Origin of the sequence: Streptomyces sp. NPDC051636 (genome assembly GCF_044453765.1) — a bacterium.
Classification (GTDB): domain Bacteria; phylum Actinomycetota; class Actinomycetes; order Streptomycetales; family Streptomycetaceae; genus Streptomyces.
This window is the reverse complement of the sequence record NZ_JBITDA010000015.1, coordinates 110,941-167,354: the sequence shown is the minus strand read 5'-3', so window position 1 is coordinate 167,354 and position 56,414 is coordinate 110,941. Positions and strand designations below refer to the sequence as shown.

Here is a 56,414-nt window from a genome sequence, read left to right as displayed (position 1 = left end):
CCGTGTCGATCTGGGCGGGATCGCTGACCGCCTGGCCGGTGCCGCCGGTGGGCTCGGCCATCTCCCGGGCCTCTTCCTCGGAGGCCTGCGGCCCCACCGCGATGACGATCAGCGGCACCGGATGCTCGGGGTCGCTGAGCTTCGCCAGCTCGGAGACGAGGGTGGAGCGCGAGATGCTGCCAGGGTCCTCGTTCACCCCGTCGGTGAGCACGACCAGCGCGTTGAACCTGCCCTTCGCGTACGCCGAGGTCGCCGCCTTGTACGCGGCGAGCGTGGTGTCGTACAGCCCGGTCGCACCGCCGGGCACGGGCTCCAGGCCGTCGAAGGCCGCCGACAGCCGGTCCCGCTACGTGCCGGAGCCCTCGCGGTCGCCGAGCCGCTCGGCCGGCACCAGGACGCGGTAGTCCTTGGCGCCGTCGAGCCGGGTGGAGAACTCCCACAGGCCGATCTCGTCCTCCTGCGTGAAGGTGGCGAGGGCCCGGAGCAGCGAGGCCCGGGTGACGTCCATGCGGGACCGGCCGGTCCCCGGCACCGGCTCCGCCATGGAGGCCGAAGCGTCGACGACCGTGGTGATCCGGGCGTTCTGCACCGTGACCGTCCACGTGCCCAGCGCGTCCTCCAGGGCGGCCCGGGAGGCCGGCTCGGCGGACGGTGACGCGTAGGGCTGGGGGCTGCTGCCGCCGGCCTGGGCGACGACGGCTCGCGGGGCGGTCTCGTCGTCCGTGCGGAATCCGTGCTTCTCCAGCAGGGTGCGCTGCGCCGGCCGCCGCAGATAGCTCATGAAGCGGATCGCGGCCCGGCTCTCGTCGGTGGTCAGCTCGGGCTCGTCGACGAGGGCGTAGGGGTGGTCGAGACTCGGTGACCCGTCCGTGGGATAGAACAGGTCCAGGTCGCGGCCGGCGTCCGCCGTCGCGTTGTACGCGAACGCCGCCTGTTCGCTGAGGATCACCGCGTCGTTGCGGCCGGGCAGGGTGGCGAGGACCTGCCCGTCGGTGCCGGAGACCCGCTGGGACAGCGTCTTCATCAGGGCGGCGGCCCGGGTGTCCCCGTCCTTCGTCCTGCCGGCGGCCGTCGTGAGCCGGGTGAGCGCGAGCAGCCCGGTCGCGCTGCGCGCAGGGTCGGCCGCGCCCAGCCCGACGGAGCCGTCCCCCAGGGCGGCACCGGCCAGTTCGGTCCAGCTGTACGTCTTCTTCGGCCACCCCAGCGCCTTCGCGGCGGCGGGCTCCATCGCCACCCCGACCGGTGTGGCGGCGACGTTCCCCACCGGGGTCAGCTGCGTCGCCGCACGGTCCGTCCTCACCCGCTCCACCCAGGCCTCCGAGTCCGGCACCCACACCTGGGCGTCCGGCTTCCTGTCCTTCCGCAGCGCGTCCGCGACCTCGTACGCGTCCCGCGCGGTCACGGTGACGGCCACACAGCGCCCGTCGGACGTCACGTTCTGCGTGCGCGCCCGCCCGGCCGCCGCCTTCAGCGCGGGGACGATGTCCGGTGAGGCGGCCACCGTCAGCCGTACCGCGTCGTCCTGGCAGGAGGATCCGAACGACAGCAGCCCGCTCTTGACCGCGGCGGCCGTGCCGGCGGCGACGGTGAGGACGAGGGCAGTGGCGATGGCCACCGTGCGGCGGCGGACGCGCGAGCGGGGGTCGGCCGCGCCCGCGCCGTACGGATCGGGCAAGCTGTGACGTCCCATGACGGTGGTGCCCCTTCCCGTCCCCCGACAGCCTGTGGCGCACGATCTTCGTAACTCGTCACGATATTCGTAAGTTCTTTCGAGACCATAGCCCGGGCGAAGACGGGCATGGGGCGGGATTACCCAACTGAAGGCAGGTGTGCAGGTGGAGGCGGGCTCGGTGGCCGATTCCTATCCGGGGGAGTGGCCCTCCCGACGGATCTTCCGGGACGAGACGCTGCTCGTTCTGGGTCTTTCGCTCGGTGCGAGCGGAGTGTCCGCTCTGATCAGCTTCGTCGGATCGGTCACCAAACCCGGCGGTCTCAAGGACCAGGCGGCCACCCTCAACGCCTCGGCCGCGCCGGGCCGTCCCTGGCTGGATCTGGCCTGGCAGCTGTTCGGCATCGCCACCGCGCTGGTCCCCGTCGCCCTGGTCGCGCACCTCCTGCTGCGCGAGGGCGGGAGCCTGCGCACCCTGGGCTTCGACCGGACCCGGCCCTGGCCCGACCTCGGCCGCGGGGCCGGGGTCGCGGCGGTCATCGGCAGCACCGGCATCGCCTTCTACCTGGCCGCCCGCGGCCTCGGCTTCAACCTCACGGTGGTGCCGGAGGCGCTGCCCGACGTGTGGTGGAAGTATCCCGTGCTGATCCTCTCGGCGATGCAGAACGCCATCCTCGAAGAGGTGATCGTCGTGGGCTATCTGCTGCGCCGGCTGGGCCAGTTGGGCTGGACCCCGGGGACCGCACTGGTGGCCAGTTCCGTACTGCGCGGCTCCTACCACCTGTACCAGGGCATCGGCGGCTTCGTCGGCAACATGGTCATGGGCGTGGTGTTCGTGTACCTGTACCGGCGCTGGGGGCGGGTCGGTCCCCTGGTGGTCGCGCATTCCCTGCTCGACATCGGGGCGTTCGTGGGTTACGCGCTGCTGGCGGGCAAGGTGGGGTGGCTGCCGACGGCGTGAGCGGCTGGGAAGGGGGCGTACGAGGCTGTCGTACGCCCCCTTTCGCTTTGCTCGGGGCTCAGGGGGCGGGGCGCAGGGCTCAGGCGAGCAGCTCGCCCTCGATGACGGTCACCGCGCGGCCGGTCAGCAGGGTGCGGTCGCCGCGCAGGCCCGTGCGGACGAGTCCGGTGCGGCGGGAGGCCTGCAGGCCGGTGAGGTCGGGGCGGCCGAGGCGCTCGGACCAGTAGGGGGCCAGGGCGGTGTGGGCGCTGCCGGTGACCGGGTCCTCGTCGATGCCGACGTTGGGGAAGAAGCAGCGGGAGACGAAGTCGTGGCCGCGGGCTGGGTCCTCGGCCCGGGCGGTGGCGATGATCCCGCGTGTGGAGTAGGCGGCGAGGGCCTTGTGATCGGGGGAGAGGCCGAGGACGGTCTTCTCGTCGGCGAGCTCCAGCAGCAGGTCGCCGATGTCCGGACCGGTGTCGAAGGCGGCGACCGGCTCCGCGCCGAGCGCCTCCGTCACGCCGGCCGGGAGGCCGACCGGGGTGAGGGGGGCGGTCGGGAAGTCCAGGGTGATCGAGCCGTCCTCGCCGGGTGTCGCGATGAGCACCCCGCTGCGGCCGGCGAACCGCACCGGGCCCTCGTGGGCGCCGGTGGTGTGCAGGACATGGGCCGTGGCGAGTGTCGCGTGGCCGCACATCGCCACCTCGGTGACGGGCGTGAACCACCGCAGCGCCCAGTCCGCGTCCCCGCCCTCGGGCAGGCGGTGGGCGAACGCCGTCTCGGCGTGGTTGACCTCGGTGGCGACCTTCTGCAGCCAGTCGTCGTCAGGGAAGGCGTCGAGCAGCAGGACCCCGGCGGGGTTGCCTGCGAAGGGCCGGTCGGTGAAGGCGTCGACGATTCGGATGCGCATGCGCTGACGGTAGGGGGTGCGGTTCCTGCGGGGCCAAGGCCAATCGGGGGGTGCTGGACCGATTCCACTGTCCCGTCCCAAACGGTGCCGTCGGCCAGCCGCGCGAAACAGTCGGGCGTGTGCTGACGATCCCGGCCGCCGTCCCCTCACGACAGGCAGAAGGGGTGAGAGGCCAAGGCGGCCACGGCGGGGTCGAAATCCAGGGCCATCGCGGCGTCCCGCTCCACCCATGACTCGTACCCCACCAGGTCACGCGAGGTCGCCCCCAGTGGTCACCCGTGAAGTTCTTCTGCCCCTTGAACGAGATGAACTTCCGGACCGGGGCGGCACGTTCGAACGGCCCGTCCCAGTGGCGGACCAGCGACCCAAACTGCCCCATCCCGTCGACACCGACGAACCCCACCTGTACGTCCGACGCGTACGCCCAGCCGGATCCCGCCTCCGCAGGCTCGCCCACGCCTACCTCCCCGACGCCCTCGCCCCTCACCGCGAGCGTCGGACACAGCGTCGCCGGTGGGCTGCGGTGCGCCAGAGCCAATTCGCATGGGACGGGACACCGCGTCTCGCTGCGCGGGCTTGCCGGGCGCGGGACACCGCGTCTCGCTGCGGGGGCTTGCCGGGCGATCGGTTCCGATATATCGTTGAAGCATCGCGACTGATCGACGATCAATGGAGTGATGGCGATGCGCACCCACGGATTCGAGCGTGGACATCGACAGGACGGCCCCCACCGGCGCGGCCGGGGCGAGCGCCGCGCGGCCTTCGGTCCCTTCGGGCCTGGTGGCCCGGGATTCGGGCCCGGCGGCCCCGGATTCGGACCGGGACCCTGGGGGCCGCGAGGGCGCGGTGGCCCCAGGGGGCGGGCGCGGCGCGGTGACGTGCGGGCCTCGATCCTGGCCCTGCTCAAGGACCGGCCGATGCACGGCTACGAGATGATCCAGGAGATCGCCGAGCGCAGCGGCGGCGCCTGGAAGCCCAGCCCCGGCTCGGTCTACCCGACCCTCCAACTGCTGGAGGACGAGGGCCTGATCGCCAGCGAGAGCGAGGGCGGCAAGAAGCTGTTCGCGCTCACCGACGAAGGCCGGGCCGCGGCCGAGGAGGGCCCCGAGGCCCCCTGGGAGGAGGCCTCCCGCGGGGTCGACTGGGAGGCGCTCAGTGAGATCCGCCAGGCCGGGATGGGTCTGATGGAGGCCTTCAGTCAGGTCTGGAAGACCGGCAGCAAGGAGCAGCGCGAGAAGGCGCTGGGCGTGATCAACGACGCCCGCAAGAAGCTGTACCTGATCCTCGCCGACGAGGCCTGACGGCCGTACGGCGATCGAGGCGCCCCGTGGAGTGATCCACGGGGCCCTTCCTGTACGGGGTGAGCGCGGGCGGTGTCAGGCCACCAGTCCGCCCAGCTTGCGCAGCGACTCGTTCAGGGCCGCCGTCGCCGAGTCCTTGAGCTTGCCCGCCATGAGCGAGACGGCCGCGCCCGTGAACTCGCCGTGGATGCGCACGGTCGTACCGTCGCCGTCGGGGGTGAGTGTGTAGCGTGTGGCGACGTTCACCGCCATGGGACCCTTGCCGCGAATGGCGAACACCCGGACCGGCTCCAGCTCCTCGATGGTCCACTCGACCTCCGCCGGGAAGCCCATCAGCTTCATGTTCTCCTGGAAGGTCCCGCCCGCCTCCAGGGTCTCGGGGCCGCCCTTGGGGAAGCTGGTGTGGGTCGCGTTCCACTCCCCGTACGCCGACCAGTCCGTGAGCTTCGCCCACACCTTCTCGGCCGGTGCCTGGATGTGTGCCTCCGCGCTGACTTCGGCCATGCGACCACCCCTTCGTGTCGGGCTACGGTGTCGCGGAACGTAGCCGCAGGGCCTGGAACATTCAATACTGATGAACTGTCAGAACCTGTGGGACCCGGCTTCTCCGCCTGATCTCCTCCGTAAGGAGGAGACACCGGCCCTCGGCGTCCACTCTGTGCGGGACGCGGAAATGCTTCCCCCCGCCGATGACGCGCGCCCGGGAGGCTGATGGGGTAGGGAATGTGCACCCCCGTACTTCCCGCCGGTCCGCCCGCGACCAGGGCGTCCTTCATGCGGACGACGACGCCGGGCTCAGCGCGGAGCTGGCGGCGGTGGTCGCCGGTGCGCGCCGCAGGGCCCTTCGGGACGGGGACCGGCACATCGACACCGCCCATCTGCTGCACTCGCTCCTGGAGACCGACGCCGACGTGCGTGCCGTCATCGGCGATGCCCGGAAGGTCGTCCGTCTGCTCGGCTACCTCGTGCAGCGCAGCATCGGCTACGGCCTGCGCTGGCAGAGCTCCGTGGAGGAATCCGGCGCGCTGTCCTTCCTGAAGGGCGCCCAGGGCTGGTCGCCGGTCGCCGCCGCCGCCATGCGCCATGCCCGCGAGCGCGCCGGGCGGCGCGGCGAGGACCGGGCCCGCGGCACCGACCTCCTCGCCGCCCTCGTCGCCGAACCCCAGGCACGGGCCGTGGAGGTGCTCCGGCGCGCCGGGGTGGAGGTGACCGGTCTGCTCGCGCGGATCGAGAGCGGTACGGCGGAGCACGTGGGGGAGTGCGGTCCGGTCCGCTGAGCGGAGGGGGCAGCTCCGTTTCCGGGCGCGATGCGCTGAGGCCTTCCGGTCTCGTACTCCCGCGCGCGCCAGACCGCTGAGCGGCGTGCGGCCCCGATCCCCACCACCCGCCAGAACGCCGGGCGGCGCAACGCTCCGATTCCGTCCAGCCGGTGAGACAGGTGTCAACGGGGGTGACGCTCCTGTCATCGCCTGTCATCATGTGCCGGTGCGTACGTCTGAGAGCAGTCACGGCGGTGGCGGGAAGGGCGTCGGGCTCGGCCTGGCGCTCGGGTCCGCGCTCGCCTTCGGGGGATCCGGTGTCGCGGCCAAGCCGCTGATCGAGGCGGGACTCGGCCCGCTGCACGTGGTGTGGCTGCGGGTGGCGGGCGCCGCGCTCGTGATGCTGCCGCTCGCGGTGCGCCACCGCGGCCTGCCGCGCCGCCGACCCGCGCTGCTCGCCGGGTTCGGGCTGCTCGCCGTCGCCGGTGTCCAGGCCTGCTACTTCGCCGCGCTCTCCCGCATCCCGGTGGGGGTCGCGCTGCTCGTGGAGTACCTCGCGCCCGCGCTCGTGCTCGGCTGGGTGCGGTTCGTGCAGCGGCGGCCGGTGACGCGGGCGGCCGCGCTCGGGGTCGTCCTCGCGGTCGGCGGCCTCGCGTGCGTCGTGGAGGTCTGGTCGGGCCTGGGCTTCGACGCGCTGGGGCTGCTGCTCGCACTCGGCGCGGCCGGCTGCCAGGTCGGCTACTTCGTGCTGTCCGACCAGGGCGCCGGGGCGGGCGAGGAGGCGCCGGACCCGCTCGGGGTCATCGCCTACGGCCTGCTCGTCGGTGCCGTCGTACTGACCTTCGTCACCCGTCCCTGGACCATGGACTGGTCCGTGCTGTCCGGCACCGCCCGCATGAACGGCACCGAGGTCCCGGCCGCCGCCCTGCTGGCCTGGGCCGTGCTGGTCGCGACGGTGATCGCCTACGTCACCGGCGTGCTGTCCGTGCGCCGTCTGTCTCCGCAGGTCGCGGGTGCCGTGGCCTGCCTGGAAGCGGTGATCGCGACCGTGCTGGCCTGGGTGCTGCTCGGCGAACACCTCTCGGCGCCGCAGGTCGTCGGCGGCGCGGTCGTCCTGCTCGGCGCGTTCATCGCCCAGTCCTCGGCACCGGCCACGGGCGCCGCCGAGCCGGTGGCGGGCAGCGGCGCCGAAAGGGAGTTGTCCGCGCGGGGAACGGCCGCCCAGTAGTGCGGTGACCGGAAAGGTTTGCCGGAAAGCTCGCGGCGTCCGGTGCGGTGCATCGCAAGGCGGAGCATCGCCCGCGTACTGGATGTACTCGGGTGATGCGACAACACGGCGAGGCGTCGTGCCGGGCGTCGCGCTGAACCGTTCCGGTCACAGCACCAGAGTGTCGATCATGCCGTCGAACGCGCTCGTCCTTCCGCCCCCGGCCGCCTGAGGCGGGCCTCGGCTCCGTCACGGGGCTCGCCGTGGCGGAGACACGCGGGGCGCGGCACACTCCGTGACCGGCTGGCCGCTCACGCCCCTCGCCGGCGCACCAGATGCTCCCGAGCGGCCGCGTCGCGCGGGCCGTTCCGGCCGGCCAGGGCGGTCGCGATGCGCTGCTGGACCTCGTCCGGTCGCTTGCCCGCGTACTTGAACTTCGCCCGGACGCCGGTCACTTCCAGCCGCAGGACGCGGATGCCGGACAGCAGGCGGCCGTACGGCGCCTCGTCCGGTGTCGCGCGGGCCGAGCCGCCCTCCGGCTGGAAGTGGCCGACCTGGCGGTTGAGGAGGGCGGCCTTCTGAGCCGGGTCGTCGACGATGTGCGCGGTGCAGCGGAGTTGGACGGCCGCGTAGAAGCTGGTGGGGACGCCGTGCTCGGGCTGGGTGTCCGGTGCGGCCTGCCAGGGGCCGGGGACGTAGACGTAGTCGTCGACCACGCTCAGCAGCACCTGCGGGTTCGCCTCCAGCGCCGGCCACAGCGGGTTGGGGCGGGCGAGGTGGGTGACGGCCTCGCCGCGGTCGGGGTCGTAGGCGAAGTGCAGCGGCTGGACGAACGGCGGCTCACCGGCCGGGCCGTTGACCGCGAGCTGGCCGAAGTCGTGGGCGGCCAGCCAGGTCTGCCACTCGGTGTCGTCGTGGGGCGCGTCCCAGGGACGGATCAGCATCACAGGGCCGTGAGGTAGTCGGGGAGCCCGGTGCCGGGGGCCAGGCCGGCCTCGGCGAGCGGGGTGTCGTACCCCTTGCGCAGCGGGACCACGCCGGCCCAGTGGGGGAGGGCGAGGTCCTCGGGCTCGTCGTTCACGCCGCCGGTGCGGAGCTTGGCGGAGACCTCGTTCAGGTCGAGGCGGATGACGGCGGTCGCGGCCAGTTCCTTCTTGTTCGCGGGCCGGGAGTCGGCGGAGCGGCCCGGTACGACGTGGTCGACCAGCGCGTCCAGGGCGAGCCGCTTCTCCTTGGGGTCGGTGACCTGGTGCGCGGTGCCGTGCACCACCACGGAGCGGTAGTTGATCGAGTGGTGGAAGGCGGAGCGGGCCAGCACCAGGCCGTCGACATGGGTGACCGTCAGGCACACCGGCAGGCCGGGGCCGGCCTCGCCGGTCATGTGCAGCGGGCGCGAGCCCGTGGAGCCGTGCACGTACAGGCGCTCGCCGACCCGGCCGTACAGCGTGGGCAGTACCACCGGGGCGCCGTCGCGGACGAACCCGAGGTGGCAGACGTAGCCCTCGTCAAGTATCGCGTGCACCAGGTCGCGGTCGTACGACGCCTTGTGCGCGGCGCGCGTGGGGACGGTGCGGTCGGTCGGGGTGTAGGGGGCGGACTCGGCCGGCGTCTGCTGGGTCCCCTGCATGGCGGTCTCCTTGCGTTTCTATTGCACTAGTGCATAATTGGCTTTGTGCTAGGAGAGTATCCGGTCAAAGGCCGTGGTGCAGCGGAGATTGCCGCGAGCGTCGAACGCGCGGTGGGCGCCGGTGCACTGGAACCGGGGCAACTGCTGCCGCCGATGCGGGAGTTGGCAACCCGACTGGGCGTGAACCCGAACACCGTCGCGGCCGCCTACCGCACCCTGCGCGAGCGCGGGGTCATCGAGACCGCCGGGCGCCGGGGCAGCCGGATCCGGCCCAAGCCGGCCACCACCGGGCGGGAAAAGATACGCGTGGACGTGCCGGCCGGGGTACGCGACCTGTCCGGCGGCAACCCCGACCCCGCGCTGCTGCCGTCGCTCGCCCCGGCGCTGGCGGCGGTCGCGACGGAGGCGGACCGGAAGCCGGTCCTGTACGGCGACGACCCCGTAGAGCCGGAGCTGGCACGCATCACCCGGGCCGAACTCGACGCCGCCGGCGTGCCCGAGGGCCCCCTCGCCGTGCTCTCCGGGGCCCTGGACGCCGTGGAACGCGTCCTCGCCGCGCACCTCAAGCCGGGGGACGCCGTCGCCGTCGAGGACCCCGGCTGGGGCCGCACCCTCGACCTCGTCTCCGCGCTCGGACTGCGTACGGCCGCCGTCGGCGTCGACGACGAGGGCCCGCGCCCCGAGGACCTGCGCGCTGCCCTGGGCTCCGGCGCGCGCGCCCTGATCGTCACCGACCGCGCCCAGAACCCCACCGGCGCCTCGGTGAGCGCCGCACGCGCGCATGCCCTGCGTGCCGTCCTCCGCGAGCACCCGCAGACCCTCCTCATCGAGGACGACCACGGCCACGGCATCGTCGACCTGCCGCTGCACCCCCTCGCGGGCGTCACCCACCACTGGGCGTTCGTCCGCTCCGCCGCCAAGGCCTACGGCCCCGACCTCAGACTCGCGGTGCTCACCGGCGACACGGTCACCGTCGACCGGGTCCGTGGCCGGCAGCGGCTTGGGCCGGGCTGGGTGAGCCTGCTGCTGCAACGGGCGGTGGTCCGGCTGCGGGCGGACGGCGCGGTGGACGGACCGGCGGTGGCGGCGGCGTACCGCGCCCGGCGGGAACTGCTCATCGACGCGCTGGCCGAGCGCGGGGTCCGCGCGCACGGCCGCAGCGGCATGAACGTCTGGGTCCCCGTCCCCGACGAGACCGGCGCGGTCGCCCGCCTCCTGCACGCCGGCTGGGCCGTCTCGCCCGGCGCCCGCTTCCGCCTGGGCTCCCCGCCCGGCATCCGGATCACCGTCTCGACCCTCGAGGCGACCGAGGCCGGCCCCCTGGCGGACGCGATCGCCGCCGCGGTCGGGCCGGCGCCGATGCGGAGCTATGTCTAGTGCCCCAACCGGCAACGTTCGCCCCGTCGCGACGCCCGGCACGCTCCCCCGGTGCCTCAAGGGCGTGGGAGGTGCCCCCGCTCGTCGCACCGGCCGAAAGCCCGAGTGCGTCCAGTACGAGGACTTCCGGCCGGCACGCCGAGAGCACGCTCCCCCCACGCTCGGCTGCGCTCGCGCGGGGGACCGACGCCGCTCGTTGAGGGGCAAACGCTGCCTGCCGGGGAACCAGCGCTGTGACCCGAAAGGCTCACCGGCCAGTGCCCACGGGTGGTCCGGCACCGGACGCCAGGGCCGCTGCCATGGGCCCGACGCGCCGCTGCGCCTAGGATCGCCCGGCCCGCGCCTGCGTGAGCGCCGCCCCCGCCAGCACGATCACCGCCCCCACCGGGGTCGTCCAGCGCAGCGACTCGCCCAGGATGGCGACGCCGGCAGCCGTGGCGATGACCGGGATGAAGTAGGTGACCATCTGGGCCGTCGTCGGGCCGACCTCGGCGACGAGGCCGTACTGGATGAGGACGGCGAGGCCGGTGCCCAGAGCGCCGAGGGCGGCGACGGCGAGCAGCGGGAGCAAGGAGAAGTGGGCGGGGAGGTCGGTGAACAGGGGGGTGACCAGGGCTAGTTGGAGCGTCGCCAGCAGCAGCTGGGCGCCCGTCATCGACAGGTGGGAGTGGCCGGAACCGGCGAGTGTGCGGCGGACGTAGATCCAGCCGACCGGGTAGCTGAGCGAGGCCAGCAGGGCCAGCGCGGTGCCGGTGGCGTCCAGGCCGTGGAAGCCCTGCCAGGCGCCGAGGACGGTCAGGACGCCGAGGAAGCCCAGGCCGAGCCCCGCGACCCGCAGCCGGGTCGGCCGGTCCTCGGAGAGGGCGACCAGGGACAGGGCCATGCCCCACAGCGGGGAGGTGGCGTTGCAGATGCCCGCCAGTGTGGACGGGATCGTCAGCTCCGAGTACGCGAAGAGGGAGAAGGGCAGGGCGTTGAGGAGGAACGCGGCCACGGCCAGATGCCCCCAGGTACGGGCCCCGCGCGGCAGCCGCTCCCGCTTCACCGCCATCGCGACCGCGAGCACCGCCGTGCCGAAGACCAGCCGTCCGAGGGTGACCTGGAAGGGCGCGTAGCCCTCCGTGCCCGCCTTGATGAGCAGGAAGCTGAACCCCCAGATCAAGGACAGCGCGGCGAAGCGCAGGCGCCAGTCGAGGCGGGTGCGGGGAAGTGAAGGGGGACGGGCCTCGGTGCCCGTGGCGGCGGCGACGGTGGTCATGGACTCAACGATGCTGGACGGCAACCTCGTAGCACAATCGAGATTTCTCAAGCGGTATCTCTTAGTATCGCTTATATGTTGAACCTGGAGCGCCTGCGCACCCTCGACGCCCTCGCCCGGCACGGCTCGGTCAGCGGTGCGGCCGAGGCGCTGCACGTCACGACGTCCGCCGTCTCACAGCAGCTGGGCAAGCTCGAGCGCGAGGTCGGCCAGCAGCTCCTCGCCAAGAACGGGCGCGGCGTCCGGCTCACCGACGGGGGCCGGCTGCTCGCCGAGCACGCGGCGCGCATCCTGTCCCAGGTCGAGCTCGCCCAGTCCGACCTGGAGGCGCACCGGGGCCAGGTGGCCGGAGAGCTGCGGCTGTCGGCGTTCCCGACCGCCGCGCGCGGCCTGTTCCCCACCGCTCTCGCCGACCTGCGCGCCCGGCACCCCGCGCTGCGGGTGCGCTCCTGTGAGCTGGAGCCGGAGAACGGCGTCGCCGGGGTGGTGCGCGGCGACCTCGACCTCGCGGTCGTCCTCGACTGGTACAACAAGCCGATGCCGGTGCCCGACGGCCTGGTCAAGGCGCCCCTGCTCGACGATCCCGCCGACGTGGCCCTGCCGGTCGGACACCCGCTCGCGGACCGGGACGAGGTGGACCTCGGGGAGTTCGCCGAGGACGAGTGGATCACCTGGGGCGAGGGCGAGTTCTGCCACGAGTGGCTGATGTTCACGCTGCGCTCGCGCGGCGTCGAGCCGATCGTCGGCCACCGCGCCGCCGAGACGCACACCCAACTCGGCCTGGTCGCCGCCGGGTTGGGCGTGTGCGTCGCGCCGTTGCTGGGTCGGCACCCGATGCCCCCGGGCGTCGTCACGGTCCCGCTCAGGCAGCGCGTCCGCCGCCATGTGTACGTCGTCTGGCGCGCGGACGCCGACCGCCGCCCGTCGATCCGCGCGGCGGTCGAGGCGCTGCGGACGGCGGCCGAGAAGGTCGGCTGACCCGGGTCACACCCGCGCAACCGGCTTACGCGGAGCCCAGCTTGCGGAAGTCCCAGGAGACGATCTTCTCCGGCGTCAGCCGCGCCCACGCGTGCCGCCCGTCGTGGGGCATCTCGTCCAGACCGAAGTTCTTGCGCGTGAACAGGGTCTCCGCGGTGTCCAGTTCGGCGCACAGCTCCCCGGTGCGCGGCACCTCGCCCACGAACTCCACGGTGCCGGTCAGCTCGACGCCGCGCAGCTGGTCGTACTCCTCGCCCGAGTCGACGACTATCGCCACCCGCGGATCGCGGGTGAGGTCCGCCCAGCGCTTGCTGCGCACCACCGAGTACAGCCACAGCGAGACGCCGTCCCAGGCGTACCACAGGGCACTCACGTGCGGGGCGCCGTTCGCCGACACGGTGGCGACCCGGCAGGTGCGCTGGGTGGTGAGGAACTCGTCCACCTCACCCGGTGTCATCATGATCTTCCGGCCCCGGCGCTGAGTGACGGTCATGCGGCCCCCTCTTCTCCCACGTCGTGCCAGAGGAGACGGTCCGGGTCCTGTCCGGTGCCTAGATCCTCTGACATCACGTCAGAAAAGAATGGGTCGTCTTCCCCTCGTACGCAATGCCGGTTAGTCTCGCCCGCCCCGCACCCCGGCGAAAGGGCGCGTCATGGCCTCGTACGAGCAGCTCGGTGAACTCCTCGAACCCACGAGCACCGTCCTGCTCACCGTGGAGTGCCAGCAGGGGGTGGTCGGCCCGGACAGCGCGCTGCCCGACCTCGCGGGGGAGGCCCGCTCCTCCGGTGCCCTCGGGAACATCGCCCGCCTGGTCTCCGCCGCGCACGACAGCGGCGTCCAGGTGATCCACGCCGTCGCCGAACGCCGCCCGGACGGCCGGGGCGCCGGCCGCAACGCCCGGCTGTTCCGCGCTGCCGAACGACTCCCCGTCCAGCAGCTGCCCGGCACCACGGCGGTGCGCGTCGCCGCGCCGATCGAGGTCACCGAGGAGGACATCGTCGTACGACGGCTGCACGGCCTGTCGCCGGTCCACGGCACCGAGGTCGACGCGCTGCTGCGCAACCTGGGCTGCCGCACGCTGATCATCACCGGCGTCTCCGTCAACGTCGCCATTCCCAACGCCGTGTTCGACGCCGTGAACCTCGGCTACACCGCCCTGGTGCCCCGCGACGCCATCGCGGGGGTGCCCTCCGACTACACCCCCGCGATGATCCGCAACACCCTCGCGTTGGTCGCCACGGTGGCGACCACGGACGAGGTGCTCGGCTGCCTCAAGCGGCCGCACCGCCGGGTCTGACGCTCAGGCCAGCTTGATCTCGTCCCCGGACACGGTGATGTTCTCGGCGGCCAGCGGCTGGGTCGCGGGACCCTGCTTCACGCTGCCGTCGGTGACGGAGAAGTGGCTGTTGTGGCACGGACACACGATCACGCCGTCGGCGATGCTGCCCACCGCGCAGCCCGCGTGGGGGCACTTGGTCGAGAACGCCTTGTACGTGCCCGCGGCCGGCTGGGTGACCACCACGCCCTGGTCCTTGAAGATCTTGCCGCCGCCCTCCGGGATGTCCGAGGTCCTGGCGAGCGCGGTGCCACCGCCGGAACCGGTGCTTTCCCGCGCGCTGGGGGAGTCGGCCGCGCCGACACCGGCCGCGCCGGTGGACCCGGAGGATCCGGACACGCTGGAGGAGTCGGACGACTTGTCGTCCGACCCACAGGCGGTCAGCGCGGCGGCGAGGCCCGCCGCTCCGGCCGCCGCCACGACGGTACGGCGGGCCGGTCCCGCTGCGGGAGTGGGCGATGCGCTGGTCATGTGGAATTCCTTCCGCGGAGCTTTTCGTGATCCGTCCAGGGGTACGGTCTTCGGGCACCACCTGTTCAGACGGTGTCGGGATCTTGTCCTCCCGGGGATGAGGCGGACGTAAACCACGGCTGTGGTTCCGCTGTCAGCCGGGCCGTCACCGCAGGCCCAGTAGCCTGGGGCGATGCTCAAGGAAGTCATCGCGACCCGCTACATCACGCCCCTGCGTGAGGGCGGCTCGCTGCCGGGGCTCGTCGAGGCCGACGACTTCGGGACGTACGTCATGAAGTTCACCGGCGCCGGGCAGGGCCGCAAGACGCTGGTGGCCGAGGTCGTCTGCGGCGAACTGGCCCGTCGCCTCGGTCTGAGGATCCCCCGGCTGGTGACGATTCAGCTCGACCCGGTCCTCGGGCTCGGCGAGCCCGACCAGCAGGTGCAGGAACTGCTGAGGTCCAGCGGCGGCACCAACCTCGGCATGGACTTCCTCTCCGGCGCCCTCGGCTTCGACCCGCTCGCCTTCGCGGTGAGCCGCGGGGAGGCCGGCCGGATCGTCTGGTTCGACGCGCTGGTGAACAACGTCGACCGCTCCTGGCGCAACCCCAACCTGCTGACGCACCGGGGCGAGCTGTGGCTCATCGACCACGGCGCCACCATGATCTGGCACCACAACTGGCCCTCCGCCGAGACCTCCGCGGCCCGCCCGTACGACGCCTCGGACCATGCCCTCGCCCGCTTCGCGCCGGATGTCGCGCGCGCCGCCGCCGAGTTGGCGCCCCTGGTCACCGAGGAACTCCTCGCCGAGGTAACCGCCGAGATCCCCGACGCCTGGCTGGCCGGCGAGCCCGGCTTCGACACCCCAGACGACCTTCGGCGGGCCTACGCACGGCCGCTGCTCGCGCGGGCCGCCGACATCCACGAGCGCGTCCACGGCATCAAGGGCATCGAGGGGGACAAGTGAACAAGCGGCACATCACCAGGGCGGGCCAGGGCGGCGACCGCGACGTCTTCGAGTACGCGCTGCTCAGGGTCGTGCCCCGCGTCGAACGCGGCGAGTGCATCAACGCCGGCGTGGTCGTCTACTGCCGCGCGCGGGCGTACGTCGGTGCCCGCACCCACCTCGACGAGGCCCGGCTGCTGGCTCTCGACCCCGACGCGGACGTGGCCGGCGTCCGGGCCGCGCTCGGTGCCGTGGAGGGCGTGTGCACCGGCGGCGCGGCGGCCGGGCAGGCGGCGGGGGACGACGCCGGGCGGCGCTTCCGGTGGCTGATCGCGCCCCGCTCGACGGTCCTGCAGCCCGGACCGGTGCACACGGGGCTCACCACCGATCCGGCGGCCGAAGCGGAGCGCTTGCTGAACCTCCTGGTGAGGTAATGGATCACACGCACCCCGTGTGCCGTTGACACCGGGTGCCAGGGCTTCTAGCGTCACGTCTGCTGAAGGTACTAAGCGGTCGCTCACCACATGGGCGCACTTTCTCTAGGGCGAGGAGAACCAGCAATGTCCACCACTGAGCAGCGGGTCGCGGTAGTCACGGGCGCCGCGCGCGGTATCGGCGCCGCCACCGCCGTCCGACTGGCCGCCGAGGGCCGCGCGGTCGCCGTGATCGACCTCGACGAGGCCGCCTGCAAGGACACCGTGGAGAAGATCACCGCGGCCGGCGGCAAGGCCATCGCGGTCGGCGCCGACGTCTCCGACGAGGCGCAGGTCGAGGCGGCCGTCGCGCGCATCGTCGAGGAGCTCGGCGCGCCGACGATCCTCGTGAACAACGCGGGCGTGCTCCGCGACAACCTGCTGTTCAAGATGAGCGTCTCCGACTGGGACACCGTCCTGAACGTGCACCTGCGCGGCTCCTTCCTGATGACGAAGGCCGTCCAGAAGCACATGGTGGACGCGGGCTTCGGCCGGATCGTCAACCTGTCCTCGTCCTCCGCGCTGGGCAACCGCGGGCAGGCGAACTACTCCGCCGCCAAGGCGGGCCTGCAGGGCTTCACCAAGACCCTCGCCTTCGAGCTCGGCAAGTTCGGCATCACCGCCAACGCCGTCGCCCCGGGCTTCATCGTCACCGAGATGACGAAGGCCACCGCCGAGCGCGTCAAGATGGGCTTCGAGGAGTTCAAGGCCGCGGCCGCCACTCAGATCCCGGTGCAGCGCGTCGGCGAGCCGGAGGACATCGCCAACGCCATCGCCTTCTTCACCGGCGAGGCCGCCGGCTTCGTCTCCGGTCAGGTGCTGTACGTCGCCGGCGGACCGCTGAACTAGGAACACTGGGGATCACGGACATGACTGAACTGCCTGAACTCTCCGGCAAAGTCGCCCTCGTCACGGGCGCCAGCCGCGGCATCGGCTACGGCGTCGCCGAGGCCCTTGTCGCGCGCGGCGACCGCGTGTGCATCACCGGCCGCAACGAGGAGGCCCTGAAGGAGGCCGTCGAAAAGCTCGGCGCCGACCGGGTCATCAGCGTCGCCGGCAAGGCGCACGACCTCGCCCACCAGAGCGAGGCCGTCGAGCGCACCGTCGAGGCCTTCGGCCGCGTCGACTTCCTGGTCAACAACGCCGGCACGAACCCCGTCTTCGGGCCGATCGCCGACCTCGACCTGGACGTCGCCCGCAAGGTGTTCGAGACCAACGTGATCTCGGCGCTCGGCTTCGCCCAGAAGACCTGGCACGCCTGGCAGAAGGACAACGGCGGCGCGATCGTCAACATCGCCTCGGTCGCGGGCCTGGCGCCCTCGCCGTTCATCGGCGCCTACGGCGTCAGCAAGGCCGCGATGATCAACCTGACCCAGCAGCTGGCGCACGAGTTCGCGCCGAAGGTGCGGGTCAACGCCATCGCCCCGGCGGTCGTGAAGACCAAGTTCGCGCAGGCCCTGTACGAGGGCCGGGAGGAGGAGGCGGCCGCCGCCTACCCGCTCGCCCGGCTCGGCGTGCCCTCCGACATCGGCGGCGCCGCCGCGTTCCTCACCTCGGCGCAGTCGGACTGGATCACCGGGCAGACGCTCGTGGTCGACGGCGGCATCTTCCTGAACGCCGGCGTGGCCTGACGCCACCGGCCGGCACCGCGCTTCGGGCGCCGCGTCCTCGGGGGAGGCGGCGCCCGTTTCGCCGTCGTACAAGATCCGCACAGCGGAATGACAACGTGGTCAGAGCCAAGTCGATCAAGCGGCCTCCCCCCGGGGACTCTCAGCGGGCGTGACGCTGCGGTATGGTCTGCCGACCCTTGGTATGGCAGATCGAGGAGCGTGCGCGTGTTTGACCGGAAGCGAGGCCTGCGGCGAGTGGCTGCGGTCGCGTCCATATGCCTGGTGGCGGGGTGCGGTGTCTTCTCCGACGGAGACCCGGACAGCGAGGGACCGATCGTCGTGGGGACCACCAGTGCCCCGAGCACGCTGGACCCGGCCGCGTCCTGGGACGGTTCCTGGGAGTTGTTCCGCAACATCTACCAGACCCTCCTCGCCTACCCCAACGGCGCGACCACCCCCCAGCCCGACGCCGCGAAGAGCTGTGGTTTCACCGACGCGAGCAACCGCACCTACCGCTGCGAGCTGCGTCCCGGCATGGAGTTCTCCGACGGCGACCCGCTCACCGCGGAGGCCGTCAAGCACTCCATCGACCGCATCCGCACCATCAACGCCGCGAGCGGCCCCGCCGGGCTGCTCGGCAGCCTGGACCGGGTGCAGGCGCTGGGTGACCGCGAGGTCGTCTTCCACCTCAACAAGCCCGACGCCACCTTCCCCTTCGTGCTCGCCACCCCGGCCATGTCCATCGTCGACCCCGACGACTACCCCGCCAAGTCGCTGCGCAAGGACGGCGAGGTCTTCGGGTCCGGGCCCTACAAGCTCCAGTCGTACAAGGACGGCGAGAAGGCCGAGCTGGTCCGCAACGATCACTACCAGGGCTTCGCCGAGCGCCAGAACGACGCCGTGACCATCCGCTACTTCCGGGACTCCGGCAGCATGGTCAAGGCGCTCAAGGAGGGGCAGATCGACCTCACCTACCGCGGCCTCGCCGCCGACGACATCGTCGCCCTGCAGCGCCACGACTCCACCGACCTCCAGCTGGTGGACGGCGCCGGCACGGACATCAGCTACCTGGTGTTCAACCCCAAGGACCGGTGGGCCAAGAACCCGGCCGTCCGCAAGGCCATCGCCCAGGTCGTCGACCGCGCCGCGATCGCGCACAAGGTGTACAAGGACACCGTGGACCCGCTGTACTCCATGGTCCCCAAGGGCCTGACCGGCCACACCGCCGGCTTCTTCGACGACTACGGCGCCCCCAGCGTCTCCAAGGCCCGCCAGATCCTCTCCGCGGCGGGCATCACCCAGCGCGTCCCGCTGACCTTCTGGTACACCACCGACCGCTACGGCTCGGAGACCGCCAAGGAGTTCCAGGAGCTCAAGGCCCAGCTCGAGGACTCCGGACTGTTCACGATCACCCTGAAGAGCCGCCCGTGGAAGACGTACGTGGTCGGCTACCAGAAGGGTGAGTACCCGGTGTTCGGCCGCGGCTGGTTCCCCGACTTCCCCGACGCGGACAACTTCATCGCCCCGTTCGTGGGCGAGCGGAACGCGCTCGGTACGCCCTACCCGGCGCCGAAGATCACCAAGACGCTGCTGCCCGAGTCCCGCCGCGAGAGCGACCGCGCCAAGGTGGTGAAGGAGTTCGAGGAGGCACAGCAGGTCCTGGTGAACGACGCCCGGCTGCTGCCGCTGTGGCAGGGCCGCCAGTACGTGGCCGCCAGCGACGACATCTCCGGCGGTGAGCAGGCGCTCGACCCGTCGACGATCATGATGATGTGGGAGCTGCACCGGAAGACCAGCTGGTAGCCGGGCGGGCCGGCAGCCGGGGCGCTTTCCGGGTGCGGGGATCCGTTGTCAGTGGTCGCCTGTAGGTTCTGAGGCCTGGAAGTGACCGCACATCGTGAGGACGTTGACGTGACCGACATCGCCATGCTGCCCGAGTCCTGGCGCGGGGTTCTGGGCGACGAGCTGCAGCAGCCCTACTTCAAGGAGCTGACCGAGTTCGTCGAGGACGAGCGGGCGAAGGGTCCCGTCCACCCGCCGCGCGAGGAGGTCTTCGCGGCGCTGGACGCCACACCGTACGAGAAGGTGAAGGTCCTGATCCTCGGTCAGGACCCCTACCACGGGGAGGGACAAGGGCACGGCCTGTGCTTCTCGGTCCGGCCCGGGGTGAAGATCCCGCCGTCGCTGCGCAACATCTACAAGGAGATGCACGAGGAGCTGGGCACGCCCGTCCCGGACAACGGCTATCTGATGCCGTGGGCCCAGCAGGGCGTCCTGCTGCTCAACGCGGTGCTCACGGTCCGGGGCGGCGAGGCAAACTCGCACAAGGGCCGGGGCTGGGAGCGGTTCACCGACGCGGTGATCCGCGCGGTGGCCGACCGGCCCGACCCGGCGGTCTTCGTCCTGTGGGGCAACTACGCGCAGAAGAAGCTCCCGCTGATCGACGCGGAGCGGCACGTGGTCGTCAAGGGCGCGCACCCCTCGCCGCTGTCGGCCAAGAAGTTCTTCGGCTCCCGCCCGTTCACCCGGATCAACGAGGCGGTCGCCGCGCAGGGCCACGAGCCGATCGACTGGACCATCCCGAACGTCGGCTGACCGCCGCCCGGCGGTCCCGTGTCGTACGGGGCCGCCTGACCGGGTTTGCGGGTGCCGCCGGTTAGCGTCGTCGCAGACACCCCCCAGTGCCCGGAGGACGCGGTGGCGGAGCGACAGGAGCAGGCGGCGCCGGATGCCGTGCTGACTCGGATCGGGCAGGTCGTGATGCTGCATCACGGCGGGGACCGCGAGGAGGCCCGGCGCCGGTTCCTGGACCTGTGGGCAGAGCTCGCGGAGGACGGGGACCCGCTGCACCGCTGCACGCTGGCCCACTACCTGGCCGACACCCAGGACGACCCCTCCGACGAACTGGCCTGGGACCTGCGGGCGTTGTCGGCGGCGGAGGAGCTGGCCCAGGACCACGCGGCCGGCGACGAGAGCCCGGCGGCGGTGCGCGCCTTCTACCCCAGCCTGCACCTGAACCTCGCCGCCGATTACGTGAAACTGGGCCACTCCGAGGCAGCCCGCACCCACCTGCGCCAGGCCCGGGGGGCGGCCGCGGCACTCGGTGACGACCGCTACGGGGACGGGGTGCGGGCGGCGATCAGCAGGCTGGAGCTGAGGCTGGGGGAGGGGGGTTCCTCCGGAGGGGAATCCTGGGGGCCGCCGAGGCAGCGGCCGACGTAGCGGAGGCGGCGGTCAGTGCCCGTACGTCCGGTCGCAGATCGTCGCTTCCGGGCTGTCCGGGCGCCAGCCGCCGTACTGCTTCCCCAGGGCGCACACGTCCGAGTTCCTCGGTGGGGACTGCGGCACCTCGGGGATCACCACGCGTGGCTGCTCCGGGGGCTTGCGATGCGGCCGGGGGCGGGGACGCGCGGCCGGGGGCGACGGCTGCCGGGGCACCGGCGGGGCCGCCGGACGGCGGGGCGCGGTCGTCGCGGGGTGTTCCGGGTGGCGGGACGGACCGGCCCTGTCCAGCGCCTCCCGCGCCGGTGCCTGTACGTCCCGCGGCCGGGCGCTGCCGTCCGGCCGGGGCGCCGACGCCTGTGGCGGTGCCGTACCCGGCGGGGGCCCGGGCGTCGGCGGGTGCTGGACCGTCACACAGCCGGAGAGGGCCGAGACGGCCACGGTGGCCAGGAGCGCTGCGGTGGTCGTCGTTCGATGCACCCGGGCAACTCTGGCGGTTCAGGCCCGGATTGGAAACGGCGCCGGAGCGGATGATGCCCCGCACGGGTGATCTCGTGCTCCGTACGAGGGGCGCGGACGCGCCGGGGGTGACGTCAGTCTCCGGTGGTGCCGTCGAGCCGCTCGCGCAGCAGGTCGGCGTGGCCGTTGTGGCGGGCGTACTCCTCGATCATGTGGGTGTAGATCCAGCGCAGGTTGAACGGCTCCCCGGTCGACCTGCCCACGCCCTCGGAGAAGTCGTCGAGCGCGAAGTCCGCAGCACGGCGCCGGGCCGCGTCGATCTCGGTCCGCCAGGTGGCACAGGCCTCCTCCCAGGTGTCGGCCTCGGTGAGGTGGAAGTCGCCGTCCCGGTCCTCCTCGGTGCAGTAGAGCACGCCGGGATCCTCGCCCAGCAGCACCTCGTGGAACCAGTACCGCTCCACCTCCGCCATGTGCCGCACCAGCCCCATCAGCGACAGCTCGGACGGCTCCACCGACGCGGTCCGCAACTGCTCGTCGGTCAGGCCCTCGCACTTCCAGGCCAGCGTCTGCCGGTGATAGTCCAGCCAGCCCTCCAGCACGGTGCGTTCGCCGGCGTTCTGGGCGGGCTCTTCGCGCTTGATCGTCATGCCCGCATCCTGGCCCGAGCCGCCGTTTTCCACGAGGGGTTTTCCGCTGTTCCCGGTCATCCGCCGAGCATCCCGCGCAGCAGTTCCCGCACCCCGGCCCGCACCTCCGGGAGACTCGGCACCTCGGCGCTGAACGACCCGGCGACGCACGAGAACATCAGACCGTCCGCCCACGCGACCAGCGACAGCACGTGCCGGGCCGGGTCGGCCGAGACCGCGGCGGTGAGCAAGGCGGCCAGCTGGTCGCGGAAGACGGCGCCCGTCGCGTTGTAGAAGGCCCGCAGCTCCGGGCGGCGGGTCGCCTCCAGGGCCAGTTCGTAACGGGCGACGAGCAGATCGCGGTTGCCGGTGACCGAGCGGTGCGCGGCCAGGGCCAGGGCGTCGGCCAGCACGTCGAGCCCGCCGCGCGGATCCGGCATCTCCTCCAGGGCCAGCACCCGCGCCTGCGATCCGGCCGCCTGGCAGGGCGACGTGGGGATGCGCACCCCGCGCGGCCGCTGGCTCTCCCGCTCCGGCGCCGAGGCCGCCGCCCGCTTCGGCGGCCCCCTGGTCCTGCTGCACCGGGCGACTCTGGTCGACAGCCTCGCCGCCCTGCTCCCGCCGGGCACCGTCCGCACCACCGCCGCCGCGACCCTCGCGGACCCCGGCGACCGCGACCGGCCCGCCGGCGTGAGCGCCGGCGACGACGAACTCGAGGCCGAGCTGGTGGTGGCCGCGGACGGCATCCACTCCCGCGCGCGGGGCCTGCTGTTCCCCGGTCACCCCGGGCCGGTGTACGCCGGGTTCACCACCTGGCGGGTCGTGATCCCGGTGCCCGGCGCGCGGTTCGCCTCGCACGAGACCTGCGGCCGGGGCCGCCTGTGGGGCACCCACCCGCTCAAGGACGGCCGGGTGTACGCGTACGCCGCCGCCACGGCCCCCGCCGGGGAGCGCGCCCCGGACGACGAACGGGCCGAACTGCTGCGCCGGTTCGGCGACTGGCGCGACCCGATCCCGGCAGTCGCCACCGCCGCCCGCCCGAAGACGTCCTCCGGCACGACGTCCACCACCTCGCCGAGCCGCTGCCCGCCTTCCACCGCGGCCGGACCGCCCTCCTCGGCGACGCCGCGCACGCCATGCCGGCGACCCTCGGCCAGGGCGGCAACCACGCCATCGAGGGCGCCGTCGTCCTCGCTGTGCACGCCGCCGACTACACGGCGGCCCGGCTGCCCCGGACGACCGCCATCGCCCGGCAGGGCCGCCCGCCTGAGCATGGCCGAGGGCCGCGTCACCGTCGCCGTACGCGACACCGCGATCGCCGCGCTGTCGAAGGCCGCCCCCGCGCTGTTGCTGCGCGGCTTCGACGGGATCGCCGACGTGGGGTCCCCCCGCTCGAGCGAAGCCGAGAGTGGGGGAGGCCCCCGTATGCTGCCGGAAGGAAACCGGCGGGCAACCACGACAGGGAGCGCACGTGAAGGTCGGCTGCATCGGACTCGGCGACATCGCGCAGAAGGCCTACCTGCCGGTGCTGGCCACACAGCCGGGCATCGACCTGCACCTGCACACCCGCACGCCCGCCACGCTCGCCCGGGTCGCCGACAGCCTCCACCTCCCGGCCGGCCGGCGCCACCCCACCCTGGACGCGCTGCTCGACCAGGACCTCGAGGCCGCCTTCGTGCACGCGTCCACCGTCGCGCACCCCGAGATCGTCACCCGGCTGCTGGAGGCGGGCGTACCGACGTACGTCGACAAGCCGCTGGCCTACGAACTCGCCGACTCCCAGCGGTTGGTGGCCCTCGCCGAGCGGCACGGCGTCTCGCTCGCCGTCGGCTTCAACCGGCGGTACGCCCCCGGGTACGTGCAGTGCGCCGACCATCCGCGCGAGCTGATCCTCATGCAGAAGAACCGCATCGGGCTGCCGGAGGAGCCGCGCTCGCTGGTCCTCGACGACTTCATCCACGTCGTGGACACCCTGCGCTTCCTGGTGCCGGGCCCGGTCGACGACGTGACCGTGCGCGCCCGCGTCGAGGACGGCCTGCTGCACCACGTGGTGCTGCAGCTCGCCGGAGACGGCTTCACCGCGCTCGGCATCATGAACCGGCTCAGCGGCTCGGCGGAGGAGATCCTCGAGGTCTCCGGGCAGGACACGAAGCGTCAGGTGGTCAACCTCGCCGAGATAGTCGACCACAAGGGCCAGCCGACGGTGCGGCGGCGCGGCGACTGGGTGCCGGTCGCCCGGCAGCGCGGCATCGAGCAGGCGGTGCTGGCGTTCCTCGACGCCGTGCGCGCGGGCAAGGTGCTCAGCGCCCGGGACGCACTGGCGACCCACGAACTGTGCGAGCGGGTGGTACGTGCGGTTCTGGAGCGGTCGACCGGCGCGTCCTGAAGACCCGCACCCCCTCGCTCGCGCACAGGGCGGCCAGCACCAGCAGGGCGCCGTGCACCGGCCAGTCGCCGTAGCGGACGTACGGGGTGACGCCGTGCGCCAGCGGGACGTCGTACACGCGGGTGGTGCTCGCGTCCGTGCCGAGCCACGGGCCGAGGCGCTGCCCGCCCGGGCCGTAGACCGCGGAGACGCCGGTCAGCGTCGCGTGGACCATCGGGCGGCCGGTCTCGGCGGCACGCAGCGCGGCCAGCGAGGCGTGCTGCTCCGGGGCCCAGCTGCTCTGGAACGACGATGTCGACGACTGGCCGAGCAGGATGTCCGCGCCGTCCTCGGCGAGATGGCGGCTCATGTCGGGGAACGCGGTCTCGAAGCACACCAGCGGGCCGATCCGCAGCCCGTGCCCGACGTTCATCACCACCTGCTCGGTGCCGCGGTGCCGGTCCTCGCCCGCCGCCTTGCCGAACGAGGTGACCCAGCCGAGCAGTGAGCGCGCGGGTATGTACTCGCCGAACGGGACGAGCCGCATCTTGTCGTACCGGTTGCCGGTCGGGCCGGCCGGGCCGACCAGGACCGAGCTCTTGTAGATGCCGGGCCGGTCGGAGCGGCGGGCGTCGACGTTGACCAGGATGCCCGCGCCGGTCGAACGGGAGAGCGCGGCGAGCCGCCCGGACAGGTCGGGCCGGTCGTCGAGGTCGTGGCCGACGCTGCTCTCGCCCCACACGACCAGGTCGACGCCCTGTCCCGCGAGCCGCCGGGTGAGCGCCTCCTCGCGGTCGAAGCGGGCGTCCGGGCCGTCGATCACGCCGGGCTGGACGACCGCGATGCGCACCCCGCCGTCGACGTCGGGCCGCGGCGACCACACCCAGGCCGCGGCGGTCGCGGCGGCGGTGGCGACCAGCGAGGCCACGGCGGGCACACGGGACTCGCGCACCGACACCAGCACGGCGACCGCCACGTTCACGGCCACCACCAGGAAGCTCAGCAGCCACACTCCGCCCACGGAGGCGAGCCGCAGCGCCGGGGCCACCTGCCACTGGGTGGCGCCGAGCATCCCCCAGGGACCGCCCAGCCCTTGCCAGGAGCGGACCAGCTCCGCCGCCAGCCAGGCCGACGGCAGCACCAGCAGCGCGGCGAAGCCCCTGCCGGGCCCGGACCCACCACCGTTGCCGAGGAACCGGTGCACCAGCCGGCCCCACGGCGCCCAGAGCACGCCCAGCAGGGCCGCCAGCAGGAAGATGAACACGTGCAGGTTCGGCAGCAGCCAGTGGTGCACCGCCACCATGAACCCGAACCCGCCGCACCAGCCGTCGTACGCCGCCCGCCGTCCGGTCGGCGCGGCCCGGGCGAGCAGGATCCAGGGGACCAGCGCGACGTACGCGAACCACCACAGCGACGGCGCGGGGAAAGCGAGCACAGGAAGGGCACCCGCGAGGACAGCGGCGACGGAGCGCCGCCACGGGGAGGCGAGCCAGCGGTCGAACGTCTTCATAGGTCGCCTCTCTACCCAGTGGGTGCGGCTGCATGTGCACGCCGATTTCCCGACGGGTGGTACCAGTTTGCGCGCCGGGCGGGGATCTCGGACAGGGGGCATCGCACCGGCCGGGGTTCGGCTGGGCGCGGGTGGGGTGACCGCGGTCGGTCGGACGCCGCCGGGGGCCTGGGCGGCCGTCCTGCTGGAGGGCCTGAGGCCGGGCGCTGCGGCCGGGTGTCCGGGCGCGGCTGACCTCAGGCGGGCCTGGGCCGGGTGGCGTCCGGCGGGGCCTGGAGCCCGGGTGGCGGTCCGGCTGCGGGGCTCGGGTTCAGCCGGTCGTCGGAGGGGGGTGCGGGTCGGTCGGCCCCGGCACGGCTCTGAAGCAGGCCGGACGCCCCGGTGGCCCGGGTTCAGCCGGTCGCCGGGGCCGGGCGCGGGTCGGGCAGGCGGCGCCACTTCTCCTGGACGACGACCTCGCGCAGCCGCCAGCCGTCGGCCGTGCGGAGCAGGGCGAAGGAGTAGCGGCCGCCGCACACCAGGTCCGGGACCGTGGAGCCGCCATCGCCATCGCCGGCGTCGGCGCCGGCGGCGGAGCGCATCGGATTGACGTAGTCGGCCTGTACCCGCGCGGTGTCCCCGGTGTCCTGGTCCAGGACACCGAACGTCACCCGGCGGTTGACGATCAGATGCTGCCGCATCGCGAACAGCCCCAGGCTCTCCGCGAGCCACCCGGCGACCTGCCCCGCGTCTCCTTCGATGCCGCCGGCGCTGCGGTAGTCGGCCCGTCCGTCCGCCGTGAACAACCCCCGGTAGCCCACCCAGTCGCCGTCGTCCACGGCCACCGCGTAGTCGGTCACCAGGCCGTCGACGGCCAGTCGGTCCATCACGGTCGCGAGCTCCACACGCTGCGTCATCGGCACAGTGTTGGGCACGCGGCGGGCGGAGCCAAGAGGGGTGCGGGTATACGGGGATATTCGGTGGTGCCGGGCGGGGTCCGCGGCGGAGGCTGATCCCGTGAACGATCAGTTGAACGACCAGTCGGTCGCACAGGAACCGGAACCCAGGTTTCGGATCCGGGCCCGTCACACGGAGTCGACGCTCACCGTCTACCAGGCCTACCGCCCGGAGATCGGCCGGCCGGCGGCCCGCCACGGCCGCTTCCCCTCCTCCTGGAAGCGCGGCCGCATGACCTGGATCAAGCCGTCCTTCCTGTGGATGATGTACCGCTGCGGCTGGGCCACGAAGGAGGGCCAGGAGACCGTCCTGGCCGTCGAGATCACCCGCGACGGCTTCGAGTGGGCGCTGAGCCACGCGTGCCTGTCCCACTACGCGCCCGGCCCGCACGACGACCGGGCCGCCTGGAAGCGCGAGTTGAAGCGGGCACCCGCGCGGGTGCAGTGGGATCCGGAGCGGGACCTGCGCCTGAACCCGCTGCCGTACCGATCGCTGCAACTGGGCCTCGCCGGCGAGGCGGCGGCCCGCTACGCGGACGAGTGGATCGCCGGCATCGAGGACGTGACACCGCTCGCCACGGAGGTCCACTCCTTGGTGCGGGCCGGTGAACTCGACCGGGCGGCCGGGCTGTTGCCCGAGGAACGGCCGTATCCGCTGCCCGACGACGCGCTCGCGCACCTGCGGTCATGACAGCCCCGGCACGGTAGTCACCGGTGGCAGCCGGGGTATCGGCGCAGGTTTTGGCCGCGCGCTGGTCAGGCCGCCTCGATGACCCCGTCCCGGATCGCCTCGGCCCACTCGATCACCAACAGCTCGTACTCCGCCCGCTCCTGCGCCGACAGGGACCCGCCCGCACGCAGCCACAGCGCGCGGATCTGCTCGTTCACCTCGGCAGCAGACCGCACGGAACCAGGGGTCATGGAATCGGGGGACACGCGGACAAGCCTAGGGGCAACACTGACCCTGCGCTACCGCGCGGCTACGCAGATCGTATGGGGTCGGTCACGACCCAGGCCGGCCGGAAGACGGGCCTCAGCTCGCCGACTCGGCCGCGTGCGGGTTCAGCGCACCCGCCGTGACCAGGGCGATGATGACGATGCCGAGGGTGACGCGGTACCACACGAACGGCATGAAGCTCTTGTTGGAAATCCACTTCATGAACCAGGCGATCACCGCGTACCCCGACGCGAACGCGATCACCGTGGCGAAGAGCGTCGGCCCCCACGCCACGTCCCCGCTCCCCACCGCGTCCTTCACCTCGAACGCCCCGGAGGCCAGCACGGCCGGAATGGCCAGCAGGAAGGAGTACCGGGCGGCCGCCTCGCGCTTGTAGCCCATGAACAGGCCGCCGCTGATCGTGGCGCCGGAGCGGGAGACGCCCGGGATGAGGGCGCAGGCCTGGCAGAGGCCGAAGACCAGGCCGTCCTTGACGCCGAGGTCCGCCAGCGTCTTGCGCTGCGTGGGCGCCCGGTGCCGCCCGCCCGTCTCGTCGCGCGCCGCCAGCCGGTCGGCGACGCCGATGACCACGCCGATGGCGATCAGCATGGTCGCGGTGACCCGCAGGTCGCGGAACGGCCCCTCGATCTGGTCCTTGAGCGTCACACCCAGGACCCCGATGGGTATGGAGCCCACGATCACCAGCCAGCCCGTCTGGGCGTCGTGGTCCCGGCGCATCCCCTTGTCGGCCAGCGACCGGAACCAGGCCGAGATGATCCGCCCGATGTCCTTGCGGAAGTAGATGAGCACCGCGGTCTCCGTGCCGATCTGGGTGATCGCCGTGAAGGCCGCGCCCGGGTCCTTCCAGCCGGAGAAGGCAGCGGTCAGCCGCAGGTGCGCGCTGGAGGAGACGGGGAGGAATTCGGTCAGCCCCTGGACGAGTCCGAGGACGAGGGATTCAAACCAAGACATGAAGGCAGGGCGTCCAAGTACTGAGAAGGCCGGGGGTCGGTGGTGCTCGCGTGGCGCTCTCGCGGGTCATCCCGCGGGGTGATCTGGCGTCGGGTGATCTTGCGTCGCGTGGGGCAGCGTATCGCCCCGCCGTGGCAGGCCGGGCACAGGGGGTGACCAGGTGGCCGGTAGCGGGGCCATGCCCCGCCCCGCACCCCACCGTCCACCGGCTCGTCAACGAGGACGACCTGCGCGTCACCGTCCTGATGCAGAACGGCGGGCTGCCCGAGGCGGGGGCCGCGGTGCTCACCCTGCCCCGGCGCGAGGTGGCCCTGAAGGGGTACCGCGCGCTGCGCGAGGCCTCCGGCCCCGAGGATCTGGCCGCGTTCCACCGGGCCGCCACCGCGCTGGTACGACGCCGGACCGGCGAGTGGCGCGAGCGTCGGCCGCGCGGTGCGCGGGCCGCGGCGGCTGCGACGGGGGAGCAGCTCGACCGGCTCGAGCGGGGTGACGCGGCGCACCTGGCGGGTGCCGTCGTGCGGGCCGAAAGGCCCTCGGACGGTAAGTTCGGGATGTGCGGGCGGCCGGACGTGTACCCGGGGTCCGTCCGATGGCAGGGGTTACGCCGCCGTCGGTCCCGCCACCGTCCAACCCTCGGCCTGCGGGTGGGCCGTCAGGTCCTCGTGGCGCACCGTCTCGCCGCAGGCCCGGCAGGTGACGACCGGGGCCAGTTCGTTGCCGCAGATGTGCTCGATCACCATGGGGCGATCGTCGTCTTTGCGGAGATGGCGGTCGCCCCACGCCATGAGGGTCATCAGGACCGGCTCCAATTCCAGGGCCGCCTGCGTGGGCCGGTACTCGAAGCGCTGCGGGCGCTCGCTGTAGGCGCGCTTGATCAGGATCCCGGCGTCGACGAGCCGGCGCAGCCGGGTGGCCAGGATGTCGCGCGGGGCGCCGATGTTGCGCACCAGCTGGTCGAAGCGGCCGTTGCCGAGACACACCTCGCGCAGCACGAGCAGGGAGTACTTCTCGCCGACCAGCGCCAGGGCGTCGGCGATGGAGCAGGGGCGCGGATCTTTCGTGGCGGCCATGCGCCCAGTCTAGATGAGGGTTGGATTTTCCAACCTGCGGAGCTATAGTGAGTTTGATTTTCCTACTCGCTGGTAGTCCCGTCAGCAGCCGTGGAGGCCCGCACCATGCGTGACGCAGTCATCGTCGAAGCCGTACGCACCCCCATCGGAAAGGGCAAGCCGAACGGCGCCCTCGCGCACGTCCACCCCGTCGAACTCCTCGCCCACACCCTGCGCGCCCTCGTCGAGCGCTCCGGCGTCGACCCGGCCCTGATCGACGACGTCATCGGCGGCACCGTCGACCAGGTCGGCGAGCAGGCCATGAACACCACCCGGTACGCCGCCCTGTCGGCCGGCCTGCCCGAGACCGTCCCGGCCACCACGGTGGACCGCCAGTGCGGCTCCTCCCAGCAGGCCGTGCACTTCGCCGCCCAGGGCGTCATCGCGGGCGCGTGCGACATCGTCGTCGCCTGTGGTGTGGAGTCGATGAGCCGGGTGCCGATGTGGTCGAACGTGCCGCCCGGCAAGGACCCCTTCGGCCCCGGGGTCGCCGAGCGCTACCCCGAGGGCCTCGTCCCGCAGGGCATCAGCGCGGAACTCATCGCCGCCAAGTGGTCCATCACGCGCGAGCAGATGGACGCCTTCGCGGTCTCCTCGCACACGAAGGCCGCCGCGGCCTGGGACGCCGGCCTGTTCGACGCCGAGGTCGCGCCCCTGGACGGCGTTTCCCGCGACGAGTGCGTACGGCCCGGCAGCACCCCCGAGATCCTCGCCGGGCTCAAGCCCGCCTACCACGACTCCGGATTCGCCGAACGCTTCCCGCAGATCGAGTGGAACGTCACCGCGGGCAACGCCAGCCCCGTCAACGACGGCGCGTCGGCCGTGCTGATCACCTCCAGCGAGACCGCGGGACGCCTCGGCCTGCGCCCGCTGGCCCGCCTGCACAGCTTCGCCGTCACCGGCTCGGACCCGCTGCTGATGCTCACCGGCGTCATCCCGGCCACCGAGAAGGTGCTGCGCCGGGCGCACCTCACCCTCGGCGACATCGACCTGTTCGAGGTCAACGAGGCCTTCTCCAGCGTGGTCCTGGCCTGGCAGCAGGAGACCGGCGCCGACCTCGCCAAGGTCAACGTGCACGGCGGCGCGATCGCTCTCGGCCACCCGCTCGGCGCGAGCGGCACCCGCCTCACCACGACCCTGGTACACGCGATGGGCGAGCGCGGCGCCCGCTACGCGCTGCAGACGATGTGCGAGGCGGGCGGACTCGCCAACGCCATGATTCTGGAAGCCGTCTGACGGCTCACCGGGCGCGCAGGTGGTGGCGCTTGCGCCACGCCACCACCGTGCCCACCAGGGCCGGCAGGGCGATGCAGGCCATCGCCACCAGGAAGGCCGGCGACGTCGGTGACGAGGCGCGGGCCCCGGCGACGGCGTACGCGGCGGTGTTGGGAACTGAGCCGAGCGCCGTCGCCAGCAGGAACGGCAGCCAGCCCATGCGGGAGACCGCGGCGCAGTAGTTCGCGGCCCAGAACGGCACTCCGGGGAACAGCCGCGCCACCATCATCGACCGGAACCCGTGCCGGCTGAGCTGCCCGTCGGCAGCCTTCAGCCAGCGACCGCGCAGCAGCGGACGCAGCGCGTCCTGACCGAGCAGCCGGCCCAGACCGAAGGCGACGCCGGCACCGAGCACGGTGCCCGTGAGCGCCGTCCCGAGGCCCACCTGGGAGCCGAACAGGGCGCCCGCCGCCAGATTCAGCAGCGGCCGGGGCACGAAGGCCACCGTGCACAGCCCGTACGCCGCCGCGAACACCGCCGCCGCGGCGGCCCCGCCGAGCTCGGGCGGCCAGCCGTGCGTGACCAGCCGCTGCGGCTCGAACAGCAGCACGCAAGCCGCGGCGGCCGCGAGCATCACCAGGAGCAGTGACAGCCGGGACCACGGCGACAGCAGCACGCGCGTGCAGCGGGCGGCGAGGCCCGCCGAGGCGGCGGGCAGGACGGACGGGACAGCGGGGAGGGGCGGGACGGTCGCGGCCGTGGGAACGGCGACCGCGAGCTTGGTGGCGGAGGCCCGGGGAGAGGCCGTGGCGGTGCCCCCAGAGCGGTTGGTGGCATCGAGCATCCGGTGACCCTAACCGACGGACGTGTGTGATCGGCGTATGGTCGCCGTCCGTTACCGGGATCCCCACCGCGGAAAACCATTCGACGTGGGACAACGCGTCGGCAATGATCTGCGTCATGTTCCGGCACGCCTTCCTCCTCGCAGCATCCGCCGTCGCGGATGCCCCGAAGGCTGCCGTCCCGATCCTCGTGCGCGCTGTCGACGGCGCCCGAAGCTGACCCTCTCCGGAACGTCCGGCGGACCCCGCAGGGGGAGGGTCGGCGAGTCCTTGGGGTCCCCATCTCCCACGAGAGGCTTCGAGGTACTCAGCCATGCCCAAGACGGCGTACGTACGCACCAAACCGCACCTGAACATCGGCACGATGGGGCACGTCGACCACGGCAAGACCACCCTGACCGCCGCCATCACCAAGGTCCTCGCTGAGCGCGGCACCGGCACGTTCGTGCCCTTCGACCGCATCGACCGCGCCCCGGAGGAGGCCGCGCGCGGTATCACCATCAACATCGCGCACGTCGAGTACGAGACCGGCACCCGGCACTACGCGCACGTGGACATGCCGGGCCACGCCGACTACGTCAAGAACATGGTCACGGGCGCCGCCCAGCTGGACGGGGCCATCCTCGTCGTCTCCGCGCTGGACGGGATCATGCCGCAGACCGCCGAACACGTGCTGCTCGCCCGGCAGGTGGGCGTGGACCACATCGTCGTCGCCCTCAACAAGGCCGACGCGGGGGACGAGGAACTCACCGACCTGGTCGAGCTCGAGGTCCGCGACCTGCTCACCGCGCACGGCTACGGCGGCGACGCCGCGCCCGTCGTCCGGGTCTCCGGCCTCAGGGCCCTGGAGGGCGACCCGCGCTGGACGGCGTCCATCGAGGCGCTGCTCGACGCGGTGGACACGTACGTGCCCATGCCGGAGCGGTATCTGGACGCGCCGTTCCTGCTGCCGGTGGAGAACGTGCTCACCATCACCGGGCGGGGGACGGTCGTCACGGGGGCGGTCGAGCGGGGCACGGTCCGGGTCGGTGACCGGGTGGAGGTGCTCGGCGCCTCCGTGGAGACGGTCGTCACCGGGCTGGAGACCTTCGGCAGGCCGATGGACGAGGCCCAGGCCGGGGACAACGTGGCGCTGCTGCTGCGCGGGGTGCCGCGGGACGCCGTCCGGCGGGGACACGTGGTGGCGGCGCCGGGGAGTGTCGTGCCCCGGCGCCGGTTCTCGGCGCGGGTGTACGTGCTGTCGGCGCGGGAGGGTGGGCGTACGACGCCCGTCTCCACCGGGTACCGGCCACAGTTCTACATCCGTACCGCGGACGTGGTCGGGGACGTGGACCTCGGTGCGGTGGCGGTGGCGCGGCCCGGGGACACGGTTGCCATGACCGTGGAGCTGGGGCGTGAAGTGCCGCTGGAGCCGGGGCTCGGGTTCGCCATCCGCGAGGGCGGCAGGACTGTCGGGGCCGGGACGGTGACCGCCGTGGAATAGGCACAATGGGAAGGTGAACGAGCCCATACCCGTCTCCCGCGTCACCGACCACGGCACCGCCAAGCTGATGCCGGACGTCGACCGGGAGCGGGCGTGGCTGCTCACGGTCGACGGGGCGCCGCAGTCGTACGTCGACCTGGACGCGCCGACGCATCTGGAGTTCGAGTACGCGCGGCGGCTCGGGTACGTCCTGGACACCGTCGCCGAGCCGGGGCGCCCGCTGGACGTGCTGCATCTCGGCGGGGGCGCGCTCACCCTGCCCCGGTACGTCGCGGCGACCCGGCCCGGGTCCCGGCAGCACGTGGTGGAGGCCGACGGGGGGCTGCTGGCGCTGGTCGCCGAGCACCTGCCGTTGCCGGACGGCGCCGGGGTCACGCTGCACACCGCCGATGCCAGGATCTGGCTGGAGGCCGCCCCGGACGGCTCGGCGGACGTGCTGATCGCCGACGTCTTCGGCGGCTCCCGGGTCCCCGCGCACCTCACCTCGCTCGCCTACGCCCGCGAGGCCGCCCGGGTGCTGCGCGCCGACGGGGTGTATCTCGCCAACCTCGCCGACGCGGCGCCGTTCACCTTCCTCCGCTCCCAACTCGCCACCTTCGCGGCCGTCTTCGCGGAGCTGGCGCTGATCGCCGAACCGGGTGTGCTGCGCGGCCGCCGGTTCGGCAACGCGGTCCTGGTCGCCGCGCACCACCCCGTCGACACGGCGACCCTGGCCCGCCGCACCGCCTCCGACGCCTTCCCGGCCCGGGTCCAGCACGGCGCCGCCCTGCGGGAGTTCACCGGCTCCGCCGCGCCGGTGCGGGACGAGGACGCCGTACCGTCGCCCGAGCCGCCCGACGGGGCGTTCGGCATCGGCTGAGCGGCGCGGCCCGGGCGGCGCCGCTGGTCAGCTCGCCGTCGGTTCGCCGTGCAGGCGTACCGTGCTGAGGATCTTCATGATGGTCGCCGTGCCGACTTCCTCGTCCACGCCCTTCGGGCCCAGGAAGTTGAACGAGACGAGGTCACCGGCGGAGTTCTCGAAGCCGAACGTGAGCGCCTTGCCGTCGCTGGCGCACTTGCCCTTGCGCGGCGTGTTCGTCGAGTGTGCCCAGGCGTAGGCGCCCTTCACGCCCGAGGCGGTGGTGTAGGGCGTGGCCTTCTTGTCGAACGTGATGCTCTTCTTGTCCGGCTGCGTGTAGCCGCCGTACACCCACCAGGGCACTTCCCTGATCGCCGCGTCGCCCGGGCTCTTGGCGCCGCTCGCGCCCTTCGTGCCCACCACGGCCAGCGGTGAGTTCTCCGTCCGGCCGTCCTTGTCGTCGTCGGACGTGCACCACTCCGACTTGTACTCGGCCGTCGACGTCATCGTGACCAGCGGCTTGCCGTCGGACGACTTCTTGTCGGGGAAGCTGAAAATGGTGCCCGGCGTCTCGACCTCCCAGTCCGCCGGCACGTCGAAGGCCGTACCCCACCTGGGGTTGACCACGACCTTCCAGCCCGCGATGGCCGGCTTCTCGGTCTCGTCGCCGCGTGGGTTGTCGTTCGACGCGGAGGAGGTGGCGGTCGGGGACTGGCTCGCCTTCTTGTGCGAACCTCCACCGGTGTCGTCCTTGTCGCCGCCCAGGACCAGGAACCCGGTCACGCCGGCCGCGACGACGACGGCGGTGGCCGCCACGATCGCGATCAGCTTCGTCCGGCTTCCGCCGCCACCGCCCTGCGGGGGCCGCGGCGCGCCCACAGGTGCCGGAGCGCCCCATTGCGGCTGCTGCGCATGCGGGTTGGGCTGCTGGTACTGCTGGTAGCCGGGCTGCTGGTACGGATTCGACTGCTGGTAACCCGGCTGCTGGTACGGGTTGTTCTGCGGGTTCTGCTCGCCCCCGGGCGGCTGCTGTCCTGGCCACATGGCCAGTAACCCTAGTGCCGCCCGGGACACGATTCGGTCACCGCCCCTTGTCAGGGACGTACCGGATCAGGAGCTCGGCGGGGTGTACAGCCGTACCGTGTTGAGCATCTTGCGGACCGTCGCGTCCGGGACCTCGTCGCTTACGCCCTTGGCACCCACGAACGACCACGACAGCAGGGCCCCGTCCGAGCCGTCCTTGAAGGCGAAGGTGGTCGCCTTGCCGTCCGAGTCGCACTTGGTCTTCTTCGGGACCCCGGACGACTGCGAGGTGGCGAGGCTGCCGGTGATGCCGGAGGCGGTGGTGTACGAGGTCACCGGGCCGGTCGTGATCTTCTTGCGGTCGGGCTGGGTGTACCAGCCGTAGACCCAGTTCGCCGAGTCCTCACGGGCGATCTGCCCGGTGCTCTCGGCGTCGCCGTTGCCGCGTGTGCCCGCGTTCGCCAGCGATGTGTAGTCGGTGGTGCCGTTCTTGTCCTCGTCGGTCCCGCACCACTTCTCCTTCAGGACCGCCGGGGCCTTCATGCCGACCAGCGCCTTGCCCTTGGGGTCGGAGTCGTCCGTGACGTAGGTGATCCAGTCCTTGGAGCGGGGGGCCCACTCGGGCGGCACGTCGAAGGCGATGCCCACGTCGGGGTTGGCCACGACCTTCCAGCCGGCGACCGTCGGCTTCAGGCCGCCGCTCACGCGCGGGTTGTCCGCGCCGGCGGAGGCGGACGCCGAGACGGACGCCGAGGAAGTGCTGGGGCCGGGGCCGGCCTGGTCGTCCTTGCCGCCGCCCAGCACCAGGGCCCCGGTGACAGCGGCCGCGACGACGACGGCTGCCGCCGCGACGACCGCCACCAGCTTGGTGCGGCGTCCGCCACCGCCACCGCCGCCGGGCTGCGGCGCCGGCGGCACGGCGGTGGGCGCGGTCCAGGGGGCCGGTGCCTGGGGGTGCTGTCCGGCGTACGGGTTGGGCTGCCGGTAGCCGGGCTGCTGGTACGGGTTGTTGTGTTGCGGACTCGTGCCGTCACCTGGCTGCTGCTCCCCTGGCCACATGGGCGGAAACGATACAGCGATCACTGCGCCGGGCTCTGGCCAGGACCTGCTACTCGTGAGTAACATTCGGCCATGAGCGCAGACCAGATGTCGATCGGCGAGCTGCTCGCCGCCACGGTCCCGATGGTCCGGACCCTGAACCTCGAGTACCTCGAGACCACCCCGGAGCGGGCCGTGCTGTCCCTGCCGGACCAGAGCGAGTACCGCAACCACGTCGGCGGGCCGCACGCCGGAGCGATGTTCACCCTCGGTGAGTCCGCCAGCGGTGCGATCGTGCTCGCCGCCTTCGGCGACCAGCTCTCGCGAGCCGTTCCGCTTCCGGTCACCGCGGAGATCGCGTTCAAGAAGATCGCCCTCGGCCCGGTCAAGGCCACCGCCACCCTCGGCCGTCCGGCCGGGGACGTCGTCGCCGAACTGGACGCGGGCAAGCGCCCGGAGTTCCCGGTGACCGTCGCCATCCAGCGGGAGGACGGCGCCGTCACCACCGAGATGACCGTGGTCTGGACGCTGCGTCCCAACAGCTGACACCTGGTGTGCGCGGGCCCCGGCCGGGCGCGGCCGGGGCCCTGGTGCGTCCCGGGGTCCCCTCAGGCGGCCCGCGCCGCTCCTCCCGTACGGCCCCGTCACCCTCCGGTCCCGCCGCGAACTCCCTGAGCCGGGCGACGAATTCGGGACCGAGGTCCGGGCGGGCGCAGGCCGGGCGGACCACGGTGCGGAGGTAGTCGGCCTTGTCGCCGGTGTCGCAGCGCAGTCCGTCGAAGACGACGCCGTGCACCGTGCCGCCGGCGGCGAGTTCCTGGAGCGCGTCGGTCAGCTGGATCTCACCGCCGCGGCCGGGCGGGGTGCGTTCCAGGGTGTCGAAGACGGCCGGGTCGAGGACGTAGCGCCTGATGACCGCGTAGGCGCTCGGGGCGTGCTCGGGGGAGGGCTTGTCGACCAGGCCGGTGACGCGTACGACGTCGTCCTCACCGGTGGGCTCCACGGCCGCGCAGCCGTAGAGATGGATCTGCGCGGGGCCGACCCTCATCAGGGCGACCACACTGCCCGCATGCTGGTCGCGGGCGTCCAGCATGCGGCTCAGCAGGGTCTCGCGCGGATCGATCAGGTCGTCGCCGAGCCGAGCCCGGCCGCCGGGACGACCGCCTTGCGCACTGTGCGGCGGGACGGGGAGCCGGGTGAGGAGTGGGGGGCGATCATGCGGCCCATGCTGGGACACGGGCCTGAGGGAGCGCCGAGAGGGACATGGGAGAAGTTGGGGGAACGGCCTGACGGCGCGTCATCCGGCTATTGCCGGGGAGGAGTTGAACGCTTCAGCGGTCGTGGGGTTTCGAATGCGGGTGCGGATACCGCCGGTAACTCTTCTGAATTCCCCGGACTTTCGGACCCGGGGCACTCGCACTTCTTGTTTCCTGTGAGGCGCGTGTGCGAAGGTGAGCCTCCCGCGGGAGGGGCAAGGCCAGGCTCATGGAGGAAGGCCGAGCCCCTATAGGTACACAGGTACGCACCAATCAGGCACTGCTTTCCGACAGGGCGCGCATTCCCCGTGCCGTCCTGCGGCCCGGAAGGAAAAGGTCCAGTGCAATCCCCCCACCCCCCACGCCCGCCGTACCCGCCCCGCCCCGGACCCGCTCCGGGGGACTCCGACCGCAACCTCGTCGCCAGGCTCGGCGGCACGGACGACGACACCCACCGCGCGGTCGCCCTGCTGCTGGCCCGGCACTGGCGGCCGACCTGTGACTATGCGGCCATCTGCCTCGCGTCCGCCACCAGTTCGGCGCAGACGGTGGCCACCGCGGCCTTCCACCGCGTGCTCGGCCGGCCGGGGGGCGCGGCGGCCGGCGGCGCGCTGCGCACGCAACTCCTGGTGGCCGTACGGGAAACGGTCCGGTCCTGGACCACCGACGACATGATGTCCGTTATTCTGCCGGAACTGCGCAAGCCCACCGGCGGTCGCGGTTTACGCGCGGCGATGCTCGGAACTCCCGAAAGGCGACAACTCGCCGAGCGCGCATTCCGGGGCCTGCCCGGAGCCTCCCAATGCCTTCTGTGGCACACCGAGGTCGAGGCCGAACCCATAAACATACCCGCCGGTCTGCTGGGGGTGGACACCGCCACCGCGTCGGCCGCCCTGGAACAGGCCCGCGAGCAATTCCGCGTGGCCTGCGTCCGCGCCCACCGGGAACTCGCGCCCACCAGGGAATGCCGCTTCTACAACCGCCTCCTCGAAGTCCCCATTCGCCGGGGCGGCGCTCTGCTGCCCGATGTGCAACGGCATCTGCGGGAGTGCCGGTACTGCCGGTACGCCGCGGAACAGCTCAGCCACTTCGAGGGCGGCCTGGACGTGCTGCTCGCCGAGACCGTGCTCGGCTGGGGCGCCCGCCGCTATCTGGACTCGCGCCCCGGACGCGGCCCCGCCCGGCAGCGGCAGCCCGTGCCGGAGGGCGCCCCGCCGGCGGCCGGCGGCCGGCACCGCACCGCCCCCGAGGGCAGGCGCCGCAAGGCTCTGGCGATCGGTGTCGGCCTCACCGCCCTCGCGCTGGCCGCGACCGCGCTCGCAGCCAAGGGCTGGTCCGGTGGCAACGGGGTCCCCGCTCCCCACGCGACCTGGGGCGCCCCCAGCGGCAGTACCGCCCGCCCGAGCGCCGACGACGAGGCGCCCCCGGTGCCGTCCCCGTCGGCCGCCTCCATCGGCCGGCCCGTCGAGGTCGCCCACGGCAGGCTGCGCAGCCTCGCGGCCGGGCGCTGCCTGGACGTGCGCGGCGGCCGGGCCCGGGACGGGGTCGGGGCACTGCTCGCGGCGTGCTCGTCCGCCGGGTCCCAGCAGTGGTCGTACCAGGGCGACGGACTGCTGCGCAGCGCCGTCGATCCGACCCTCTGCCTCACCGCCGACCCAGGGGCCGGGTCGGTGGTCCTGGCCGGCTGCGTCGTGCACGCCGGCGAGGTGTCCTACGACCTGACCGTCCGCGGCGAACTCCTCCTTCGCCGGCCCGAGGGGCTGGCCGTCGCCCCCGGCTCCGGCGCGTCCCGCACCCGCGTCGTCGTGACGGCCCGCGACGGATCCGGCCGGCAGCGGTGGGCGCTGGAGCCCGCGACCGGGCAGCCGCCGCGGAAGGCGCCCGGGAGCGGGAAGCCCCAGCGGCCGGCACCGGAGAGGAAGACCGCCCCCCAGCACCCGGGAGCGGACGCGCCGCAGGGCAATCCCGAGCAGCCCCCGAAGGAGTACGAGACCCGGATCGCCCAGGTCGGCTGCTGCGAGGACACCGGACCGGCCCAGGCACCGCCGGCACCGCCGGCACCGCCCACCGGCAGCACCGGGTCCCTGGGGTCCTCCGTCACGGCTCCCGTGGAGGGCCTCGCGTCCGTCCCCTCCGACGTGACCGCGGCCGTTACTTCAACGGTTTACGATAATTTTCCCTGATTCGCGTTTTGCGCGCAGGAATTAGACTGTATGGTCATTTCCCTGGGCGGCGCCCGATTCGAGCCACGGGCCGACGGCGTGCGGATCATACAGGGTACGGCTCGGCCACCCGTCGCGTTGTGCGGGAGTGGGTACCGGGGGAATCCGTCGGACGCTTTGACGGGCTTGCGGTGGTGCGGTGCGTACCGGGGCGTCGCCCGCGCGGTGGCGCGGGCGAAGTGGAATTGCACGGATTTTCGGCTCTTGCGGTGAATTCCGAGGGCTGGCCGAATCGATTCGGCGGCATGAGGAATGGTTGCACCGATATTGACCCACCAGTAATAAGCTCGCTAGTTTCCGGTGGCCTCGCACAGAGTTCCACGTCGCACAGACCCCCCCACCGTGCTGGTCCCGATTATTCGGAGCATCATGACGTCTGCCGTGCGCGCCCTGGACCTGATCATTTGCGTCACCCCTTGCGGAGAACCGGATGCCAGGCTCGCCGCGGCGGCCTGCCGGGCCGGCGGATTCGGGGTCCTGGACCTCGGCGCCGGCGACCGAAGAGCACGTGAGGCGATGGCCCGCCTGAGGCGGATGGCCCCCGGCCCGTACGGGGTGCGGGTGGCGGCGCACTGCCGGCTGCGGCCCGAAGACCTCCTGGAGCACGGCGCCCCGGGCCCGGGGGCCGGGGGCGCGGGCGGCGGCCCCGATTCCGTGGTGCTGGCGCCGGACGCCCCGTGGCAGGCCGACGAGATCGCCGCGCGCCACCGGGTCCTGGCCGAGGTGACGGACCTGGCCCAGGCCCGCGAGGCGGTCCGCGCCGGGGCGCACGGACTGATCGCCCGGGGTGGCGAGAGCGGCGGCCGGGTGGGCGCCCTCAGCACCTTCGTGCTGCTCCAACAGCTGCTGGGTGACCGGGACTTGGATGTCCCGGTGTGGGCCTGCGGCGGTATCGGACCGCGTACGGCGGCGGCCGCCGTGGCCGGCGGCGCGGCCGGGGTGGTCCTCGACAGCCAACTGGCCCTGCTGGCCGAATCGGGGCTCCCCGAGGCGACGGCCGCGGCACTGCGTTCCCTGGACGGCTCGGAGACCGTCGTCGTGGGCGGCCACCGGGTACTGCGCCGCCGGGGCCCGGACGCACCGCCCCTGCCGGCCGGCGACCCGGCGGCGGTCGCGTCCCGGCTGGGCGGCCAGGATCCGCGTCACCAGCTGCTGCCGGTGGGGCAGGACGGCTTCCTCGCGACCCGTTTCGCCGAGCGGTGGGGCGACGTCGGCGGCACGGTACGGGGGCTGCGGGCGGCTGTGCGAGGGGCCTTGGCGGACCCCGGGCCTTTGACAGCGTTACGGGACGCGCCCGTTGACGGGCTGCCCGGCGATGCCGTGGCGGGCTCGCCGGTCGATTCCGGCGCGGCCTGCGAGGGCCGTGCTGCCTCGGCCCGTCCCGAGCCGGCCCCCACCGACCCCGGCACATCCACCGCGTCCACCGCCACCCCCGCCCGAGCCCTCCTCCCCGGCTCCCCGATGAGCCGCGCGCTGGGAACGCGGCTGCCGGTGGCGCAGGGGCCCATGACCCGGGTCAGTGACCAGGCGGGATTCGCCGCCGCCGTGGCCGGGGAAGGGGCCCTGCCGTTCCTGGCGCTGGCCCTCGCGAGCGGAGAGCAGGCGCGGGCGATGCTGGCGCGGACCCGGGCCGTGCTGGAGGGGCGGCCGTGGGGTGTGGGCGTGCTCGGGTTCGCGCCCGAGGAGGTCAGGAACGCCCAACTGGAAGCCGTACGGGAGCTGCGGCCCAGCCACGCGATCATCGCGGGCGGCCGGCCCTCCCAGGCCCAGGCGCTGGAGCGGGCCGGGATCCGAACCTTCCTGCACGTGCCGTCGCCGGGGCTGCTGCGGCAGTTCCTGGAGGCCGGGGCACGCCGGTTCGTGTTCGAGGGCGCCGAGTGCGGCGGCCACGTCGGGCCGCGGGCGAGTTTCCCGCTGTGGGAGGCGCAACTCGCCGTCCTGGAGGACTTCCTGGCCGACGCGGACGACGAGACCGCCCGGCGGATCGAGGTCCTCTTCGCGGGTGGCGTGCACGACGAGCGGTCGGCGGCGATGGTCGCCGCGCTCGCCGCACCGCTCACCGCCCGGGACGCCGCGGTCGGCGTCCTCATGGGCACCGCCTACCTGTTCACGGCGGAGGCGGTGGCACGCGGCGCGATCCAGCCCCTGTTCCAGAAGCAGGTCGTGGCGGCGACCACGACCGCCCTGCTGGAGACCGCCCCCGGTCATGCCACCCGCTGCGTGCCGAGCCCCTTCACCCGCGACTACCGCGACCGCGAAGCGGAGCTGCGCGCCCGGGGCGTGCCGGACCGGCGGGTCTGGGAGGAGCTGGAGCGGCTCAATGTCGGGCGGCTGCGCATCGCCAGCAAGGGCGTGGACCGGGCCGACGGCGGGGAACTCGCGCCGGTCGACGAGCAACGGCAGTTCGCCAAGGGCATGTTCATGGCCGGAGACGTGGCCGTCCTGCGCTCCGCGACCACCACGATCGACGCCCTGCACCGCTCGGTCACCGACGGCGCGGCCGCCTTCCTCGCCGACCGCACGCGGGAGCTGTCCGGGCGGCTCGGTGCCGAGGAGGCGGTTCAGCGGCCGACGCCCGCCCCGCTCGACATCGCTGTCATCGGCATGGCCTGCATGTTCCCGCAGGCCCCCGACCTGCCCGCGTTCTGGGCGAACGTCGTCGCCGGGCACGACGCGGTCACCGAGGTCCCGCCCGAACGCTGGGACCCGGCCGTCCACCACGCCGGCGGCCGCACGACCTCCAAGTGGGGCGGCTTCCTGCCCCGCATCCCCTTCGATCCGCTGCGCTACGGCATCCCGCCCGCCTCGCTCGGCAGCATCGAGCCGGTCCAGCTGCTGTCCCTGGAGGCGGCCCGGCGGGCGCTGGAGGACGCCGGATACGGTGACGCCGGACGGGAGTTCGACCGCTCCCGCACCTCCGTCGTCTTCGGCGCGGAGGCGGGCAGCGACCTGTCCAACGCCGCCACGCTGCGCGCCGTACTGCCGTCGTACTACGGCACGGTGCCCGACGGGCTGGAGGAGCAGCTGCCCCGGCTGACGGAGGACACCTTCCCCGGCATGCTCGCCAACGTCATCGCGGGCCGGATCGCCAACCGCCTCGACCTCGGCGGGGCCAACTACACCGTCGACGCCGCCTGCGCGTCCTCGCTGGCTGCCGTCGACGTGGCCTGCAAGGAACTGGTCGCCCAGACCAGCGACGTCGTGCTGTGCGGGGGCGCCGACCTGCACAACGGCATCAACGACTACGTGCTGTTCTCCTCGGTGCACGCGCTCTCCCCGACCGGCCGGTCGCGGGCCTTCGACAGCTCGGCCGACGGCATCGCGCTCGGCGAGGGTGTCGCCTGCGTCGTCCTGAAACGGCTGGCCGACGCCGAGCGCGACGGCGACCGGATCTACGGCGTGATCAAGGGGCTCGGCTCGTCCAGCGACGGCCGCTCCCTCGGCCTGACCGCACCCCGGCCGGAGGGGCAGCGGGCGGCGCTGGAACGGGCGTACCGCAACGCCGGTGTCTCGCCCGCCGAGGTCGGTCTCGTGGAGGCGCACGGCACCGGGACCGTGGTCGGCGACCGCACCGAACTCACCGTCCTCAGCGAGGTGTTCACGGCAGCCGGAGCCGGAAGTGGTGGCTGTTCCCTCGGGTCGGTCAAGTCGCAGATCGGGCACACCAAGTGTGCCGCCGGTCTCGCGGGCCTGATCAAGACCACGCTCGCCCTCTACACCGGCGTCAAACCGCCGACCCTGCACCTGGAGCGGCCCAACGAGGCGTGGCGGGAGGGGGAGAGCCCCTTCGCGTTCCACACCCGGGCCCGGCCGTGGGCGGCCCCGGCCGGGGAACGGGTGGCCGGGGTCAGCGCGTTCGGTTTCGGCGGCACCAACTTCCATGTGGTGCTGGGCGCGTACGGGGAGTCCGTACCGCCTGAGCAGGGGCTGGACGCCTGGCCCGCCGAGCTGTTCCTCTTCCGGGGCGGGAATCTCGCGGCGGCCCACCGCGCCGTCGAGGAGCTGCTGACGGCCGCCGAGACCGACGGCCGTCCCTGGCGGCTGCGCGATCTCGCGCTGAGCGCGGCCCGGCGCGCGGACGCGTCCCCGGAGCCGGTGCGGGTGGCGATCGTGGCCGGCGACGTCGACGGCCTGATCGGACAGCTGCGCAGGGCTCTGGCCGGGCAGCACGACCCGGCCGCGGGCATCCACCTGGCCGAGGACACCGGCAGCGAGGACACGGGCAGCGAAGGCAAGGTCGCCTTCCTCTTCCCCGGCCAGGGCAGCCAGCGCCCCGGCATGCTCGCCGAGGTGTTCCTCGCCTTCCCGGAGCTGCAGCGGTTCCTGGAGCCGTGGCCGGAGCACGCCGGGCGGATGTATCCGCCCGCCGCCTTCGACGAGGCCGGGCGCGCACGGCAGCGGGCCGCGCTCACCGACACCCGGGCCGCCCAGCCCGCGCTCGGCATCACCGGCCTCGCCGCCCACGCCCTGCTCACCACCGCGGGCGTACGGCCCGACATGGCGGCCGGACACAGCTACGGCGAACTGGCCGCCCTCTGCGCGGCCGGCGCCCTCGGCCCCGAGACGCTGCTGGAGCTCAGCACCGAACGGGCGTCGGCGATCCTGGCGGCGGCGGGCGACGACCCCGGCACCATGGCCGCCGTCGCCGCCGGTGCGGACGACGTCGAACGGGCCCTGCGCGCGTCCGGTGCGCCCGCCTCGGTGGTCGTCGCCAACCACAACTCGCCCGAGCAGACCGTCGTCTCGGGCCCCACGGAGGACGTCACCACGGCTGTACGGCTGCTGCGGGCGGCCGGACACACCGCCAAGGGCATCCCGGTGGCCTGCGCCTTCCACAGCCCGGTGGTGGCCGGCGCGGGCGAGCGGTTCGCCGAGGTCCTGAAGGAGAAGGCCGTACGGCCGCCCGAGTTCCCCGTGTGGTCCAACCGCACCGCCGCCCCGTACGCGCCCGATCCCGGTGCCGTGCGCGCCGAACTCGCCGCCCAGATCGGCGCCCCGGTCGCCTTCGTCCGGCAGATCGAGGCCATGTACGAGGCGGGCGCGCGCATCTTCGTGGAGGCGGGGCCCGGCACGGTCCTCATCCGCCTGGTCCGGCAGATCCTCGGCGACCGTCCGCACCGCACGGTCGCCTGCGAGCCCCGCGACGGCAGCGGCCTGCGCGGCTGGCTGGACGCGCTCGCCCAACTGGCCGTCGCCGGCCGGCCCGTGCGCAGCGCGTGGCTCCTGAGGGGACGCGACGCCGTCGACGCGGTCCGGACACCGCTGCCGAAGCGGCCCGGGTGGACGGTCGACGGGCAGCTGGTCCGCACCGCCGCCGGAGACCTCCTCCCCGGTGCCCTCGCACCGGCCCGACGAGTCGTGGAGACGACTGTGACGACGAACCCCCCGCACGGCGCCCCGCACCACGCTCCGTACGGCGCCCCGGCCGACCGGGACGCGCTGGTCTCCGAATTCCTGCGCACCAGCCGGGAGATGATCGCCGCCCAGCGCGACGTGCTCCTCACCTGCTTCGGTGCGGCACCCGGCACGTCGGTCCCCGCACCGGCGGTCCCCGGCCCACTGCCCCAGCAGGCGCCGGCCGCACCCGTCGGGTTCGTGCCCGCCGAGGCCGCCGCACCCCGGCCGCAGGCGCCCGGGCCCGTCCCGGTCGCCCCGGACACCGGCGCGCCCACGGGCGTCGACGTCCAGCGCGTCGTCCTGGAGATCATCAGCGAACGCACCGGCTACCCCGTCGACATGATCGAGCCCGACCTCGACCTGGAGGCGGACCTGAGCATCGACTCGATCAAGCGGGCCGAGATCGCGGGCGAACTCGCCAAGCGGCTGGGCGTCGCGGGCCGCGCCGACCTCCCAGCGGAGCTGGACGACGCCGAGTTGGAGGAGCTGGCCAAGGCGCGGACGGCGGCGTCGGTCACCGAGTGGCTGGCGGCACGGCTGACCACAGCCGATGAGGGGACGGCGGACGAGCCGACCTCCTCACCTGTCATGGACCTGACCAAGACGGCCTCGGATCCGGAGGAGCCCCCGCAAGAGCTCTCGGGAATCACCGGCGCGGCCCCGAAGCGGTTCGAGCTGCGCCCGGTGCCCCTGCCGCGGTCCGACCACCCGGCGGACCCGGCCGCCGTGCTCGCCGGGAGGCGGTTCGCCGTCCTCGGCGACGGTGCGGGCGCCGCCGCACAGGTCGAGGCGCGGCTCGCCGCATACGGCGCCGACGTGCTGACCCTCGGCCGCGCGCACCTGCTCACCGAGGCGGACGGCCCGCTGGACGGCGTGCTGTACCTGGGCGCGCTGCCCGGCCCCGACCTCCCGGTCCTGCCGGACGCCTTCCCCGTACTGCGGGCCGCCCTGGCCCGCGGCCCGCGCCGGCTGCTGGCCGCCCGGCCCGCTGACGGCGACGACGCACTGCGCGCGGCCGGGCTCTACGGCCTGTTCCGCACCGTCGCCCGTGAGTACCCGCAGACCGTCGCACGGGTCGTCGGCCTCGACGACACCGCCCCGGCCACCGTCGCCGACGCCCTGCTCGCCGAACTGCTCGCACCCGAACCGGCCCCCGTCGTCCTGCGCACGGCCGCCGGCCGGCACGGCATGGAACTCGTCGAGGCGCCCCTCGGCCCGCTCGGCACCACCGGTGCGGGCCCGGCCGGCGACGGCGCCGCCGAGGCCGCCGCGCTCGGCCTCGACCGGGACTCCGTGGTGCTGCTGGTGGGCGGCGCCCGGGGAATCACCGCCACGTTCGCGGCCACGCTGGCCGCCGCCTGCCGCTGCCGCATCGAGCTGGTCGGCAGGACCCCCGCCCCCACCGGCCCCGAGGACCCGCGGACCGCCGCCGCCCGCACCCCGGCCGAACTGCGCGCGGCGCTCGCCGCCCGCGCGGGCGGCGGCCCGCGCAAGCCCGCCGAGGTCAACCGCGCCGCCGAACTCCTCCTGGCGCAAAGGGAGATCACCACGACGCTCGGCGAACTCACCGCGCTCGGCAGCGAGGCCCGCTACCGCTCCGTGGACTTCCGCGACCGGGACGCCGCACTCCAGGCGATCAAGGAGATCCACGCCGAGCACGGCCGGCTCGACGGGGTCGTGTTCGCGGCCGGGGTGATCGAGGACCGGCTGATCGCCGACAAGACCGCCGAGTCCTTCCAGCGGGTGTACGGCACGAAGACCGCCGGCGCCGCCAGCCTGCTGGCCGCCCTGGAGGAACTCCCCACCGGGCCGGGCTTCGCGGTGCTGTTCGGCAGCATCTCCGCCGTTCTCGGCAACCGGGGCCAGGCCGACTACGCGGCCGCCAACGACGCCCTGGAAGGTCTCGGCGCCGACTGGGCCGCCCGCACCGGCCACCGCGCGCTGACCGTGCACTGGGGACCGTGGGCGCCCACCGGCGGCCACACCGGCATGGTCAGCCCGGAGCTCGGCCGGGAGTACGCCCGGCGCGGTGTGAAGCTCATCGACCCCGAAGAGGGCACCGCCGCCCTGCTGCGGGAACTCGCCTGGGGCGACGAGTCGGCCCGCGCGGTCGTCTACACCTGCTCGGGCTGGTGACATGACGTCCCCTCAGGAACCCGTGGCCGTCGTGGGAATGGCCGTCCTGCTGCCCGGCGCCCCCGACCTCGACGCCTACTGGCGCAACCTGCGCGACGGCGTGGACGCGATCGGCGACGTGCCCGAGGGCCGGTGGGACGCCGACTACTACCGGCCCTCGGCCGCGACCGGGCCCGCCGCCGACCAGGTGTACTGCCGGCGCGGCGGGTTCGTGGACGGCCTGGCCGCGGTGGAGGTCACCCGGTTCGGCATCATGCCGTCCTCGGTCGCGGGCACCGAGCCCGACCAGCTGATCGCGCTGCACGTGGCCGCCGCCGCGATCGCCGACGCGGGCGGCGCCGACCGGCTGCCCGACCGGCACCGCGTCGGCGTCGTCCTGGGCCGGGGCGGCTACCTCACCCCCGGCCTGGTCCGGCTCGACCAACGGGTCCGTACGGCGGGTCAGCTCCTGCGCACGCTGGGCGAGTTGCTGCCCGACCTCACACCGGACCAACTCGGCCGCGTCCGGGAGGCGTTCACCGAGCGCCTGGGCCCCGAGAACCCCGAGTCCGCGATCGGCCTGGTGCCCAACCTCGCGGCCTCCCGGATCGCCAACCGGCTCGACCTGCGCGGCCCCGCCTACACCGTGGACGCGGCCTGCGCCTCCTCGCTCGTCGCCGTCGACCAGGCGGTCGGCGAACTCGCCGCCCGGCGCTGCGACCTGATGCTGGCCGGGGGAGTGCACCACTGCCACGACATCACCCTCTGGAGCGTCTTCTCCCAACTGCGCGCCCTCTCCCCGAGCCAGCGCATCCGCCCCTTCCACCGGGACGCCGACGGCATCCTCATCGGCGAGGGCACCGGCGTCGTCGTCCTCAAGCGCCTCGCGGACGCCGAACGCGACGGCGACCGCGTCTACGCGGTGATCCGGGGCACCGGAGTGGCCAGCGACGGCCGTACGTCCGGTCTGGTCAACCCCGACCCGGGCGGACAGACCCAGGCCGTACGCCAGGCCTGGCGGGCCGCCGGCCTCGACCCCGCCGCCCCCGGTTCGGTCGGCCTGCTGGAGGCGCACGGCACCGCGACCCCGGCCGGGGACGCGGCCGAACTGGCCACGCTGGCCCAGGTGTTCGGCCCCGCGGACCCCGGCGCCCCGCACGGCGACGAGCGCGCGGTGCTCGGCTCGGTGAAATCGATGATCGGCCACACCATGCCCGCCGCCGGAGTCGCGGGCCTCGTCAAGGCCGCCCTCGCCGTCCACCACGGCACCCTCCTGCCCACCCTGCACTGCGACGACCCCCACCCCGCCCTCGCCCGCACCCGCTTCCGCCCACTGGAGAAGGCCGCCCCCTGGGAGACCACCCGGGACCGGCCGGTACGCCGGGCCGCGGTGAACGCCTTCGGCTTCGGCGGGATCAACGCCCATGTGGTGCTGGAAGAGGCGCCCGCGGCGCGGGTGCCCCATGTCATGGCGGCGACGGCCGCCGGGAACGGCCCGCGCACCCCCGCTCACGTCACCGAACCCGAACGCGTCCTCCTGCTCGCCGCCGACCACCCGGAGGGGCTCGCCGCGCTCCTCGCCGCCGACGACTCAGCCGTACTCGGCTCCGGTCTGGACAGCGGCCGTACGCACCCTGAGGCCGGCCCCGCGCGGCTCGGTGTCGTCGACCCGACCGCCAAGCGGCTGGCGCTGGCCCGGCGGGCGGTCGCCAAGGGCCGGGCGTGGCAGGGCCGCGGCGACGTCTGGTTCCGGCCCGGACCGCTCCTCGGGCCCGGGCAGGGCAAGCTCGCCTTCGTCTTTCCCGGCCTCGAAGCCGAGTTCACCCCCCGCGTCGACGACATCGCCGCCCACTTCGGCCTGCCCCGCCTCTCGGGGACCACCGCGGACGGCGACGACGTCCGGGTCGGTGACGTGGGCCGGCACGGCGCCGGTGTCGTCGCCGTGGGCCGGCTCCTCGACGCGGCGCTGCGCCGCATGGGCGTGATCCCGGACGCGGTGGCCGGGCACAGCGTCGGCGAGTGGACCGCCATGGCGGTGGCCGGACTCTACTCAGGCGAGGAGGTCGACGCGTTCATGGACGGGTTCGACCCGGACACGGTCACCGTCCCGGGCCTGGCCTTCGGCGCCGTCGGCGCACCCGCCGAGCAGGTCGCCGCCGCCCTGGCCGACGGCTGGGCGGACGCCGGGATCGTACTCTCGCACGACAACGCGCCCAGCCAGTCGATGGTGTGCGGGCCGGACACCGCGGTGACGGAGTTCGTACGGGCCTTCCGCGCCCGGGGTGTGCTGTGCCAGGTGCTGCCCTTCCGGTCCGGGTTCCACACGCCGATGCTCGAGCCCTACCTGTCACCCATCAAGGAGGCCGCGGACCGGTTCCGGCTCCACCCGCCCACCGTCCCCGTCTGGTCCGGGACGACGGCGGCACCCTTCCCCGAGGGCGAGGCCGCCGTGCGCGCGCTCTTCGTCCGGCACCTGCTGGAGCCCGTCCGCTTCCGCCGGCTCGTCGAGGCCCTGTACGACGCCGGCCACCGCGCCTTCGTCCAGGCCGGCCCGGGCCGGCTCGCCTCCCTCGTCGACGACATCCTCGGCGACCGCGACCACCTGGTCGTCGCCGCGAACTCGCCCCACCGGCCCGGCCTCGCCCAACTCCGCCGGACGGCTACGGCGTTGTGGACGGCGGGAGCCCGGGTGGCACCGGCCTTGCCGCGGCCGTCCGCCACCACGGCGGCCCGGCCGCACCGTCCGCCGGTCCGGCTCGATCTGAGCGGGGCGCTCGTGTCCCTCGACGGGCCGGCCCTGACGGCGCTGCGCGCGGAGTTGCGCGGCGCGCCTCCGGCGAGGGAGGCGCGACGGGGAACCGGCCCCGACCTCACCCCGGCCGCCACCGGTCCGTCCCCCCTGGACCTCCTCGCCGAACGCTCCCCGGCCGCCGCCGAGTTGAGCGCGCTCTTGCACGACACCGCGCACACGGCGGCCGCGGTGATCGCGGCGGGCGGCCACAGACACCGGTCGGGCCCGCCCGAGACCGGCCCCGGGTCCCGGGCCACCACCGACACCCGGCAGACGACCGTTCCGGTCCCGGCGGTCCCGGCGCGGGCCGGCGCCCCGGCCCCCGCGCAGCCCGGCGTCCCCACCCCCGCGGCCCCCGGCCGGGCCCCCGCCCCGTCGGCCCACCACGCCCCCACCCTTTCGGCCCCCCGTCAGACCGCCACCCCCGTCCCCCCACCCACCTGGCACACCACCGTCCGCGTCTCCCCCGACACCATGCCCCACCTGCTCGACCACTGCTTCTTCCCCCAGCGCCCCGGCTGGCCGGACGTGGCCGACCGGTGGCCGGTCGTGCCGGCGACCACGATCGTGCGGCACATGATGGACGCGGCGGAGCAGGCGGTCCCCGGCATGCGGGCGGTGGCCGTGCACGGGGCGCGCTTCGACCGGTGGCTCACCGCCACGCCTCCCGTCGACGTCCCGGTCACCGTCACCCGCACCCCGGACGATCCGCACCGCCTCGCCGTCTCCTTCGGCCCCACGGCCCGCGCCGTCGTCGAAATCGCCGCCCGCCACCCCGCACCGCCCACGCCGCGCACGGCTCCCCCCACCCCGGAACGCCGCCCGGACCACACCGCCGCCCAGCTCTACGCCGAGCGCTGGATGTTCCACGGACCGGCGTTCCAGGGCGTCACCGAGCTCACCGGGATCGGCGACACGCACGTACGCGGGGTGATCACCACCCCCACCGCCCCCGGCGCCCTGCTCGACAACGTGGGCCAGATCCTCGGCTACTGGATCATGGCGACCCGGGCTGAGAGGACCGTCGTGTTCCCCGTTCAGATGCGGCACATGCGGTTCCATGGACCGCACCCGGCGCCCGGCACCGAGGTGGAGTGCCTGGCCCGGATCACCTCGCTCACCGACACCGTCCTCGAAGCGGACGCGGAACTGACCGTCGCCGGGCGGGTGTGGGCGCGGCTGACCGGCTGGCAGGACCGCCGCTTCGACAACGACCCGCAGACCCGGCCCGTCGAGCGCTTCCCCGAGCGCAACACCCTCTCCGAGCCCCGGCCCGGCGGCTGGTCGCTGCTGCACGAGCGCTGGCCGGACCTCGCCTCCCGCGAGCTGATCATGCGCAACTCGCTGGGCGGCCCGGAGCGCGCGGAGTACGCCGGGCACGCGCCGCGCGGCCGCAGGCAGTGGCTGCTCGGCCGGATCGCGGTCAAGGACGCGGTACGGCGCTGGCTCTGGGAGCACGGCGAGGGACCCGTCTTCCCGGCCGAGATCCGGGTGCACAACGACGACCTGGGCCGCCCCTGCGTCACCGGCGTCCACGGCCGCACCCTGCCCCCGCTGGACGTCTCGCTGGCTCACCGCGCCGAGGCGGGCGTGGCGATCGTACGGCCGCACACGCCCGGCCCCGGCCCCGGCATCGACATCGAGGAGGTCGCCGAACGGGACGCGGCCACGATGGCCGCCGCGCTCGGCACGGACGAGCTCCGGTTGCTGCGCGCCCTGTGCGCGGAGGGGGACGCGTCGCTGTGGTTCACCCGGTTCTGGGCCGCCAAGGAGGCCGTGGCCAAGGCGGAGGGCACCGGATTCGGCGGGCGCCCACGGGACTTCGCCGTCTTCCACGCGGCACCGGCGGGGGACCGGCTGCTGGTCTCCGGCCGCCTGGAACGCGCCTACACCGTCCACTGCGCACCGGTCGGCAATCCCCCCGCACTGCCGGCCCGGGACTACGTCGTGGCCTGGACGACGGGCCCGGCACGCGAAGACGACGACCAGGAGGAGCAGGAGCGATGAATCCCAACGAGCCGACCACCCCGTACGCCGACGAGGAGGCGGTGCTCGCCGACATCAGGGGCATGCTCCTGACCCTCCTGGAGGAGTACGGCGACGAGGACCTCGACATCGGCATGACCACCACGTTCAACCGCGACCTGGAGCTGGAGAGCATCGACCTGGTGACCCTGGCCGGGATGCTGAAGGAGCACTACGGGAACCGGGTCGGCTTCGCCGAGTTCCTGGCCGGCATGGAGTTCGAGGAGATCATCGAGCTCACCGTCGGCAGGCTCGTCGAGCACGTCGCGCGGAGCCTCGAGGCCGCGGAGGCGAGCTGACGGATGGCCATGGTCGACACCGGCGACATCCGGCTGCACGTGCAGAGACTGGGCCCCGAGGACGGCCGTACCCCGGTCGCCACCGCCGTGCTCGTGCACGGCCTGCTCACCGACAGCCTGGCCAGCTACTACTTCACCGTGGCCCCGCGGTTCGCGGCCGCGGGCGTCGACGTGGTCATGTACGACCTGCGCGGCCACGGCCGCAGCGAGCGCCCGCCCACCGGCTACACCCTCGACCACAACATCGACGACCTCGAGGCACTCCTCGACCGGCTGGCGATCAGCGGCCCGGTCCACCTGGTCGGCAACTCCTACGGCGGCACGATCGCCTTCGGTTACGCCGCCCGCCACCCCGAGCGCACGGCCAGCCTCACCCTCATCGAGTCCGAACCGGCGACCGCGGCCTGGGTGGTGAAACTCGGCGGCATCCTGGACCGCGTGGTGACCGAGCTGGCGTACAACGAGCCCGACGCGATCGCCTGGATCGCCGCGCACCGCGGCCACAACACCGCCCGCCTTGCCAAGGGCGCCGCACGGCTCGCCCGGGACACCACCCTCGGCCGGGACATCCCCGCCAGCCGGGTGCTCACCGAGGACGGGATCAGGGCCGTACGCTGTCCCGTCCTCGGCGTCTACGGCGGCGACTCGGACCTGGTGGAGCTGGTGCCGCTGAAGGAGGCGCTGCTCGCGGACTTCCGGTCCGTGGTGCTGCCGGGGCACGAGCACTCCGTCCTGGTGGAGGCGGCCACGGCCGTCGGCGGGCACGTCCTGGACCTGATCCGCTCCGCGGGCGCCGAGGCCGTCCGGTGAGCGCGTTCCTGTTCGTCGTACCGCCCCTGGTCGGGCACATCAACCCGACGGTGGGCGTCGCCGCCCAGCTCGCCGGGCGCGGCCACCGGGTGGCCTGGGCGTGCCCGGACCCCGGGCTGGTACGGCGGCTCGCGGGCCCGGACGCCGTCGTCCTCGCGTGCGCGGGACTCGCCCCGGCCACGCGCCCGCCGCGGCTGCGCGGCCCGGAGGCGCTGAAGTTCCTGTGGGAGGGGTACCTGCTGCCCCTCGCCGACGCCATGGCGCCCGGGGTGCGGACGGCCGCCGAGGAGTTCCGGCCCGATGTCGTCGTCGCCGACCAGCAGGCCTTCGCCGGTGCCCTGGTGGCCGAACGCCTCGGCCTGCCCTGGGCCACCTCCGCCACCACCTCCGCCGAGCTGACCGGCGCCTACGACGGCATCCCCAAGGTCGCCGACTGGCTGCGGGCGCGCCTGGCCGAGCTGCGCGCCCGCGTCGGCGACCCGGCCGGCGACGCCGACCCGCGCTTCTCGCCCCACCTGGTGCTGGCCTTCAGCACACCCGAACTCGCCGGCCCGTCGGCCGCCCGGGGCGGCCACATCCACTACGTCGGCCCCTCGATCGCCGGCCGCCCGGCCGCGCCCGGCTTCCCCTGGGAGTGGCTGGACCCCGGACGGGCGAAGGTCCTGGTCACTCTCGGCACCGCCAACGCCGACGTGGGCGGGCGCTTCCTCGCCGCATGCGTGAGCGCGCTGCGGGAGCGGGCCGACCGGGTGCAGGCGGTGGTGGCCGACCCGGGCGGCACCCTCGCCGCCACCGACCACGACAAGGACGTACTGGTCCTGCCCGCCGTCCCCCAACTGCCGCTCCTGGAACGGGTCGACGCGGTGGTCTGCCACGCCGGGCACAACACCGTCTGCGAGGCCCTCTGGCACGGTGTCCCGCTCGTCGTCGCCCCCATCCGCGACGACCAGCCCGTGGTGGCGGCCCAGGTCGCCGACGCCGGAGCGGGCGTCCGGGTGCGGTTCGGCCGGGTCACCGCGGCCCGGCTGGGCCCGGCCCTCGACGCCGTGCTCCACGAACCCGCCCACCGCGCCGCGGCCGGCCGCCTCCGCGCGGCCTTCCGCGCGGCGGGCGGCGCCCCGGCCGCCGCCACCCGCCTCGAGCGACTGGCCGCCGACGCACGCCCGGAGGAGACCCGATGAGCAACGAACCCCAGGGCACCGACCGCGCCGCGCGGATCGCCGCGCTGCGTCCCGCCTACCAGTGCGACCTGGCCGACGGTGCGGACCGCTTCTTCGCGCCCCGGCGCACCACCTGCCCCTGGTGCGGCTCGGACCGACTGACCAGCCGGCTGCGCACCACCGACCTGCTCCAGCACAAACCGGGCCGCTTCCTCCTCGACCGCTGCCGGCAGTGCGGGCACACCTTTCAGAACCCGGCGCTGAACGAGGCGGGCCTGGAGTTCTACTACCGGGACTTCTACGACGGTCTCGGTGAGCGGAAGACGGGCGGCACCTTCGGGGGCCGCACGAAGATGTACCGGGGTCGCGCGGAGTCGATGCTGCCGCACGACCCCACCCCGAAGAACTGGCTCGACGTCGGCACCGGCCACGGCCACTTCTGCGAGGCCGCCCGCGACGTGCTGCCCGGCACGGCCTTCGACGGGCTCGACTTCACCGACGGTGTCGAACTCGCCGAACGCGCGGGCCGCGTGGAGCACGGCCACCGTGGTCTCTTCCCCGGCCTGGCCCCGGACCTCACCGCCCGCTACGACGTCGTCAGCATGTTCCACTACCTGGAACACAGCGCCGACCCGGACCGCGAGCTGCGCGCCGCCCACCAGGTCCTCCGTCCCGGCGGCCACCTGCTCATCGAGGTCCCCGACCCCGAGAGCCGCTACGCCCGCATCCTCGGCCGCTGGTGGCTGCCCTGGCTGCAGCCACAGCACCTGCACTTCATGCCGGTCGCCAACCTCCGCCGGCGGCTCACCGACCTCGGCTTCACGGTGGTCGCCGAGCAGCACGCGGAGCCGCACGACCCGGTCGACCTGCTCGCCGCCGTCTGGCTGGCCCTGGACCACACCGCACCGCGCGAGGACGCCCCCTGGCTGCCCGAACCGCCGGGCGCCCTCAGCCGCGGTCTGCGCACCGCGACCCTGCTCGCGGGCGTCCCCGCCCTGGCCCTCGCCACCCTTGTCGACCGCCTGGCGGTACGGCCCCTGTCCCACCGCCTCCACCTGTCCAACGCCTACCGTCTCGTGGCCCGCCGGGACCGAGAGGCGTCGGAGTCCGCCGGTGAACCGGTAGCCTTCACAGGGAAGGACGCGCACGACGGGTGCCGTCCGCAGCTGTGAGGACGACAGGGGAGGAACCGGCGGTGCACGTCCAGGAATGGCTCGATTCGGTGCCCGCGGCCGCCGTCTACGCCGTGGTGGCCCTGGTGATCGGTCTGGAGAGCCTGGGCATCCCGCTGCCGGGCGAGATCATCCTGGTCTCGGCGGCCCTGATGTCCTCCCAGCACTCCGGCGTCAACCCCGTGGTGCTGGGCGCCTGCGCCACCGCCGGCGCCGTCATCGGCGACTCCATCGGCTACGCCATCGGCCGCAAGGGCGGCCGCCCGCTGCTCGCCTGGCTGGGCAGGAAGTTCCCCAGGCACTTCAGCGAGGGGCACGTCGCCACCGCCGAGCGGTCCTTCGAGAAGTGGGGCATGTGGGCCGTCTTCTTCGGCCGCTTCGTCGCCCTGCTCCGCATCTTCGCGGGCCCGCTCGCCGGCGTGCTGCACATGCCGTACTGGAAGTTCCTCATCGCCAACCTCCTCGGCGGCATCTGCTGGGCGGGCGGCACGACCGCGGTCATCTACTACGTCGGAGTCGTCGCCGAGGACTGGCTCAAGCGGTTCTCGTATCTGGGCCTGGTGGTGGCGGTCCTGATCGGCGTGACGTCGATGCTGGTGCTGAAGCGCAAGGCGAAGAAGGCGGCGGCCGAGAGCCAGGAAGCCGAACCGGAACCCGTTCCGGCCGCCGACTAGGGCTCAGTCCTGGTGCACCTCATGGTGCGTCTTGGCCAACTCCGCGTACAGGGTGCCGTTGAGCGTGACCCCCTCACGCTCTTCCCCGGTCAGCTCACGCCTGACCTTCGCCGGCACCCCCGCCACCAGCGACCCCGGCGGCACGACCATCCCCTGCGGCACCAACGCCTGCGCGGCGACCAGCGACCCCGCTCCGATCACCGCACCGTTGAGCACGGTCGCCCCCATACCGATCAGGCAGTCGTCCTCGACGGTGGCCCCGTGCACCACGGCGTTGTGCCCGATGGACACCCGCTCCCCGACGCTGACCGGAAACCCGGGGTCGGCATGCAGCGTCACGTTGTCCTGGACATTGGCATCGGCCCGGACGGTGATCCGCTCCACGTCCCCGCGCACCACGGCCCCGTACCAGACGCTCGCCCCCGCCTCCACCGTCACGTCCCCGATCAGGGAAGCCGTGGGCGCCACGAACGCCTGCGGGTCGACCTTGGGTTCCCTGCCGCCGATGCCCACGATCAGCGCCTTGTGCGTCATCGCCCTCTCCTCGTCGTCGGGTACCTCCGCACCGTACGCCACC

Annotated in this window: 49 protein-coding genes and 3 pseudogenes (1 of these 52 running past the window's edge); 30 read left to right on the top strand and 22 right to left on the bottom strand. The window is 73.5% G+C overall.

Going from position 1 to position 56,414, the window contains the following annotated elements; translation table 11 throughout:
* Positions 1-1,690, bottom strand: a pseudogene (locus ACIBBH_RS25480) (substrate-binding and VWA domain-containing protein); it reaches 59 nt to the left of the window's first position.
* A 139-nt stretch (positions 1,691-1,829) separates the two neighbouring features.
* Between ACIBBH_RS25480 and ACIBBH_RS25475 the strand changes: the two are divergent.
* The gene (locus tag ACIBBH_RS25475; RefSeq protein WP_399408280.1) at positions 1,830-2,630 is read left to right on the top strand and encodes a CPBP family intramembrane glutamic endopeptidase; all 801 of its coding nucleotides are present in this window, start codon (positions 1,830-1,832) and stop codon (positions 2,628-2,630) included.
* Between the two features lie 79 nt (positions 2,631-2,709).
* On the opposite strand, the gene ACIBBH_RS25470 is transcribed toward ACIBBH_RS25475, so the two are convergent.
* Entirely contained in the window at positions 2,710-3,519 is an 810-nt protein-coding gene (locus ACIBBH_RS25470; protein ID WP_399408278.1) for a PhzF family phenazine biosynthesis protein, read from the bottom strand.
* A gap of 683 nt (positions 3,520-4,202) precedes the next feature.
* Here ACIBBH_RS25470 and ACIBBH_RS25465 point away from each other — a divergent pair.
* The gene (locus ACIBBH_RS25465) at positions 4,203-4,820 is read left to right on the top strand and encodes a PadR family transcriptional regulator (RefSeq protein WP_399408276.1); all 618 of its coding nucleotides are present in this window, start codon (positions 4,203-4,205) and stop codon (positions 4,818-4,820) included.
* 75 nt (positions 4,821-4,895) lie between these two features.
* On the opposite strand, the gene ACIBBH_RS25460 is transcribed toward ACIBBH_RS25465, so the two are convergent.
* Entirely contained in the window at positions 4,896-5,324 is a 429-nt protein-coding gene (locus tag ACIBBH_RS25460) for an SRPBCC family protein (protein WP_399408274.1), read from the bottom strand.
* A 221-nt stretch (positions 5,325-5,545) separates the two neighbouring features.
* Between ACIBBH_RS25460 and ACIBBH_RS25455 the strand changes: the two genes are divergently transcribed.
* The gene (locus ACIBBH_RS25455) at positions 5,546-6,097 is read left to right on the top strand and encodes a Clp protease N-terminal domain-containing protein (RefSeq protein ID WP_399408272.1); all 552 of its coding nucleotides are present in this window, start codon (positions 5,546-5,548) and stop codon (positions 6,095-6,097) included.
* A 202-nt stretch (positions 6,098-6,299) separates the two neighbouring features.
* The gene (locus tag ACIBBH_RS25450) at positions 6,300-7,307 is read left to right on the top strand and encodes an EamA family transporter (protein WP_399408270.1); all 1,008 of its coding nucleotides are present in this window, start codon (positions 6,300-6,302) and stop codon (positions 7,305-7,307) included.
* Between the two features lie 290 nt (positions 7,308-7,597).
* Here ACIBBH_RS25450 and ACIBBH_RS25445 read toward each other — a convergent pair whose 3' ends face one another.
* Together ACIBBH_RS25445 and ACIBBH_RS25440 are read right to left on the bottom strand one after the other, a co-directional pair.
* Positions 7,598-8,230 carry an FMN-binding negative transcriptional regulator gene (locus ACIBBH_RS25445; RefSeq protein WP_399408268.1) on the bottom strand — a complete coding sequence of 211 codons (633 nt, stop codon included), beginning with the start codon at positions 8,228-8,230 and terminating at the stop codon, positions 7,598-7,600.
* Complete coding sequence (locus ACIBBH_RS25440) at positions 8,230-8,913, bottom strand: pyridoxamine 5'-phosphate oxidase family protein (protein ID WP_399408266.1); 684 nt, start codon at positions 8,911-8,913, stop codon at positions 8,230-8,232. Before ACIBBH_RS25440 ends, ACIBBH_RS25445 begins: the two co-directional genes overlap by 1 nt.
* 45 nt (positions 8,914-8,958) lie before the next feature.
* On the opposite strand from ACIBBH_RS25440, the gene ACIBBH_RS25435 reads away from it, so the two are divergent.
* Complete coding sequence (locus tag ACIBBH_RS25435; protein ID WP_399408265.1) at positions 8,959-10,290, top strand: aminotransferase class I/II-fold pyridoxal phosphate-dependent enzyme; 1,332 nt, start codon at positions 8,959-8,961, stop codon at positions 10,288-10,290.
* 322 nt (positions 10,291-10,612) lie between these two features.
* On the opposite strand, the gene ACIBBH_RS25430 is transcribed toward ACIBBH_RS25435, so the two are convergent.
* Complete coding sequence (locus ACIBBH_RS25430) at positions 10,613-11,548, bottom strand: DMT family transporter (protein ID WP_399408263.1); 936 nt, start codon at positions 11,546-11,548, stop codon at positions 10,613-10,615.
* A 75-nt stretch (positions 11,549-11,623) separates the two neighbouring features.
* Between ACIBBH_RS25430 and ACIBBH_RS25425 the strand changes: the two genes are divergently transcribed.
* Positions 11,624-12,526 carry a LysR family transcriptional regulator gene (locus tag ACIBBH_RS25425; protein ID WP_399408261.1) on the top strand — a complete coding sequence of 301 codons (903 nt, stop codon included), beginning with the start codon at positions 11,624-11,626 and terminating at the stop codon, positions 12,524-12,526.
* Between the two features lie 25 nt (positions 12,527-12,551).
* On the opposite strand, the gene ACIBBH_RS25420 is transcribed toward ACIBBH_RS25425, so the two are convergent.
* Entirely contained in the window at positions 12,552-13,019 is a 468-nt protein-coding gene (locus ACIBBH_RS25420) for a pyridoxamine 5'-phosphate oxidase family protein (protein WP_399408259.1), read from the bottom strand.
* A gap of 160 nt (positions 13,020-13,179) precedes the next feature.
* Here ACIBBH_RS25420 and ACIBBH_RS25415 point away from each other — a divergent pair, with 160 nt between their 5' ends.
* Positions 13,180-13,824 (top strand): cysteine hydrolase, encoded by a 645-nt coding sequence (locus ACIBBH_RS25415; protein WP_399408258.1) that lies wholly within the window; start codon positions 13,180-13,182, stop codon positions 13,822-13,824.
* A 3-nt stretch (positions 13,825-13,827) separates the two neighbouring features.
* Here ACIBBH_RS25415 and ACIBBH_RS25410 read toward each other — a convergent pair whose 3' ends face one another.
* Positions 13,828-14,334, bottom strand: a complete 507-nt coding sequence (locus ACIBBH_RS25410; RefSeq protein WP_399408256.1) for a Rieske (2Fe-2S) protein — start codon at positions 14,332-14,334, stop codon at positions 13,828-13,830.
* A 172-nt stretch (positions 14,335-14,506) separates the two neighbouring features.
* On the opposite strand from ACIBBH_RS25410, the gene ACIBBH_RS25405 reads away from it, so the two are divergent.
* From ACIBBH_RS25405 to ACIBBH_RS25375, 7 genes are all read left to right on the top strand, one after another.
* The gene (locus ACIBBH_RS25405) at positions 14,507-15,280 is read left to right on the top strand and encodes a HipA family kinase (RefSeq protein WP_399408254.1); all 774 of its coding nucleotides are present in this window, start codon (positions 14,507-14,509) and stop codon (positions 15,278-15,280) included.
* On the top strand, positions 15,277-15,693 hold the full coding sequence (locus ACIBBH_RS25400; RefSeq protein ID WP_399408252.1) for a DUF3037 domain-containing protein: 417 nt from the start codon (positions 15,277-15,279) through the stop codon (positions 15,691-15,693). Before ACIBBH_RS25405 ends, ACIBBH_RS25400 begins: the two co-directional genes overlap by 4 nt.
* 126 nt (positions 15,694-15,819) lie before the next feature.
* The gene (gene fabG / locus ACIBBH_RS25395) at positions 15,820-16,581 is read left to right on the top strand and encodes a 3-oxoacyl-ACP reductase FabG (protein ID WP_399408250.1); all 762 of its coding nucleotides are present in this window, start codon (positions 15,820-15,822) and stop codon (positions 16,579-16,581) included.
* A 20-nt stretch (positions 16,582-16,601) separates the two neighbouring features.
* The gene (locus ACIBBH_RS25390; RefSeq protein ID WP_399408248.1) at positions 16,602-17,363 is read left to right on the top strand and encodes an SDR family oxidoreductase; all 762 of its coding nucleotides are present in this window, start codon (positions 16,602-16,604) and stop codon (positions 17,361-17,363) included.
* A 204-nt stretch (positions 17,364-17,567) separates the two neighbouring features.
* Complete coding sequence (locus ACIBBH_RS25385) at positions 17,568-19,145, top strand: ABC transporter substrate-binding protein (RefSeq protein WP_399408246.1); 1,578 nt, start codon at positions 17,568-17,570, stop codon at positions 19,143-19,145.
* Between the two features lie 108 nt (positions 19,146-19,253).
* The gene (locus tag ACIBBH_RS25380; protein ID WP_399408244.1) at positions 19,254-19,937 is read left to right on the top strand and encodes a uracil-DNA glycosylase; all 684 of its coding nucleotides are present in this window, start codon (positions 19,254-19,256) and stop codon (positions 19,935-19,937) included.
* 102 nt (positions 19,938-20,039) lie between these two features.
* Positions 20,040-20,564 carry a hypothetical protein gene (locus ACIBBH_RS25375; RefSeq protein ID WP_399408242.1) on the top strand — a complete coding sequence of 175 codons (525 nt, stop codon included), beginning with the start codon at positions 20,040-20,042 and terminating at the stop codon, positions 20,562-20,564.
* A gap of 12 nt (positions 20,565-20,576) precedes the next feature.
* On the opposite strand, the gene ACIBBH_RS25370 is transcribed toward ACIBBH_RS25375, so the two are convergent.
* From ACIBBH_RS25370 to ACIBBH_RS25355, 4 genes are all read right to left on the bottom strand, one after another.
* Entirely contained in the window at positions 20,577-21,044 is a 468-nt protein-coding gene (locus ACIBBH_RS25370; protein WP_399408240.1) for a hypothetical protein, read from the bottom strand.
* Positions 21,045-21,157: 113 nt separating this feature from the next.
* The gene (locus tag ACIBBH_RS25365; RefSeq protein WP_399408238.1) at positions 21,158-21,670 is read right to left on the bottom strand and encodes a DinB family protein; all 513 of its coding nucleotides are present in this window, start codon (positions 21,668-21,670) and stop codon (positions 21,158-21,160) included.
* Between the two features lie 56 nt (positions 21,671-21,726).
* Positions 21,727-22,278, bottom strand: coding sequence for a TetR/AcrR family transcriptional regulator (locus tag ACIBBH_RS25360; RefSeq protein ID WP_399408236.1), 552 nt, complete (start codon positions 22,276-22,278; stop codon positions 21,727-21,729).
* Positions 22,279-22,428: 150 nt separating this feature from the next.
* Positions 22,429-22,851 (bottom strand): hypothetical protein, encoded by a 423-nt coding sequence (locus ACIBBH_RS25355; RefSeq protein ID WP_399408333.1) that lies wholly within the window; start codon positions 22,849-22,851, stop codon positions 22,429-22,431.
* Here ACIBBH_RS25355 and ACIBBH_RS25350 point away from each other — a divergent pair.
* Both ACIBBH_RS25350 and ACIBBH_RS25345 read left to right on the top strand, forming a co-directional pair.
* Positions 22,786-23,124 (top strand): hypothetical protein, encoded by a 339-nt coding sequence (locus ACIBBH_RS25350; protein ID WP_399408234.1) that lies wholly within the window; start codon positions 22,786-22,788, stop codon positions 23,122-23,124. The two genes, ACIBBH_RS25355 and ACIBBH_RS25350, sit on opposite strands and share 66 nt — an antisense overlap.
* The gene (locus tag ACIBBH_RS25345; RefSeq protein WP_399408233.1) at positions 23,121-24,035 is read left to right on the top strand and encodes a Gfo/Idh/MocA family protein; all 915 of its coding nucleotides are present in this window, start codon (positions 23,121-23,123) and stop codon (positions 24,033-24,035) included. Before ACIBBH_RS25350 ends, ACIBBH_RS25345 begins: the two co-directional genes overlap by 4 nt.
* Here ACIBBH_RS25345 and lnt read toward each other — a convergent pair.
* Both lnt and ACIBBH_RS25335 read right to left on the bottom strand, forming a co-directional pair.
* On the bottom strand, positions 23,950-25,524 hold the full coding sequence (gene lnt / locus ACIBBH_RS25340) for an apolipoprotein N-acyltransferase (protein ID WP_399408231.1): 1,575 nt from the start codon (positions 25,522-25,524) through the stop codon (positions 23,950-23,952). The genes ACIBBH_RS25345 and lnt overlap by 86 nt on opposite strands.
* 392 nt (positions 25,525-25,916) lie before the next feature.
* The gene (locus ACIBBH_RS25335) at positions 25,917-26,420 is read right to left on the bottom strand and encodes a nuclear transport factor 2 family protein (RefSeq protein WP_399408229.1); all 504 of its coding nucleotides are present in this window, start codon (positions 26,418-26,420) and stop codon (positions 25,917-25,919) included.
* A 100-nt stretch (positions 26,421-26,520) separates the two neighbouring features.
* On the opposite strand from ACIBBH_RS25335, the gene ACIBBH_RS25330 reads away from it, so the two are divergent.
* Positions 26,521-27,150: a DUF4291 domain-containing protein gene (locus tag ACIBBH_RS25330; protein ID WP_399408227.1), complete on the top strand. Its 630-nt coding sequence runs from the start codon at positions 26,521-26,523 to the stop codon at positions 27,148-27,150.
* 65 nt (positions 27,151-27,215) lie between these two features.
* On the opposite strand, the gene ACIBBH_RS25325 is transcribed toward ACIBBH_RS25330, so the two are convergent.
* Together ACIBBH_RS25325 and ACIBBH_RS25320 are read right to left on the bottom strand one after the other, a co-directional pair.
* Entirely contained in the window at positions 27,216-27,395 is a 180-nt protein-coding gene (locus ACIBBH_RS25325; protein WP_399408225.1) for a hypothetical protein, read from the bottom strand.
* 97 nt (positions 27,396-27,492) lie between these two features.
* Entirely contained in the window at positions 27,493-28,368 is an 876-nt protein-coding gene (locus tag ACIBBH_RS25320) for an undecaprenyl-diphosphate phosphatase (protein ID WP_399408223.1), read from the bottom strand.
* Between the two features lie 83 nt (positions 28,369-28,451).
* Between ACIBBH_RS25320 and ACIBBH_RS25315 the strand changes: the two are divergent.
* A pseudogene (locus ACIBBH_RS25315) lies at positions 28,452-28,949 on the top strand (cupin); the annotation flags it as partial.
* An 18-nt stretch (positions 28,950-28,967) separates the two neighbouring features.
* Here the strand turns inward: ACIBBH_RS25315 and ACIBBH_RS25310 are convergent.
* On the bottom strand, positions 28,968-29,438 hold the full coding sequence (locus tag ACIBBH_RS25310) for a winged helix-turn-helix transcriptional regulator (RefSeq protein ID WP_399408221.1): 471 nt from the start codon (positions 29,436-29,438) through the stop codon (positions 28,968-28,970).
* Between the two features lie 105 nt (positions 29,439-29,543).
* Between ACIBBH_RS25310 and ACIBBH_RS25305 the strand changes: the two genes are divergently transcribed.
* Complete coding sequence (locus ACIBBH_RS25305) at positions 29,544-30,713, top strand: thiolase family protein (protein ID WP_399408219.1); 1,170 nt, start codon at positions 29,544-29,546, stop codon at positions 30,711-30,713.
* 4 nt (positions 30,714-30,717) lie between these two features.
* On the opposite strand, the gene ACIBBH_RS25300 is transcribed toward ACIBBH_RS25305, so the two are convergent.
* The gene (locus tag ACIBBH_RS25300; RefSeq protein WP_399408217.1) at positions 30,718-31,536 is read right to left on the bottom strand and encodes a TVP38/TMEM64 family protein; all 819 of its coding nucleotides are present in this window, start codon (positions 31,534-31,536) and stop codon (positions 30,718-30,720) included.
* A 311-nt stretch (positions 31,537-31,847) separates the two neighbouring features.
* Here ACIBBH_RS25300 and tuf point away from each other — a divergent pair, with 311 nt between their 5' ends.
* Both tuf and ACIBBH_RS25290 read left to right on the top strand, forming a co-directional pair.
* Positions 31,848-33,017, top strand: a complete 1,170-nt coding sequence (gene tuf / locus ACIBBH_RS25295; RefSeq protein ID WP_399408215.1) for an elongation factor Tu — start codon at positions 31,848-31,850, stop codon at positions 33,015-33,017.
* A 13-nt stretch (positions 33,018-33,030) separates the two neighbouring features.
* Positions 33,031-33,876: a spermidine synthase gene (locus ACIBBH_RS25290; RefSeq protein WP_399408213.1), complete on the top strand. Its 846-nt coding sequence runs from the start codon at positions 33,031-33,033 to the stop codon at positions 33,874-33,876.
* Between the two features lie 27 nt (positions 33,877-33,903).
* On the opposite strand, the gene ACIBBH_RS25285 is transcribed toward ACIBBH_RS25290, so the two are convergent.
* Positions 33,904-34,899 carry a hypothetical protein gene (locus tag ACIBBH_RS25285; RefSeq protein ID WP_399408211.1) on the bottom strand — a complete coding sequence of 332 codons (996 nt, stop codon included), beginning with the start codon at positions 34,897-34,899 and terminating at the stop codon, positions 33,904-33,906.
* A 66-nt stretch (positions 34,900-34,965) separates the two neighbouring features.
* The gene (locus ACIBBH_RS25280) at positions 34,966-35,937 is read right to left on the bottom strand and encodes a hypothetical protein (RefSeq protein WP_399408209.1); all 972 of its coding nucleotides are present in this window, start codon (positions 35,935-35,937) and stop codon (positions 34,966-34,968) included.
* Between the two features lie 87 nt (positions 35,938-36,024).
* On the opposite strand from ACIBBH_RS25280, the gene ACIBBH_RS25275 reads away from it, so the two are divergent.
* The gene (locus ACIBBH_RS25275; protein WP_399408329.1) at positions 36,025-36,462 is read left to right on the top strand and encodes a DUF4442 domain-containing protein; all 438 of its coding nucleotides are present in this window, start codon (positions 36,025-36,027) and stop codon (positions 36,460-36,462) included.
* A 76-nt stretch (positions 36,463-36,538) separates the two neighbouring features.
* Here the strand turns inward: ACIBBH_RS25275 and ACIBBH_RS25270 are convergent.
* Positions 36,539-37,054: pseudogene (locus ACIBBH_RS25270) on the bottom strand (UTP--glucose-1-phosphate uridylyltransferase); the annotation flags it as partial.
* Between the two features lie 459 nt (positions 37,055-37,513).
* On the opposite strand from ACIBBH_RS25270, the gene ACIBBH_RS25265 reads away from it, so the two are divergent.
* From ACIBBH_RS25265 to ACIBBH_RS25230, 8 genes are all read left to right on the top strand, one after another.
* Positions 37,514-39,355: a ricin-type beta-trefoil lectin domain protein gene (locus ACIBBH_RS25265; protein WP_399408207.1), complete on the top strand. Its 1,842-nt coding sequence runs from the start codon at positions 37,514-37,516 to the stop codon at positions 39,353-39,355.
* Positions 39,356-39,763: 408 nt separating this feature from the next.
* Positions 39,764-46,927, top strand: a complete 7,164-nt coding sequence (locus ACIBBH_RS25260; RefSeq protein WP_399408205.1) for an SDR family oxidoreductase — start codon at positions 39,764-39,766, stop codon at positions 46,925-46,927.
* Between the two features lies 1 nt (position 46,928).
* Positions 46,929-51,704: a beta-ketoacyl synthase N-terminal-like domain-containing protein gene (locus tag ACIBBH_RS25255; RefSeq protein WP_399408203.1), complete on the top strand. Its 4,776-nt coding sequence runs from the start codon at positions 46,929-46,931 to the stop codon at positions 51,702-51,704.
* Positions 51,701-52,021 (top strand): phosphopantetheine-binding protein, encoded by a 321-nt coding sequence (locus tag ACIBBH_RS25250; protein WP_399408201.1) that lies wholly within the window; start codon positions 51,701-51,703, stop codon positions 52,019-52,021. The genes ACIBBH_RS25255 and ACIBBH_RS25250 overlap by 4 nt, the downstream gene beginning before the upstream one ends.
* Before the next feature lie 3 nt (positions 52,022-52,024).
* Positions 52,025-52,831: an alpha/beta fold hydrolase gene (locus ACIBBH_RS25245; protein WP_399408199.1), complete on the top strand. Its 807-nt coding sequence runs from the start codon at positions 52,025-52,027 to the stop codon at positions 52,829-52,831.
* On the top strand, positions 52,828-54,012 hold the full coding sequence (locus ACIBBH_RS25240; protein ID WP_399408197.1) for a glycosyltransferase: 1,185 nt from the start codon (positions 52,828-52,830) through the stop codon (positions 54,010-54,012). The genes ACIBBH_RS25245 and ACIBBH_RS25240 overlap by 4 nt, the downstream gene beginning before the upstream one ends.
* The gene (locus tag ACIBBH_RS25235) at positions 54,009-55,163 is read left to right on the top strand and encodes a class I SAM-dependent methyltransferase (protein WP_399408195.1); all 1,155 of its coding nucleotides are present in this window, start codon (positions 54,009-54,011) and stop codon (positions 55,161-55,163) included. The genes ACIBBH_RS25240 and ACIBBH_RS25235 overlap by 4 nt, the downstream gene beginning before the upstream one ends.
* Positions 55,164-55,186: 23 nt before the next feature.
* Entirely contained in the window at positions 55,187-55,837 is a 651-nt protein-coding gene (locus ACIBBH_RS25230; protein WP_399408193.1) for a DedA family protein, read from the top strand.
* Positions 55,838-55,840: 3 nt separating this feature from the next.
* On the opposite strand, the gene ACIBBH_RS25225 is transcribed toward ACIBBH_RS25230, so the two are convergent.
* Positions 55,841-56,371: a gamma carbonic anhydrase family protein gene (locus ACIBBH_RS25225; RefSeq protein ID WP_399408191.1), complete on the bottom strand. Its 531-nt coding sequence runs from the start codon at positions 56,369-56,371 to the stop codon at positions 55,841-55,843.
* Between the last annotated feature and the right edge of the window lie 43 nt (positions 56,372-56,414).

Excerpts from the sequence above, each read along its gene's own strand:
- ACIBBH_RS25470 (WP_399408278.1), bottom strand. The coding sequence starts at position 3,519 with ATGCGCATCCGAATCGTCGACGCCTTCACCGACCGGCCCTTCGCAGGC.
- ACIBBH_RS25465 (WP_399408276.1), top strand. The coding sequence starts at position 4,203 with ATGCGCACCCACGGATTCGAGCGTGGACATCGACAGGACGGCCCCCAC.
- ACIBBH_RS25460 (WP_399408274.1), bottom strand. The coding sequence starts at position 5,324 with ATGGCCGAAGTCAGCGCGGAGGCACACATCCAGGCACCGGCCGAGAAG.
- ACIBBH_RS25445 (WP_399408268.1), bottom strand. The coding sequence starts at position 8,230 with ATGCTGATCCGTCCCTGGGACGCGCCCCACGACGACACCGAGTGGCAG.
- ACIBBH_RS25440 (WP_399408266.1), bottom strand. The coding sequence starts at position 8,913 with ATGCAGGGGACCCAGCAGACGCCGGCCGAGTCCGCCCCCTACACCCCG.
- ACIBBH_RS25430 (WP_399408263.1), bottom strand. The coding sequence starts at position 11,548 with ATGACCACCGTCGCCGCCGCCACGGGCACCGAGGCCCGTCCCCCTTCA.
- ACIBBH_RS25425 (WP_399408261.1), top strand. The coding sequence starts at position 11,624 with ATGTTGAACCTGGAGCGCCTGCGCACCCTCGACGCCCTCGCCCGGCAC.
- ACIBBH_RS25420 (WP_399408259.1), bottom strand. The coding sequence starts at position 13,019 with ATGACCGTCACTCAGCGCCGGGGCCGGAAGATCATGATGACACCGGGT.
- ACIBBH_RS25415 (WP_399408258.1), top strand. The coding sequence starts at position 13,180 with ATGGCCTCGTACGAGCAGCTCGGTGAACTCCTCGAACCCACGAGCACC.
- ACIBBH_RS25410 (WP_399408256.1), bottom strand. The coding sequence starts at position 14,334 with ATGACCAGCGCATCGCCCACTCCCGCAGCGGGACCGGCCCGCCGTACC.
- ACIBBH_RS25405 (WP_399408254.1), top strand. The coding sequence starts at position 14,507 with ATGCTCAAGGAAGTCATCGCGACCCGCTACATCACGCCCCTGCGTGAG.
- fabG (WP_399408250.1), top strand. The coding sequence starts at position 15,820 with ATGTCCACCACTGAGCAGCGGGTCGCGGTAGTCACGGGCGCCGCGCGC.
- ACIBBH_RS25390 (WP_399408248.1), top strand. The coding sequence starts at position 16,602 with ATGACTGAACTGCCTGAACTCTCCGGCAAAGTCGCCCTCGTCACGGGC.
- ACIBBH_RS25365 (WP_399408238.1), bottom strand. The coding sequence starts at position 21,670 with ATGACGATCAAGCGCGAAGAGCCCGCCCAGAACGCCGGCGAACGCACC.
- ACIBBH_RS25350 (WP_399408234.1), top strand. The coding sequence starts at position 22,786 with ATGCCGGCGACCCTCGGCCAGGGCGGCAACCACGCCATCGAGGGCGCC.
- lnt (WP_399408231.1), bottom strand. The coding sequence starts at position 25,524 with ATGAAGACGTTCGACCGCTGGCTCGCCTCCCCGTGGCGGCGCTCCGTC.
- ACIBBH_RS25335 (WP_399408229.1), bottom strand. The coding sequence starts at position 26,420 with ATGACGCAGCGTGTGGAGCTCGCGACCGTGATGGACCGACTGGCCGTC.
- ACIBBH_RS25320 (WP_399408223.1), bottom strand. The coding sequence starts at position 28,368 with ATGTCTTGGTTTGAATCCCTCGTCCTCGGACTCGTCCAGGGGCTGACC.
- ACIBBH_RS25310 (WP_399408221.1), bottom strand. The coding sequence starts at position 29,438 with ATGGCCGCCACGAAAGATCCGCGCCCCTGCTCCATCGCCGACGCCCTG.
- ACIBBH_RS25305 (WP_399408219.1), top strand. The coding sequence starts at position 29,544 with ATGCGTGACGCAGTCATCGTCGAAGCCGTACGCACCCCCATCGGAAAG.
- ACIBBH_RS25300 (WP_399408217.1), bottom strand. The coding sequence starts at position 31,536 with ATGCTCGATGCCACCAACCGCTCTGGGGGCACCGCCACGGCCTCTCCC.
- tuf (WP_399408215.1), top strand. The coding sequence starts at position 31,848 with ATGCCCAAGACGGCGTACGTACGCACCAAACCGCACCTGAACATCGGC.
- ACIBBH_RS25285 (WP_399408211.1), bottom strand. The coding sequence starts at position 34,899 with ATGTGGCCAGGACAGCAGCCGCCCGGGGGCGAGCAGAACCCGCAGAAC.
- ACIBBH_RS25280 (WP_399408209.1), bottom strand. The coding sequence starts at position 35,937 with ATGTGGCCAGGGGAGCAGCAGCCAGGTGACGGCACGAGTCCGCAACAC.
- ACIBBH_RS25275 (WP_399408329.1), top strand. The coding sequence starts at position 36,025 with ATGTCGATCGGCGAGCTGCTCGCCGCCACGGTCCCGATGGTCCGGACC.
- ACIBBH_RS25260 (WP_399408205.1), top strand. The coding sequence starts at position 39,764 with ATGACGTCTGCCGTGCGCGCCCTGGACCTGATCATTTGCGTCACCCCT.
- ACIBBH_RS25255 (WP_399408203.1), top strand. The coding sequence starts at position 46,929 with ATGACGTCCCCTCAGGAACCCGTGGCCGTCGTGGGAATGGCCGTCCTG.
- ACIBBH_RS25250 (WP_399408201.1), top strand. The coding sequence starts at position 51,701 with ATGAATCCCAACGAGCCGACCACCCCGTACGCCGACGAGGAGGCGGTG.
- ACIBBH_RS25245 (WP_399408199.1), top strand. The coding sequence starts at position 52,025 with ATGGCCATGGTCGACACCGGCGACATCCGGCTGCACGTGCAGAGACTG.
- ACIBBH_RS25235 (WP_399408195.1), top strand. The coding sequence starts at position 54,009 with ATGAGCAACGAACCCCAGGGCACCGACCGCGCCGCGCGGATCGCCGCG.
- ACIBBH_RS25225 (WP_399408191.1), bottom strand. The coding sequence starts at position 56,371 with ATGACGCACAAGGCGCTGATCGTGGGCATCGGCGGCAGGGAACCCAAG.